53 protein-coding genes and 1 pseudogene (2 of these 54 cut by a window edge) are annotated in these 54508 nt (G+C 71.8%); 26 read left to right on the top strand and 28 right to left on the bottom strand.

The features are described 5' to 3' along the window. A protein-coding gene (locus H8B08_RS10635; RefSeq protein WP_187450170.1) for a GNAT family N-acetyltransferase crosses the window boundary here: on the top strand, positions 1 to 973 show its 3' portion. It extends 92 nt beyond the left edge of the window; the window shows 973 of its 1065 coding nt (coding positions 93-1065); its start codon lies off the left edge, out of view; the stop codon is at positions 971 to 973. Between the two features lie 200 nt (positions 974 to 1173). On the opposite strand, the gene H8B08_RS10630 is transcribed toward H8B08_RS10635, so the two are convergent. The 4 genes from H8B08_RS10630 to H8B08_RS10615 form a co-directional block, all read right to left on the bottom strand. Continuing rightward, entirely contained in the window at positions 1174 to 2460 is a 1287-nt protein-coding gene (locus H8B08_RS10630; protein ID WP_187450169.1) for an amidohydrolase family protein, read from the bottom strand. Positions 2461 to 2649: 189 nt separating this feature from the next. After that, entirely contained in the window at positions 2650 to 3630 is a 981-nt protein-coding gene (locus H8B08_RS10625) for a Gfo/Idh/MocA family protein (RefSeq protein ID WP_187450168.1), read from the bottom strand. Next, positions 3627 to 4613, bottom strand: coding sequence for a zinc-binding dehydrogenase (locus tag H8B08_RS10620; protein WP_187450167.1), 987 nt, complete (start codon positions 4611 to 4613; stop codon positions 3627 to 3629). Before H8B08_RS10620 ends, H8B08_RS10625 begins: the two co-directional genes overlap by 4 nt. A gap of 87 nt (positions 4614 to 4700) precedes the next feature. Then, on the bottom strand, positions 4701 to 5348 hold the full coding sequence (locus H8B08_RS10615; protein WP_187450166.1) for a YceI family protein: 648 nt from the start codon (positions 5346 to 5348) through the stop codon (positions 4701 to 4703). Positions 5349 to 5684: 336 nt separating this feature from the next. Between H8B08_RS10615 and H8B08_RS10610 the strand changes: the two genes are divergently transcribed. The 3 genes from H8B08_RS10610 to H8B08_RS10600 all read left to right on the top strand — a co-directional run bounded on the left by H8B08_RS10610 (position 5685) and on the right by H8B08_RS10600 (position 7938). After that, positions 5685 to 6164, top strand: coding sequence for a VOC family protein (locus H8B08_RS10610; RefSeq protein WP_187450165.1), 480 nt, complete (start codon positions 5685 to 5687; stop codon positions 6162 to 6164). Positions 6165 to 6349: 185 nt separating this feature from the next. After that, positions 6350 to 6931, top strand: coding sequence for a TetR/AcrR family transcriptional regulator (locus H8B08_RS10605; RefSeq protein WP_187450164.1), 582 nt, complete (start codon positions 6350 to 6352; stop codon positions 6929 to 6931). Beyond that, positions 6931 to 7938 (top strand): dienelactone hydrolase family protein, encoded by a 1008-nt coding sequence (locus H8B08_RS10600; RefSeq protein ID WP_187450163.1) that lies wholly within the window; start codon positions 6931 to 6933, stop codon positions 7936 to 7938. The genes H8B08_RS10605 and H8B08_RS10600 overlap by 1 nt, the downstream gene beginning before the upstream one ends. A gap of 183 nt (positions 7939 to 8121) precedes the next feature. Here the strand turns inward: H8B08_RS10600 and H8B08_RS10595 are convergent, their stop codons facing one another. Together H8B08_RS10595 and H8B08_RS10590 are read right to left on the bottom strand one after the other, a co-directional pair. Further along, positions 8122 to 8757 (bottom strand): DUF1345 domain-containing protein, encoded by a 636-nt coding sequence (locus tag H8B08_RS10595; RefSeq protein WP_187450162.1) that lies wholly within the window; start codon positions 8755 to 8757, stop codon positions 8122 to 8124. 203 nt (positions 8758 to 8960) lie between these two features. Further along, positions 8961 to 10169: a multidrug effflux MFS transporter gene (locus H8B08_RS10590; RefSeq protein ID WP_187450161.1), complete on the bottom strand. Its 1209-nt coding sequence runs from the start codon at positions 10167 to 10169 to the stop codon at positions 8961 to 8963. A 392-nt stretch (positions 10170 to 10561) separates the two neighbouring features. Between H8B08_RS10590 and H8B08_RS10585 the strand changes: the two genes are divergently transcribed. From H8B08_RS10585 to H8B08_RS10570, 4 genes are all read left to right on the top strand, one after another. Continuing rightward, on the top strand, positions 10562 to 11260 hold the full coding sequence (locus tag H8B08_RS10585) for a hypothetical protein (RefSeq protein WP_187450160.1): 699 nt from the start codon (positions 10562 to 10564) through the stop codon (positions 11258 to 11260). A gap of 200 nt (positions 11261 to 11460) precedes the next feature. After that, positions 11461 to 12240, top strand: a complete 780-nt coding sequence (locus H8B08_RS10580) for a LytTR family DNA-binding domain-containing protein (RefSeq protein WP_187450159.1) — start codon at positions 11461 to 11463, stop codon at positions 12238 to 12240. A gap of 144 nt (positions 12241 to 12384) precedes the next feature. After that, on the top strand, positions 12385 to 12933 hold the full coding sequence (locus H8B08_RS10575) for a heme-binding protein (protein ID WP_187450158.1): 549 nt from the start codon (positions 12385 to 12387) through the stop codon (positions 12931 to 12933). Between the two features lie 34 nt (positions 12934 to 12967). Next, the gene (locus H8B08_RS10570; protein WP_187450157.1) at positions 12968 to 14884 is read left to right on the top strand and encodes a TonB-dependent receptor domain-containing protein; all 1917 of its coding nucleotides are present in this window, start codon (positions 12968 to 12970) and stop codon (positions 14882 to 14884) included. A 268-nt stretch (positions 14885 to 15152) separates the two neighbouring features. Here the strand turns inward: H8B08_RS10570 and H8B08_RS10565 are convergent, their stop codons facing one another. The 3 genes from H8B08_RS10565 to H8B08_RS10555 all read right to left on the bottom strand — a co-directional run bounded on the left by H8B08_RS10565 (position 15153) and on the right by H8B08_RS10555 (position 17338). Next, complete coding sequence (locus H8B08_RS10565) at positions 15153 to 16247, bottom strand: serine hydrolase (protein ID WP_187450156.1); 1095 nt, start codon at positions 16245 to 16247, stop codon at positions 15153 to 15155. Between the two features lie 57 nt (positions 16248 to 16304). Then, positions 16305 to 16832: a hypothetical protein gene (locus tag H8B08_RS10560; RefSeq protein WP_187450155.1), complete on the bottom strand. Its 528-nt coding sequence runs from the start codon at positions 16830 to 16832 to the stop codon at positions 16305 to 16307. Positions 16833 to 16930: 98 nt separating this feature from the next. After that, positions 16931 to 17338 carry a VOC family protein gene (locus H8B08_RS10555; RefSeq protein ID WP_187450154.1) on the bottom strand — a complete coding sequence of 136 codons (408 nt, stop codon included), beginning with the start codon at positions 17336 to 17338 and terminating at the stop codon, positions 16931 to 16933. A 317-nt stretch (positions 17339 to 17655) separates the two neighbouring features. On the opposite strand from H8B08_RS10555, the gene H8B08_RS10550 reads away from it, so the two are divergent. Beyond that, complete coding sequence (locus H8B08_RS10550) at positions 17656 to 18054, top strand: hypothetical protein (protein ID WP_187450153.1); 399 nt, start codon at positions 17656 to 17658, stop codon at positions 18052 to 18054. On the opposite strand, the gene H8B08_RS10545 is transcribed toward H8B08_RS10550, so the two are convergent. From H8B08_RS10545 to H8B08_RS10500, 10 genes are all read right to left on the bottom strand, one after another. After that, on the bottom strand, positions 18023 to 18832 hold the full coding sequence (locus H8B08_RS10545; protein ID WP_187450152.1) for a hypothetical protein: 810 nt from the start codon (positions 18830 to 18832) through the stop codon (positions 18023 to 18025). The genes H8B08_RS10550 and H8B08_RS10545 overlap by 32 nt on opposite strands. A 107-nt stretch (positions 18833 to 18939) precedes the next feature. After that, positions 18940 to 19323, bottom strand: coding sequence for a VOC family protein (locus tag H8B08_RS10540; protein ID WP_187450151.1), 384 nt, complete (start codon positions 19321 to 19323; stop codon positions 18940 to 18942). Positions 19324 to 19526: 203 nt separating this feature from the next. Then, positions 19527 to 19943 carry a YciI family protein gene (locus H8B08_RS10535; protein WP_187450150.1) on the bottom strand — a complete coding sequence of 139 codons (417 nt, stop codon included), beginning with the start codon at positions 19941 to 19943 and terminating at the stop codon, positions 19527 to 19529. Positions 19944 to 20184: 241 nt separating this feature from the next. After that, positions 20185 to 21621: a DUF1254 domain-containing protein gene (locus H8B08_RS10530; protein ID WP_187450149.1), complete on the bottom strand. Its 1437-nt coding sequence runs from the start codon at positions 21619 to 21621 to the stop codon at positions 20185 to 20187. 471 nt (positions 21622 to 22092) lie between these two features. Beyond that, positions 22093 to 22743: a hypothetical protein gene (locus H8B08_RS10525; RefSeq protein WP_187450148.1), complete on the bottom strand. Its 651-nt coding sequence runs from the start codon at positions 22741 to 22743 to the stop codon at positions 22093 to 22095. A 239-nt stretch (positions 22744 to 22982) separates the two neighbouring features. Further along, on the bottom strand, positions 22983 to 24077 hold the full coding sequence (locus H8B08_RS10520) for an NAD(P)/FAD-dependent oxidoreductase (protein ID WP_187450147.1): 1095 nt from the start codon (positions 24075 to 24077) through the stop codon (positions 22983 to 22985). A 148-nt stretch (positions 24078 to 24225) separates the two neighbouring features. Continuing rightward, positions 24226 to 24924 (bottom strand): hypothetical protein, encoded by a 699-nt coding sequence (locus tag H8B08_RS10515; RefSeq protein WP_187450146.1) that lies wholly within the window; start codon positions 24922 to 24924, stop codon positions 24226 to 24228. A gap of 89 nt (positions 24925 to 25013) precedes the next feature. Further along, positions 25014 to 26159: a hypothetical protein gene (locus tag H8B08_RS10510; RefSeq protein ID WP_187450145.1), complete on the bottom strand. Its 1146-nt coding sequence runs from the start codon at positions 26157 to 26159 to the stop codon at positions 25014 to 25016. Positions 26160 to 26215: 56 nt separating this feature from the next. Then, positions 26216 to 27442: a hypothetical protein gene (locus tag H8B08_RS10505; protein WP_187450144.1), complete on the bottom strand. Its 1227-nt coding sequence runs from the start codon at positions 27440 to 27442 to the stop codon at positions 26216 to 26218. 218 nt (positions 27443 to 27660) lie between these two features. Further along, entirely contained in the window at positions 27661 to 28092 is a 432-nt protein-coding gene (locus H8B08_RS10500) for a PaaI family thioesterase (RefSeq protein ID WP_222934408.1), read from the bottom strand. Positions 28093 to 28270: 178 nt separating this feature from the next. Here H8B08_RS10500 and H8B08_RS10495 point away from each other — a divergent pair, with 178 nt between their 5' ends. From H8B08_RS10495 to H8B08_RS10480, 4 genes are all read left to right on the top strand, one after another. Continuing rightward, entirely contained in the window at positions 28271 to 28483 is a 213-nt protein-coding gene (locus H8B08_RS10495; protein ID WP_187450142.1) for a hypothetical protein, read from the top strand. 171 nt (positions 28484 to 28654) lie between these two features. Next, entirely contained in the window at positions 28655 to 29434 is a 780-nt protein-coding gene (locus tag H8B08_RS10490) for a hypothetical protein (RefSeq protein ID WP_187450141.1), read from the top strand. Positions 29435 to 29630: 196 nt separating this feature from the next. Further along, on the top strand, positions 29631 to 30125 hold the full coding sequence (locus tag H8B08_RS10485; RefSeq protein ID WP_187450140.1) for a hypothetical protein: 495 nt from the start codon (positions 29631 to 29633) through the stop codon (positions 30123 to 30125). A 270-nt stretch (positions 30126 to 30395) separates the two neighbouring features. Continuing rightward, the gene (locus tag H8B08_RS10480; RefSeq protein WP_187450139.1) at positions 30396 to 31889 is read left to right on the top strand and encodes a PDZ domain-containing protein; all 1494 of its coding nucleotides are present in this window, start codon (positions 30396 to 30398) and stop codon (positions 31887 to 31889) included. A gap of 236 nt (positions 31890 to 32125) precedes the next feature. Here H8B08_RS10480 and H8B08_RS10475 read toward each other — a convergent pair whose 3' ends face one another. Then, complete coding sequence (locus H8B08_RS10475) at positions 32126 to 32515, bottom strand: hypothetical protein (RefSeq protein ID WP_187450138.1); 390 nt, start codon at positions 32513 to 32515, stop codon at positions 32126 to 32128. A 290-nt stretch (positions 32516 to 32805) separates the two neighbouring features. Here H8B08_RS10475 and H8B08_RS10470 point away from each other — a divergent pair, with 290 nt between their 5' ends. The 3 genes from H8B08_RS10470 (at position 32806) to H8B08_RS10460 (ending at position 34500) form a co-directional block, all read left to right on the top strand. Then, positions 32806 to 33330 (top strand): dihydrofolate reductase family protein, encoded by a 525-nt coding sequence (locus tag H8B08_RS10470; protein ID WP_187450137.1) that lies wholly within the window; start codon positions 32806 to 32808, stop codon positions 33328 to 33330. Positions 33331 to 33341: 11 nt separating this feature from the next. Beyond that, a complete protein-coding gene (locus H8B08_RS10465) occupies positions 33342 to 34145 on the top strand; it encodes a PhzF family phenazine biosynthesis protein (RefSeq protein WP_187450136.1) in 804 nt (267 codons plus the stop codon). A 73-nt stretch (positions 34146 to 34218) separates the two neighbouring features. Further along, positions 34219 to 34500 (top strand): hypothetical protein, encoded by a 282-nt coding sequence (locus H8B08_RS10460; protein ID WP_187450135.1) that lies wholly within the window; start codon positions 34219 to 34221, stop codon positions 34498 to 34500. 6 nt (positions 34501 to 34506) lie between these two features. Here the strand turns inward: H8B08_RS10460 and H8B08_RS10455 are convergent, their stop codons facing one another. Next, positions 34507 to 35391 carry a CPBP family intramembrane glutamic endopeptidase gene (locus H8B08_RS10455; RefSeq protein WP_187450134.1) on the bottom strand — a complete coding sequence of 295 codons (885 nt, stop codon included), beginning with the start codon at positions 35389 to 35391 and terminating at the stop codon, positions 34507 to 34509. Between the two features lie 23 nt (positions 35392 to 35414). After that, on the bottom strand, positions 35415 to 35876 hold the full coding sequence (locus tag H8B08_RS10450; protein WP_187450133.1) for a MarR family winged helix-turn-helix transcriptional regulator: 462 nt from the start codon (positions 35874 to 35876) through the stop codon (positions 35415 to 35417). 235 nt (positions 35877 to 36111) lie between these two features. Between H8B08_RS10450 and H8B08_RS19565 the strand changes: the two are divergent. Further along, positions 36112 to 36246, top strand: a pseudogene (locus H8B08_RS19565) (DUF559 domain-containing protein); the annotation flags it as partial. 234 nt (positions 36247 to 36480) lie between these two features. After that, complete coding sequence (locus tag H8B08_RS10440; protein WP_187450132.1) at positions 36481 to 38142, top strand: MFS transporter; 1662 nt, start codon at positions 36481 to 36483, stop codon at positions 38140 to 38142. Position 38143: 1 nt separating this feature from the next. On the opposite strand, the gene H8B08_RS10435 is transcribed toward H8B08_RS10440, so the two are convergent. Beyond that, a complete protein-coding gene (locus H8B08_RS10435) occupies positions 38144 to 38956 on the bottom strand; it encodes a crotonase/enoyl-CoA hydratase family protein (RefSeq protein WP_187450131.1) in 813 nt (270 codons plus the stop codon). After that, positions 38953 to 39423: a hypothetical protein gene (locus tag H8B08_RS10430; RefSeq protein ID WP_187450130.1), complete on the bottom strand. Its 471-nt coding sequence runs from the start codon at positions 39421 to 39423 to the stop codon at positions 38953 to 38955. The genes H8B08_RS10435 and H8B08_RS10430 overlap by 4 nt, the downstream gene beginning before the upstream one ends. Before the next feature lie 142 nt (positions 39424 to 39565). On the opposite strand from H8B08_RS10430, the gene H8B08_RS10425 reads away from it, so the two are divergent. Next, the gene (locus H8B08_RS10425; RefSeq protein ID WP_222934407.1) at positions 39566 to 39901 is read left to right on the top strand and encodes a helix-turn-helix transcriptional regulator; all 336 of its coding nucleotides are present in this window, start codon (positions 39566 to 39568) and stop codon (positions 39899 to 39901) included. Next, positions 39898 to 40410 (top strand): SRPBCC domain-containing protein, encoded by a 513-nt coding sequence (locus tag H8B08_RS10420; RefSeq protein ID WP_187450129.1) that lies wholly within the window; start codon positions 39898 to 39900, stop codon positions 40408 to 40410. Before H8B08_RS10425 ends, H8B08_RS10420 begins: the two co-directional genes overlap by 4 nt. Before the next feature lie 223 nt (positions 40411 to 40633). Here the strand turns inward: H8B08_RS10420 and H8B08_RS10415 are convergent, their stop codons facing one another. Continuing rightward, a complete protein-coding gene (locus H8B08_RS10415; protein ID WP_187450128.1) occupies positions 40634 to 41209 on the bottom strand; it encodes a YdeI family protein in 576 nt (191 codons plus the stop codon). 182 nt (positions 41210 to 41391) lie between these two features. Here H8B08_RS10415 and H8B08_RS10410 point away from each other — a divergent pair, with 182 nt between their 5' ends. The 3 genes from H8B08_RS10410 (at position 41392) to H8B08_RS10400 (ending at position 42856) form a co-directional block, all read left to right on the top strand. After that, the gene (locus H8B08_RS10410) at positions 41392 to 42015 is read left to right on the top strand and encodes a LysE family translocator (protein ID WP_187450127.1); all 624 of its coding nucleotides are present in this window, start codon (positions 41392 to 41394) and stop codon (positions 42013 to 42015) included. Positions 42016 to 42058: 43 nt separating this feature from the next. Continuing rightward, positions 42059 to 42532: a hypothetical protein gene (locus H8B08_RS10405; protein WP_187450126.1), complete on the top strand. Its 474-nt coding sequence runs from the start codon at positions 42059 to 42061 to the stop codon at positions 42530 to 42532. 147 nt (positions 42533 to 42679) lie between these two features. Continuing rightward, positions 42680 to 42856: a hypothetical protein gene (locus tag H8B08_RS10400; protein WP_187450125.1), complete on the top strand. Its 177-nt coding sequence runs from the start codon at positions 42680 to 42682 to the stop codon at positions 42854 to 42856. Here the strand turns inward: H8B08_RS10400 and H8B08_RS10395 are convergent. After that, positions 42850 to 43869, bottom strand: a complete 1020-nt coding sequence (locus tag H8B08_RS10395) for an AraC family transcriptional regulator (protein WP_187450124.1) — start codon at positions 43867 to 43869, stop codon at positions 42850 to 42852. The genes H8B08_RS10400 and H8B08_RS10395 overlap by 7 nt on opposite strands. A 657-nt stretch (positions 43870 to 44526) precedes the next feature. Between H8B08_RS10395 and H8B08_RS10390 the strand changes: the two genes are divergently transcribed. Next, positions 44527 to 50964: an autotransporter-associated beta strand repeat-containing protein gene (locus H8B08_RS10390; protein WP_187450123.1), complete on the top strand. Its 6438-nt coding sequence runs from the start codon at positions 44527 to 44529 to the stop codon at positions 50962 to 50964. 74 nt (positions 50965 to 51038) lie between these two features. Here H8B08_RS10390 and H8B08_RS19210 read toward each other — a convergent pair whose 3' ends face one another. Further along, complete coding sequence (locus H8B08_RS19210) at positions 51039 to 51161, bottom strand: hypothetical protein (RefSeq protein ID WP_255500766.1); 123 nt, start codon at positions 51159 to 51161, stop codon at positions 51039 to 51041. Between the two features lie 215 nt (positions 51162 to 51376). Between H8B08_RS19210 and H8B08_RS10385 the strand changes: the two genes are divergently transcribed. Continuing rightward, on the top strand, positions 51377 to 52846 hold the full coding sequence (locus tag H8B08_RS10385; protein WP_187450122.1) for an arylsulfatase: 1470 nt from the start codon (positions 51377 to 51379) through the stop codon (positions 52844 to 52846). A 6-nt stretch (positions 52847 to 52852) separates the two neighbouring features. Here H8B08_RS10385 and H8B08_RS10380 read toward each other — a convergent pair whose 3' ends face one another. Continuing rightward, a complete protein-coding gene (locus H8B08_RS10380; protein ID WP_222934406.1) occupies positions 52853 to 53686 on the bottom strand; it encodes a hypothetical protein in 834 nt (277 codons plus the stop codon). 237 nt (positions 53687 to 53923) lie between these two features. Here H8B08_RS10380 and H8B08_RS10375 point away from each other — a divergent pair, with 237 nt between their 5' ends. Then, positions 53924 to 54508, top strand: partial view of an arylsulfatase gene (locus tag H8B08_RS10375; RefSeq protein ID WP_187450121.1) — the 5' portion only. Its footprint extends 879 nt past the window's final position; the window shows 585 of its 1464 coding nt (coding positions 1-585); its start codon is at positions 53924 to 53926; its stop codon lies off the right edge, out of view.

Raw genomic sequence — 54508 nt, 5'->3', positions numbered from 1 at the left:
GCGCATGCCCGAACGCGCCGGCCGGTTCACGCCGGAGGCGCCGCTGGAACCGGCCGAGGTGCGGCTGGTGGCGGTGGCGGACGGAGAGGTCGCAGGCCTGGTCGAACTGATCGGGGCCCACGTCGCCAACCTGTTCGTCGATCCGGCGCGGCAGGGGCGGGGGATCGGCTCGGCCCTGCTGGCGGCGGCGGAGGCGCGCGTCGCCGGCGACGTGACCCTGTCGGTGTTCACGGTGAACCCCGACGCGCGCCGGCTGTACGAGCGGCTGGGCTACGTGGTCGAGGGCCGGCGCGAGATCAGTTTCGCCGGCGCTCCAGCCGAGGTCTGGCGCATGCGCAAGCTGAGGACGCCGCCCTACCGGCTGGTGATCTTCGACTTCGACGGGACGCTCGCCGACAGCGCCGAGTGGATGATCGGGGTGCTGAACCAGGTGGCGGTTCGCTACGGCTTCCGCACCGCCGACGCGGCCGAGATCGAGCGCCTGCGCGGCCGCTCCAGCCGCCAGATCGTGAAAGCCCTGGGCGTGCCGGCCTGGAAGCTGCCGGCCATCGCGAAGCACATGCGCGCCTTAAGCGCCGAGGCGCCCGCGCCGCTGTTCCCCGGCGTGCCGGCCTTGCTGGAGCGGCTGGCGGCGGCCGGCGTGGAGACGGCGGTGGTCAGCTCCAACGCCGAGGCCAACGTGCGCCGCGCGCTGGGGCCGGCGGCGGCGACGGTCGGGCGGTTCGCCTGCGAGGCCGCGATGTTCGGCAAGGCGCGCAAGCTGGCCGGCGTGGTGCGCGCGGCCGGCGTGCCGCGCGGCCAGGTGCTCAGCGTCGGCGACGAGACCCGAGACGTGGAGGCGGCCCGCAAGGCCGGGCTGGCGAGCGCGGCGGTGACGTGGGGCTACGCCACGGAAAAGGCGCTGGCCGCGGCCCGTCCGGACCGCATGTTCCGCCGACTGGACGACCTGGCCGCGGTGCTGGCGCCGGGGTGAGGGGGCGTGCGGCTTTGCATTCTTGTTCCGTCATCCCGGCCGTAGGCCCGCGCAGCGGGCCGGAGAGCCGGGACCCAGCAAGCTCGACCTGAACGCCGCGGATCCGCGCTGCAACTAGCCACGCGCTGGCTGGGTCCCGGCTCTCCGCTGCGCTTCGCTCCGCTGCGGCCGGGATGACGGGATGGTTGGGGCGTCGCTTCTCAGCGCTCCCGCACGATCTTCCCGCCCTTCATCACGAACACCGGCTTCCCCGCGGCGGTGATGTCCGTCGTCGGATCGCCCTGCACGGCCACCAGGTCGGCGTAGAGCCCGGGCTTCACCTTGCCGACCCGGTCCTGCCAGCCCAGCACCCGCGCGTTCACGGCGGTGGCGGCGGTGAGCGCCTCGGCCGGGGTCATGCCCTCGCGGACCATCCAGTTGAGCTCGCGGGCGCTGTCGCCGTGGCGGAAGACGCCGACGTCGGAGCCCAGGCCGATGACGACGCCCAGCTTGCGCGCGGTGTGGAAGGCCTTGTCGGCCGCGGCCATGTCGTCGGTGGGCGGGCTTTTGCCGGCGACGTAGCCCTGGAAGTACTGGCCGTAGGCCTCGTGGGCCGTCAGGGTCGGCATCCAGGCCACGCCCTTCTCGGCCATCAGGCGGAAGGTGGCCTCGCTGACGTACTGGCCGTGCTCGATGGTGTCGACGCCGGCGAGGGTCGCGCGGCGCGCGCCCTCGTCGGTGGAGGCGTGGGCGGCGACGGGGCGCTTCAGGTCATGGGCGGCGGCGACCAGGGCCTTCAGCTCCTCCAGCGAGAAGGTGGCCATCGGCTCGCCGTTCGGGCCGACACGATAGTCGGCGTAGACCTTGATCCAGTCGGCCCCGTCGGCGGCCTGTTCGCGCACGGCCGCCACGATCTCGTCGACGCCGGAGACCTCCTGCGCCCCCTGCGGCGGGTCGAAGTCGCCGCTGTAGTTCTTCCGGGCCGGGCCGTAGGCGCCGCGCGCGACGATGGCGCGGCCGGCGATGGCCAGGCGCGGGCCCTCGATCATGCCGGAGTCGATGGCGCGCTTCAGCGACAGGTCGGCGTTCCCGGCGCCCTCGGTGCCGAGGTCGCGCTCGGCGGTGAAGCCCGACTGCAGGGTGGCCTGCGCCTGGGCCCCGGCGCGCAGGGTGCGGGTGGCGAGCGTCTCCTTCAGCACCTGATCGTCCCAGCGGGTCTCGTCGTAGGGGTGCAGGAACAGGTGCGAGTGGGCGTCGATCAGGCCGGGCAGCAGGGTGGTGCCGGGCAGGTCGACGACGCGGGCGCCGGCCGGCGCCGCGATCTGCGCGGCCGGGCCGACGGCGGCGATCCTGTCGCCGGTGACCAGCACCGCCCAGCCGGCGTGCGCCTGGCCGTCCTCGGCGGTGAACACCCGGTCGGGCCTGAGCAGCGTGCTGGCCGGCTCGGCCGCGCGGGCGGGGGCGCTGATCGCGAGGGCGGCGGCGGCAGCCGCGAGAAGGCGTCGCACGACGGCGGTCTCCGGAAGGTTCGTACCCCGTATGGCGGAGCGGAGCCCTCCAGATCAATCCGCCGTGCATTTCAGCGTCACCCTCGGGCCTGTCCCGAGGGCCCAGTCCTCCGGTTCGCAAAGCCGTCAGGGCGGGGCGCCAGCTGAACGCTGGGCCCTCGGGACAAGCCCGAGGGTGACGACAGGGGGCTAGCGCCCGTAGATCCGGTCCAGCGTCTCCGCCACCGCGACCAGCCGTTCGGCCTGAGGGTCGTACCGCTCGCCGGCCGCCAGCCTCTGGGCCCAGGCGACGGCGGCGCGGCCGCCCCAGGCGTCGGGCGGGGCGCACAGGGCCTCGCGTTTGGGGCCCTCGCAGCGCCAGGCTTCGAAGTCGTAGAACGAGCCGCCGACATTGCTCAGCTCGGCCCCGCCGCCGGTCCCGTACAGCGCCGCGGAGATGGCCGCGTCGCGCCCGGCCGGCAGGTTCCAGGAGCAGGCCAGCCGCACGCTGACCCCGCCCGCCAACGCCAGTTCGGCGGTGGCGTAGTCCTCCACGCAGGTGCGGCCGCCCAGCGGTTCGCCGGCGGCGTAGAGCCGGCCGCGCACGGTCTGGACCGAGGGGAAGTCCAGCGTCCACAGGGCCAGGTCGACCAGGTGGACGCCCAGGTCCATCACGCAGCCGCCGCCCGACAGGGCCGGGTCGTAGAACCACGGCTTGTCCGGCCCGTAGGCGTTGTGGAAGGTCAGGTCGGCGGCATAGACGCGGCCCAGCGCGCCGTCGCGGACCAGCTCGCGCACCCGCCGCGCGGCCTCGGTGAAGCGGTAGGAGAGGTCGACCTCGAGCAGGCGGTCGGCGGCGCGGGCGGCGCCCACCACCGCGCGGACCTCGTCGGCGGTGCGGCCCAGCGGCTTCTGGCAGAAGACGGCGCAGCCGGCGGCGAGCGCCTGGAGCGCCTGCTCGGCGTGCAGCGCGCTGGGGGTGGCGACGACGATCCCGTCCAGGTCCAGGTCGAGCAGCTCGTCCAGGCCCTCGACCGCCGCGCAGCCGGCCTGACGGGCGGCCTTTTCGGCGGCGTCGGGCGAAGCGTCGGCGACGGCGACGGCCTGGACCGCGCCGGCGTCGATCATGGCCTGCATGCGGTGCCGGCCGATCCAGCCGACGCCGAGGAAGCCGACGCGGGGGCGGGTCATGCCAGCGTCACCACCGCCTTCATGAACCCCTCGGGCCTATCCCGCGCGGCGTTGAGCGCGTCGGCCAGGCGCTCCAGCGGGTAGGCGTGGGTGAGCAGGGGGTCGGGATCCAGCCGCCCGGACGCCACCGCCTCGACCGCTTCCTTCAGGCCGCGCACGGCCACGGCCGGGTCGCGCTCGTGGGCGTTGATGACGTCGAAGCCGCGCCAGTTCCACAGCTGCATGTTCACCTGGCGCGGGCCGTCCTGGTGATAGCCGGCGATCACGAGGCGCCCGCCCTCGCGGGTCAGTTCGGCGGCCAGGTCCAACGGCCACTGCTTTCCGGCGGCCTCGATGACGCGGTCGCAGAAGGCGCCGCCGGTCAGCTCGCGCACCTGTTCGATGACGGTGTGGCGGCCCTCCATGCCGAGGGCCTCGACCGCGCCCATGGCCCGCGCGGTCTTCAGGGCGCCCGGCCGGCGCGAAATGGCGATCACCCGCGCGCCGGCCTCAGTGGCCAGCCGGGTCAGCACCGCGCCCAGATAGCCGATCCCGACGATCGCCACGGTCTGGCCGGGCTGGATGTCGCTGCGGCGGAAGATGTTCATGGCGCAGCCCAGCGGCTCGCCGGGGAAGGCGCGTCCGTCCAGGCTGGCGGGCAGGGCCACGACGTTCGAAGCCTCGGCCAGGTCGTATTCGGCGTAGGCGTTGTAGCTGAGCGCCGCGACCCGCTGGCCGGGCTTGAGGTCGTCCACGCCGTCGCCGACCGCGTCGATCACGCCCCAGCCCTCGTGGCCGAGCGCGCCGGGGGCCGTCGGGAACTCCATCCACGGCGGGCCTTCCCAGGGCGTCAGGTTCGACGCGCACACGCCGCAGCCCTCCAGACGCAGGCGCACCTGGCCGGGGCCGGGCTCGGGTCTGGGCACCTTGGCGGTGTGCAGCTTGCCTGGCCCCGTCAGCACCGCCGCCCGCATGGTCGCCGCTCGCGCCTGCGCCCCGTCCATCGCCGCTCTCCCTCGCCGTGCGAGGGTGAACCGTGACGGTGGGGCGAGGTTCCCGCGGGTGAACCCGACGCGCTTCCCCGCAGCCGATCAGCCCTTCGGCCGGGTGAACTCCGCCTCGATCTGCATCTCCACCTCGTCGCCGACGCCGAAGGTGGAGCCCTTGGCCGGGACGCCGTAGCTGATCCCGAAGTCGGAGCGGTTCAGCGCGCCGGTGGCCGAGAAGCCGATGCGCGCGCCCGACGGGTCCATGGCGTGGCTGGCGTAGCCGCCGTTGAACTTCGCCTTCAGCGTCACCGGCCTGGTCACCCCGTGCAGGGTCAGGTCGCCGGTCACCTCGGCGGTGTCGGGGCTGGTCGGCTCGACCTTGGTGGTCCGGAAGCTGATGGCCGGATAGCGGGCCGCGTCCAGCCAGTCCGGCCCGGTCAGCTGGGCGTCGAAGTCGGGCTCGGGGAGGGGATAGTCGGTCTCCAGCGAGCGCGGATCCACCGTGGCGCTCACCCGCGAGGCGGCGGGGTTTTTCGGGTCCAGCTCCAGCGTGGCGTCCAGCTTGGTGAAGCGGGCGGTGTAGTGGGACATGCCCAGGTGATTGACCCGGAACACCAGCGAGGCGTGGGCGGGGTCCAGCTTGTAGGTCCCGGCCGGGACGTCGGTCTTCACCGGCTCGGGCGTGCGGTGGCAGGCGGACAGCGCCAGGACGGCGGCGGCGAGCAGGAGCGGGCGGACGGCGACGGGCATCGAGCGGGGGCCTCTCTGGACGAACAGCGCTACTTTACCCTTCTCCCCTTGAGGGAGAAGGAGGGACCCGCGCACCGGAGCCCGAAGGGCGGAGGTCAGTGCGGGAGGATGAGGGGTCTCGCTGGCGCAGGCCGATCTCCGGCAGGTTTTGGCGCCGGGTTCCGGAGGGTTCGCGCGACCCCTCATCCTCCCGCGCAGCCCCCCGCGTGCCGCTCCGGGGCGCGGGCTCCGTCCTTCTCCCTCAAGGGGAGAAGGCGAAAAAGTTCGAACGGCGGTGTCGGAATGGACGGCGCTCGTACGTTCCTGTGCTCGACCGCTCAGCAGAGGAGCCGCCCCATGCAGCAGATCCACCCCTTCCTGTGGTTCGAAGGCCAGGCCGAGGAGGCCATGAACTTCTACGTCTCGATCTTCCCCAATTCGAAGGTGATCAAGGTCATGCGCTACGGCGACGCCGGGCCGGGGCCGAAGGGCGCGGTGATGCTGTGCGTGTTCGAGCTGGACGGCCAGGTGTTCAACGCCCTGAACGGCCGCCCCGCGGGGTTCGGCTTTTCCGACGCGGTCTCCTTCACGGTCAACTGCGAGACGCAAGCGGAGGTCGACCGCTTCTGGGACGCCCTGGTCGCCGGCGGCGGCCAGCACAGCCAGTGCGGCTGGCTGAGGGACAAGTTCGGCGTCGCCTGGCAGGTCACCCCGATCCAGATCCGGGACACCGTCGGCGGCGACGACCCGGCCGGCGCGCGCCGGGCGATGGAGGCGATGATGCAGATGACCAAGCTCGACATCGCGAAGCTGGAGAAGGCTTACGCGGGGGAATAGCACCGCAGGGGTCCGAGGTCCGTCACCCTCGGGCTTGTCCCGAGGGCCCAGTGTTCAGCTCGCACTCAGTCCTGAAGACTTCGCGCACCGGATGACTGGGCCCTCGGGACAAGCCCGAGGGTGACGAGTGGTGGGCGGTCGACAGGCGTGTTTACACCGTACACAGCCCCGTGTACGGTGTACGCATGACCGCCCGCGACCGCCTGTTCGCCGCCGCCCGCGCGCTCTTCGAAAGCGAAGGGCTGGAGGGCCTGTCGATCCGCGAAGTGGGGCGGCGCGCCGGCATGTCGGCCATGGCCATCTACCGGCACTTTCCCGACAAGGACGCCCTGGTCGACGCCCTGATGGACGACGGCTTTCAGGCCTGGGAGGCGATCGCGCTGGCGATCGACACCGACGATCCGGTCGAGTGGCTCACGCGGCTGATCGGCGCTTACCGCGACTTCGCCCTGGAGCAGCCGCACAAGTTCGACGCCACGTTTCTGCTGCCCGCCCGCAAGGCGCGCACCTTTCCCGAGGACGCGAACCGCTCGCCGGTGTTCGGCCTGATGATGGCGAAGGTCGAGGCGGCGCAGGGGCGGGGGCGGATGCGCCCGGCCCCGGCGCTGGAGGTGGCGCTCTTGCTGTCCGCCCTGGCCCAGGGGCTGGTCTCCATGCAGCGGGCCCGGCGGTTCGCGAGCGAGGCGCAGTTTCGCGCCAGCTATGACGCGTCCATGGCCACGGCGTTCGAAAGTCTTCTGACAAATCAGACGGATGGGGTGGGGTGATGAAGCTTGTTCTGAAGCTGGTCGGCGCCGCGCTGGCGCTCGTCGTCCTGGCCGTCGCCAGCCTGGCCGCGAGCCTGCTGCTGAGCGCGCGCACGCCGCAGACGCCGGTCGGCATGACCCGGGTGCTGGCCCCCGACCCGGGCCACGCCGCCGTTCCGGTGACGCTGTACTATCCGACCGAGGCGAAGCCGAAGCTGACCTGGATGGGGACGGGCTTCGCGCGGCTGGCCCCGGGCGGGGCGGTCGCGCCGGGCGCCCACCCGCTGGTGGTGATCACCCACGGCACCGGCGCCGGCCCGGTCAGCCATATCGACACCGCGCTCGCCCTGGCCGAGGCCGGCTATGTCGTCGCCGCGCCCATGCACCCGGGCGACAACTACCAGGACCAGAGCGCGGTCGGCACGGCCGCCTGGTTCCCCGACCGCGCCCGCCAGGTGGTGCGGGTCAACGACTTCCTGCTGGGCGCCTGGAAGGACCGCGCCCGGCTGGACCCGGCCCGGGTGGGCGTGTTCGGCTTCTCGGCCGGCGGCACGACGGCGCTGATCGTGGCCGGCGGCACGCCGGACCTGGCCAGCATCGCGGCGCACTGCCGCCAGACGCCGGAGTTCGCCTGCCAGCTGATGAAGCCGGACCTTACGGCGCCGCAGAGCTGGACCCACGACGCGCGCGTCCGCGCCGCGGTGGTGGCGGCGCCGGGCGTCGGCTTCGCCTTCGCGCCGGACGGCCTGAAGAACGTGAGGGCGCCGGTGCAGCTGTGGACCGGCGCGGCCGACACCTCCGTGCCGACGGCCACCAACGCCGGCCTGGTGCGCGACCAGCTGCCGGAGGCGGAGTTCCACACCGTCATGCGGGCCGGTCACTTCGCCTTTCTGGCCCCGTGCGGGCCGGCCGGCGTGCTGCTGCCGCCCATGCTGTGCCGCGACCCCGAGGGCTTCGACCGCACGGCGTTCCACAAGTCGTTCAACAGGCAGGTGGTGGCGTTCTTCGACCGCACGCTGGGCGAATGACCCCTCTCCCAGAGGCCTGTTGCGACATGCCGCCGCCAAAACTCCGTATGCCCCGACGAACGTCGGGGCCCAGGTGAAACCCACTGACGTCGCTGATGTATCTGGGTCCCGACTTTCGTCGGGACATACGGACTTCAAGCGCAGAGCAAAGCTTGCAACGTCCCGTAGCGACCGGGAGAGGGATCACCCCTTCGCCACCAGCACGATGATGTTCACCGCCAGCGCCACCAGCACCGTGTTGACGAAGAACGACACGATTCCGTGGGCGACGGTCAGGGCGCGCAGGGGGCTGGTCTCGACGCTGACGTCGGAGACCTGGGCGGTCATGCCGACCGTGAACGAGTAGTAGAGGAAGTCGACCGCGCCGGGCTCGGGCGTGCCGGGGAAGGCCAACCCGCCGGGCCGCCGCTTCGAATAGTAGGCGTGGGCGTAGTGGAAGGCGCCGACCGTGTGCAGGGTCAGCCAGCCCAGCGGCACGCTGGCGATCGAGACCAGCAGGCGAAAGGCGCCGGGCCGCTCGGGGCTGTTCAGCAGGGCGAAGATGGCGCCCAGGCTCAGGCCCACGACCGCCAGCGTGATCAGGGTGATCAGCACGATGCCGTCGTCGTCCAGCCGGGCGCGGTCCATGAACATCGCGCCCCTGGCCCGCGCCATCATCAGCCCCATGGCCGTCAGGTGGGCGGCGAAGAACACGTCGCCGGCGAGGACCAGCCTGAGCGCGCGCTCCAGCCCCGGCGTCGCCAGCCAAACGACCACGCCCAGCAGGGCCGAGGCGTAGAAGCGGATGTGGCGGACGAAGAGGTTCTTGCGCGAGGCCATGGCGCTAAGAAAACGGCCGGGGCGCGGCTTCTTTCCCTTCTCCCAGAGGGAGAAGGAGGGGCCCGCGCGACGCGCGGGAGGATGAGGGGTCAGGGCCGGCGGCGGCCTTGGCGCGCCTGATCCTGCACGCTCCCGTGTCCCTCACCCTCCCACGTCGCTCCGCGACGCGGGTCCCTCCCTCTCCCGACCGGGAGAGGGAAAGCCTACTCCGCCGCCGCCTGCGCTTCCGCCCGGGCGGGGGCGCGCAGCACCGGCAGGGCGATCAGCAGGGCGATCACCCCGCACGCCGCGATGGCGACGACCATCGGCAGCGGCGTCCCGTCGGCGAACAGGCCGGCCAGCGTCATCAGGGCGGCGCCGACCAACAGGTGGGTCGCGCCCATCAGCGCCGAGGCGGCGCCGGCGATCTCGCCGTGCGGCTCCATGGAGATGACCGCGGTGGTCGGCACCACCAGGCCCAGGAAGCCGTAGGCGACGAACAGCAGGGCGGCCATCACCCACAGCTGCTGGGCGCCCAGCGCCATGACCGCGGCCAGCAGCACCAGGGTGGCGGCGAAGCCCGCGACCGCCCCGCGCGTGGTCGCCGCCATGCCGAAGCGGCGCGCCAGGCGGGCGGTGAACTGGGCCGCGCCGAAGAAGCCGACCGCGTTCAGCGCGAAGCACAGGCTGTACTGGACGGGGCTCAGGCCGTACGCGCCGGTCAGCACGAAGGGCGACTGGGCCAGGTAGATGAAGAAGGCCGAGACGCCGACCCCGCCGACCAGGGTCAGGCCCATGAACTGCGGATCGACGAGCAACTGACGGTAGGCGCCGATCGCGCCGGCCCAGCTGGACCCGGCGCGGGCGTGGGCCGGCCGGGTCTCCGGCAGGGCGAACCAGGCCAGGCCCAGCCCCAGGAGCGACAGGGCCGCCACCGTCCAGAACACCGCGCGCCAGCCGACCGCCTGGATGATCCAGCTGCCCGCCAGGGGCGCCAGGATGGGGGAGATGCTGACCACCAGCATCAGCATGGACATCAGCCGGGCGGCCTCATGGCCGGTGTGCAGGTCGCGCACGACGGCGCGCGGCACCACCATGCCGGCGCAGGCGCCCAGCGCCTGCAGCACGCGGAAGCCGACCAACGCCTCGACGTTGGGGGCCAGCGCGCAGCCGACGCTGCCGATCGCGAACAGGATAAGGCCGGCATAGACCGGCGGCTTGCGCCCGATCATGTCCGACAGCGGCCCGTAGCCCAGCTGGCAAAGCCCGATGGTCAGGAAGTAGGCGGTCAGGGTCATCTGCACGGCCGCGGCGTCGGCGTTCAGCGACGCGCCGATCGAGGGCAGGGCGGACAGGTACATGTCGACCGCGAACGGGCCGACGGCGGTGATCAGGCCCAGCACGAGGGCGGTCTTGAGGAATTGGCGGGCCATGGGGCTTTCGCTTGGACACGAGGGGGCGGCCCCGAGGACGAACGGGGCGGCGCCGCTGCGACAGACGTCGCGCGGGCGGAGGGGGAGAATTTTCGGGCGGCCGGCGGGAGAGGATTAGCTGGAGCGGCGGGGGAGGGCAAGCGCACCTGAACCTTCTCCCAGAGGGAGAAGGAGGGGCCCGCGCGTCAGCGCGGGAGGATGAGGGGTTGCGGACCGCGGGGGCCTTGGCGCCAGGTCCTGAGCCCTCCCGCATCCCTCACCCTCCCGCGCGGCTGCGCCGCGCGGGCCCCTCCCTCTCCGGACCGGGAGAGGGAACCAGAGCGCCGCCCCCGTCAGTTCTCAGCGGTTCGTTCCCGCAAGCTTCGCTGAACCGCCCTCGAGGGAGGCCCGTCATGATCCGTGCCGCGTCCCTGTTGCTCGCCCCTGGCCTGGCTTTGGCGCTGGCCGGCGCCGCCGCGGCCGCCGACGATCCCAAGCCGGCCCCGGGCGAGCCGGACCTCGCCGCCGTGCGCGCGTCGGCCGAGAAGTACCGCGACGTGAACCAGGCGCTGGCCGACGGCTATGTGCGCGACCCGATGAACACCTGCGAGACGGCCCAGATGATGGGCCTGCCGGGCGAGCAGGGGGCTATGGGGGTCCACTACTTCCGCCCCGACCTGCTGGGGGTCACCGCCCCGCCCAATCCGCGGGTGAGCGGCACGGGCACCCACACCGACTTCCTCAAGCCCGGCGTGCTGATCTACGAGCCGCAGGCGGACGGGACGCTGGCCCTGGTCGCGCTGGAGAACCTGGTGTTCGAGAAGGCCTGGACCGCGGCCGGCCACAAGACGCCGCCCAGCTTCCACGGCGTCGCCTACGAGCACATGGTCGACGACCCCAAGACCCCGGTCGACGAAGCCCACATGTTCGAGCCGCACTACGACAAGCACGTGTGGATCTGGCGCGAGAACCCCAACGGCGTGTTCGCCCCCTTCAACCCGAAGGTCACCTGCTTCCACCACGGGGCCCAGGCCAAGGCGGTCCCGACCGCGGAAGCCGCGCCGGCCGTGACCCCCGAACAGGCGGCCGTGCACAAGGCGATGGGGCACTAGCGGGCGATCAGGCGCCGCGCGCGTGGCGGCGCCGCAAGACGCTCGTAGTCCGCGGCGCGCTCGGCCGCGGGGCCGGCCATGACCGGCGTCCTTGTCCACGCGGCCGCTCGGCTCGACCGGTCCGTGCGGCTTCGCTAAGGTTGCGCCACCGGACGCACGCCACAGGGCTCGGCGTCGGGAGAGCGGTACGGGGGAGTGTTGTGAGCGCGCAATTCTGGCGTCCTCTCGCCTACGAGCTCGTGGCGGTGGGGCTGATCGCCCTGTTGTTCGGCCGGATCGGCCCGTTCGACACCTTCTCGGAAATGGGGGCGGGGGAACGCCACCTCTACTGGTTCGGCGTGCTTCTCTTCGGCTGGGCGCAGGTCGCCCTCGTGCGCGAACTGCTGCGCAGGGCCGCCCTGCTTCAGGAACGGCCCGTGGCGGGCACGATCACGAGCGCGCTCGCAGCCGCGGCGCCGACCGTGTTCGTGGTCGCCTGGGCCGAGACGTTGGTGCGGGGGAAGGGGCCGTTCACGCCTCAGGACCTGGCGATCCTGTACGGGAACGTCGCCGTGGTGACGCTCGGGCTGGCGGCGGTGGTGGAGCTGGCGCGGCGCCGCCGCGTCGGCCGCGCCTCCGCGCCCGCGGCGGGCGACGCCCGGGGCGACGATGCGGATCTGCGGCGCTTCCTCGACCGGCTGCCCCGCCGCCTCGGGCGCCAGATTCTGACGGTGGAGGCGGAGGACCATTACCTGCGCGTCCACACCACGTTCGGCTCCGACCTGGTGCTTCTCAGCATGTCCAGGGCGATGGAGGAACTCGCCTGCCTCGACGGCATGCGCGTGCACCGCTCCTGGTGGGTGGCCCGGGAGGCGGTGGCGGGGTGGGAGCGCGACGGCGATCGCCTGCTGCTGGCCTTGCGCGACGGGCGCAAGATCCCGGTCAGCCGCAGTTACGCTCTGGTGGTCCGCAACGCGGGGTGGCTTCCCGAGGCGGCCTGAGCCGCCTTCGACAGGGGGGGCGCGAACGGCGTTCACGCATTGGGACTGGCGTCGGCGAAGTCAGGGCGGCGCGGCGCGGCGAAGCGCTCTAGCGGCGAGGTCTCCAATCACCCGCCTCGCCGGCGCTTTCCCCGGAGCCCTAGCTTGAGACCTTCCGCCCTGATCGGCGCAGCCTGCGCCCTTGTCCTGACCTCGACCGCCGTCGCGCAGACACCGCCCCCCGCCGCGGCGCCCGGTGCGCCGGGAACGGCCGCCGCGCCGCCCGCGGCCCGTCCGCCCGCGCCGCCGGCCGCTCCCTACGGCGCGCCGCTCAGCTACGAGCAGGCCGAGCGCGTCATGGCCGCGGCGATCGCGGAGGCGCGTCGGCGCAACCTGCAGCTCACCATCTCCATCGTGGAGCCGACCGGCGAACCCGTCGCCTTCGTGCGCATGACCGGCGCCGGCTACGGCTCGGCCGACGTGGCGGTGGCCAAGGCGCGCAGCTCGGCCCGCTTCGGTCGCGAGACGCGCGTTCTGGAAGAAGCCCTCGCCGCCGGCCGCCTTTGGCCGCTCGCGGTCGACGGTCTGATCCCGGTCGAGGGCGGCGTGCCCATCGTCGTGGACGGCCGCACCGTCGGCGCCATCGGCGTCAGCGGCGCCTCCGCCCAGGCCGACGGCGAGGTGGCCCGCGCCGCGGAGGCCGCGGCGGGCTGAGCCCGACCGCGTGGAATTCAGAGCTGACATGCCAATGAAGTACCTACGTGGCGCGCTCTCTGCCGCCGCCGTGCTCGCCTGCGCCTTCCCCGCCTATGCCCAGCGCGCCGAAGAGAATCCCGTGGTGGGCGCCGGCGACGCCTTCGGACGCAGCATCGGCGCGGAGCGGATAGGCCTCTACAACGACCAGGAGGTCCGCGGCTTCAGCCCGATCCAGGCCGGAAACGTGCGTCTGGACGGGCTCTACTACGACCACCAGGGCGGCACGATCTCCACCCGGCTGGTGCAGGGCAGCACGGTGCGCGTCGGCCTGACGGCGCAGGGCTACCTCTTTCCCGCGCCGACCGGCGTGGTCGACTACGCCTTGCGCGGCGGCGGACCGAGCCAAACCCTCAGCGTGAACCTGATCGCCGGGCCGTACGAAGGCTGGGGGAGCGAGGTGGACGGCGACCTTCCGATCGGCGGCGGGCTGTCCGTCAACTTCGGGCTTGGTTACCGCCATAACGAGATCGCGCCTGGCGATGTCGGCGACACGTTCGGCCGCACGGCAGGCTTGACCTGGCGCGGGGAACGGAACGCGCAGGTGCGTGTCTTCTGGTCCGCTCTGGACATTTCCGGCGACAACGCCACGCCGGTCCTGCTGCCGTCCGCCGCAGGCCTGCCGACGGCGGAGCCCATCCACTTCTACGGCCAGAACTGGGCGATCAATGAAGCGGGTCTCGTGAGTTTGGGGCTCCTCGCGGCGGTCGACCCGGCGCCGGGCTGGCGCGTACGCGCCGGACTGTTCCGCTCCGAGGTCGACCAGGAACGAAACTTCGCCGACCTGTTCCGAAACGTCGGCCGGGAGAATTTTGGAGATCGCGTCATCGTCGCGAACGCGGACCAACAGGCCGGCTCGACTTCCGGCGAGGTCCGCGTGTCCAGAACGTTCGACGAAGGTCCGCGCCGACATGTCGTTCACGCCAGTTTGCGCGGCCGCTCGGTGGTCAGCCTTCGTGGCGGAGCCTCTGTCGCCTCGTTCGGCATGGCCGAAGTCGGCGTCCCGGCCGCCTTGCCCGAGCCCGACTATCAGTTCGGCCCACGCACCCGTGACGAGCTGGACCAGTATTCTCCCGGCCTGGCTTATGACGGGTTCTGGCGCGGGCTGGGCGAAGCCAACCTGGGCGTCCAGCGGACCGTCTACTCCAAAACGGTGACCCGACCCGGCGCGGCTCCGACCACGGCGCAGGAGGCGGCCTGGCTCTACAACGTCGGCGCGGCCTGGCGCGCCACCCCGCGTCTGTCGGTCTACGGCAGTTACACGGAAGGGCTCGAGGAAAGCGGCGTCGCGCCCGACAACGCGACGAACCGCGGTGAAGTTCTCGCACCCATCCGCACCCGCCAACGGGACGTGGGCCTGAGGTACGCCATCCGCGAGGACCTTCGGGTCGTGGCCGGCGTTTTCGAGGTCGAAAAGCCCTATGTCGCGCTCGGCGTCTCCAACCAGTTCGGGGAGATCGGCGTCGTGCGTCACCGCGGGCTGGAGTTGTCCGTCGCGGGGCCGCTCGCGCCGGGTCTGAATCTCGTGGCCGGCGCGGTGCTGATGGATCCCGAAGTCACCGGGGAGGCGGTGCAGGCCGGCCTCGTCGGACCGGACCCGATCGGGCAGACGGATCGGGTTCTGCGGCTCAATCTCGACTATCGTCCCGGCGACGGGCCCTGGTCCGTCGACTTCGGCGTGGCCCATTCGGGTGAGCGCGCGGCGCGAGTGGACAATCGTGTGTACATCCCCGCACGCACCACCGCCGACGTCGGGGCGCGATATCGCTTCCGTATCGGCGAGGCCCGGGCCGCGCTGCGCCTGAGCGTGACCAACGTGACGGACGAGTACGGCTGGAACGTCAACGGCGGCGGCGCGCTGTTTCCGATGTTTCCACGTCGCTACACCGCGGCCCTGGTGACCGACTTCTGATCGAGCGAGCGGAGATCCGACCGGACCGGCGTCGCGGACCCCCTCGCCGCGGGGGCCGCGCGCCTAGGTCCGGCGGATCAGGCTGGGGCGGACCGGGTCGGTCACCGGGTGCAAGCCGGCCCGACGCAGGCGCTCGATCATGGCCCGTCGCCCGGGTGAACCGGGGCGAGGGCATCGGTGTCAGCGGCGATGTATGCAGCCATCGCGGCCTCCCGGTCTGCGGCATGTGCGTCCGGGACGTATCATCTCGCGATACTTCGGTCGTGCGTCACCGCAGCGGCGGCAGCGCGTCCTGCACGGTCTTGAGCACGCCCTTCAGCTCGTCGCGGGCGGGGACCTCGCCGTTGGCGCCGACGAAATAGAAGAAAGCGTCGCGGCCGGGGAACAGGGCGAGGTAGGAGAAGAACGTCCCGTCCGAGCCGCCGTGGCCGGCGCGCAGGGTCCGGCCCTGGTCGTCCAGGCGGAAGAACAGGCCGTAGCCCTCGCGCACGTCGACGGTCTCGCCCGGCGCGTGCGGGGAGAGCACCAGGGCGCGCACGGCTTCGGGCTGGGCCATGAGGCCGTGGTAGAAGCGCTGCATGTCGGCCGCCGAGGCCTGCAGCCCGCCGTTGCCCTTCAGGTTCCAGTCGGCCCCGTTCAGCGCGGCGATCTGGTCGGAGATCAGCGGCTGGCGCCGGTCGTTCAGATAGCCGGTCGCGAAGTCGGACCGCGGGCGGCCCGGGAAGGTCCAGCCGGTGCGGGTCATGCCGAACGGGCGCCAGACGTGCTCGCGCAGATAGCTTTCCCAGTCCTGGCCGGCGGCGGTCTCGACCGCCGCGGCGGTGATGCTGAGGCCGAGGTTCGAATAGAGCGAGACGCCCGGCGGCTGCCTGAGCGGCTTGGCCATGCAGGTCGACAGCAGTTCGGCGCGGGTGCGCCGGTCGAAGTCCTCGCCGCAATAGTCGTCTAGCCCGGCCGTATGGGTCATCAGCTGGTCCAGCGTGGCCGAGGCCGCCGGCTCGGCCGCGCCGGGCAGGTAGGTCCGCACCGGCGCGTTCAGGTCGAGCTTCCCTTCGGCGGCCAACTGGCTGGCGGCCAGGGCGGTGAAGGTCTTGGTGATCGAGCCGATCTGGGCGGTGGTGTCGGCGGTGAAGGGGACCTTCGCCTCACGGTCCGCGTAACCGTAGCCGGCCTTCAGCACGGTCTTTCCGCCCATCTCGACCACCACCGCGCCGCCGAAGCCGCGGGTCTGCGCGGCCTCGGTCAGGCGCGCGTCGATGGCCGCGGCCACGGGGCCGTCCAGGATCTCCACCGTGCGCGGCGCGGCGGCGTGGGCGGCCGGGGCGAAGGCGAGCGCGGCCAGCGCGCACAGCAGGATATTCATGGATTCCCTCCGCGGGGAGGGTTGTCGCAGTCGGGCGGCCGTGTCGAGCGGCTTGGCTTAGCGCTTCACCTCGCTCGCCGCGGCGAAGACCAGCCCGCCGACGAGGCCGGCGATGAGCAGGACGTTGATCACGCCCTGTTCGGTCTCGCGCTCGCTGAAGGGCGCGACCAGGCGCGCCTGGTCGGAATAGCGGATCAGCCGCGCGCCGTCCTTGACCAGCTCCATGACGACTTCGGGATCGTCGCCGAAGGCCGGCACGGGGAAGTAGCGGGCCGTCACGACGTCGCCGTCGCGCAGGCCGGCGCGACGCAGCGCGTCGGGGCAGGTCTGGTAGGCCGGCCCGCGGCGCGGCACGAGGGGGTGGCAGAGCAGGCGGACCTGCCGGCCGGAGGCGGCGGTCACGGCCATCACCCCGGTCGAGCTCGTCTCGTAACGCAGCGCGCCCCGCACGCTCGCCAGCTCGGAATACGCGGGCACCGACCAGGGCCGCGGAAGCAGCAGCATCACCAGCCAGACGACGACGCCGAGCAGGAACACGCCCACGGCCCCCACGACGACGGTCGTACCCTTCATCTTGATCGCCACGCCGTTCCTCACGCCTACGCGGCGCCGCTCTAGCGTGACTGTAGCCGGGGCGGGGCGTGGCGAACCGCCGCAGGGCGGTCCGCCGCCGCCTCGCGGCCTTACGCCTGCGGCGGCATGGCCGACATGTCCATGTACATCAGCTCCCAGACGTGGCCGTCGGGGTCCTGGAAGCTGGCCCCGTGCATCGGGCCCATGTCGAAGGTCGGCATCCACGGCCTGGCGCCGGCGGCCAGCGCCTTGGCCAGGGTGTCGTCGACCTCCTCGCGGCTGGCGCAGGACAGGCAGGTCAGCACTTCGGTGGTCTTGTGCGCGTCGCTGATCGGCTGGGTGAGGAAGCCTTCGAACTTGGCGTGGGTCAGCAGCATGACGAAGATGTTCTGGTCCACCACCATGCAGGCGGCGGTGTCGTCGGTGAACTGCGGGTTGTTGGTGAAGCCGATCGCTTCGAAGAAGGCCATCGAGGCCTTCAGGTCCTTCACCGGCAGGTTGACGAAGATCATGCGCATGGGAGGGGCTCCTTGGGTTCTGGCGAAGGACGAATGAAGCGGCGTGGGGCCGACAGTTCAGGTTCAAATATCTTCGCTACTCAGGGGCGGGAAGGGCGGGAGGCGCACTTCCTCAGATCTCCCCCCTTGGGGGGAGCAGGCGGCGAAGCCGCCGTGGGGGCCTCCAGCCTGACTCGACGGCGGCCCTGGACGCTCGGGTGTTTGCAGCGGAGGCCGCGCACTCCGCTGGAGGCCCCCACGCCGCTGCGCGGCGGCTCCCCCAAGGGGGGAGATCTCGTCCGCGCGGAACGCGGCCGGCCCGGCGCCGTTCACGCCCCATGGAGCTGAGCGAAGCGGACCGGCTCTGTCTGGCCGAGGCCGAGAGCCACGGACGTCTGGTCGCCCCGATCGTGCGCGCGGGGCGGGAAGTGCCCGACGGCGTCGCCCTGAAGCGGCACCTGGACGGCATGGTCCGGCGCGGGCTGCTGGCCGACGCGGGCAAGAGCGGCTCGGAGGCCAGGGTGCTGGCGGTGGCCTACGAGGCGACGGAAGCCGGGCTGGAGCTGATGCGCGCGGTCGAGGTGCGCGACCAGGCCATGCAGATGCTCGCCCAGTGCAGGGGCGCGCTCGCCGCCGGCGGCTCGTGCGAGTACCGGCTGTCGGAAATCCGCGAGTTGCTGCAGGGGCCGCGCTGGTGGGCGCTGGTCAAGGCGGCGGAGCCGTCGCGGCGGCACTGAGCGGCGCCGTCCGCATGCTGGCCAGCTGGGCCTCCATGGGCGCCTGGTTCTCGCGCACCGTGCCGCCGGTGGGCCGGTCGATGTCGAGGATCAGCAGCAGCACCAGGGCCAGCAGGGCCAGGAACACCCCGCCCGACAGCCGCCCGCGACGGCCCACCAGCACGTAGCCGAGGATGGCGGCGGTCACCACCACATAGACGTAGAGCACGGCGTAAACCGGGGCCGGCACCTTGGCCCGGCGCGAGGCCTTGCGCGCGGCGTCCAGGTCGACGAGGTCGTTGGCGTTGTTCACCAGCGGCACGACCAGGCCCGCCTCGCGCGCGGCGGGGATCGCGCGGGCGACGGCGGCCCAGTAGTCGGCCAGCAGCCGGTCGCTGGCGGCCAGCAGGGGCTTGTTAGCGGGCGGCGCGGTCCGGGCCAGGGCGATGCGGTTTTCGGCGTAGCGCACCAGCACGGACTGGATCTCGCCGCGGTGCGGCTCGGCCAGCAGGCCGGCGCGCAGCCAGGCGGTGCCGACCGCGTTGGCCTCGTCGATCACCAGGCCGCGGCGGGTGTCGTAGCGGCTGATCGCCTGCGAGAAGGTGAAGCCCAGCAGCAGGGCCAGCAGGCCGAGCACGGCGGACACCACATAGCCGCCGTGCGCCTCGTCGCTCGGCTCGGGCGCGGGCCAGTCGCGCATCCGACGGCCGGCGAGCCCGGCGACGGTCATGCTGAAGAGCAGGATCCCGCCGATCAGCAGGATGGACGCCGACCCCAGCCAGGCGTCGAACGCGGCCATGCGTGAGCTCCCTTGCGCCGGAGCGTCAGCATAGCGACCGCGCCATCGCGGCGAAGGCGGGGGAATCTACGGAATAGATCTCCCCCCGCCCGCGGGGACAGCTGGCCTCAGCCGCTGACCAGGCTGTGGATATTGCCGTCCGGGTCCTTGAACCAGGCGACCCGCACGCCGGCGGCGACGTGGACGTCGCCCTCGCGCACGGTGTCGGGCAGGTCGTCGTAGTGTTCGAACCGGACGCCGCGGGCGGCCAGGCCGGCGACCAGGGCGTCGAGCCGCTCGCCGCAGGGCCAGGTGACGGTGGTGGCCTGGTTGGTCCCGGCGTAGGCGGAGGCGTAGACGAACAGCTTCCCCCCGCCGGGGGCGTAGGCGATCACGCCCTGGTCGGGGCCGCCGTCGACCGGCCTAAGGCCCAGCACGTCCTCGTAGAACTTCGCGGCCGCCGCCAGGTCGCGGACCGCCACGGTGGCGACGGGGGTCAGGTCGGAGAGCATGGGGGAGGTCTCCTTCAGCTCTGAACTTTCCTTCTCCCCCTGCGGGAGAAGGTGGCCGGCGGAGCCGGTCGGATGAGGGGTGCAGGCGCGACGTTCGAACCGTCTCGCGCCTCCACGCGCCTTATCCGGACGCCACGGCGCCGGCACCCCTCATCCGGGTTGCTCCGCAACCCACCTTCTCCCGCAAGGGGAGAAGGGAAGGACTAGCCGCCGACCTGCTCGCGCATCTTCTGTTCGCGGGCGATCAGCTCGGGCGTCAGGGCCTCGCCGAAGTCGGCGGGGTCGAACAGCTGGCGGATTTCCAGTTCGCCCTTCTGGCCGGTGGGGTTGGGGCACTGCTTCATCCACTCGATCACTTCGTCGAGCGAGCCCGCCTCCAGCATCCAGAAGCCGGCCACCGTGTTGTTGAGCGGGAAGGGGCCCTTTTCGGCCGTGCGCGTCGCGCCGTCGAAGCGCACGCGCGCGCCGGCGCTGGTCGGGTGCATGCCTTCGCCGTCCCTCATCAGGCCTGCGGCCACCAGCTTCTCGTTGAAGCTCATCATCTCGGCCATTTCCTGCTCGGTCGGCATGACGCCGGCTTCGGTGTCGGCGTTGGCCTTCACAAAGACGATGAAGCGCATCGGTTCGTCCTCCTCGGGTGCGTTCGAGAGAATGACGCACGGACGCGGCCGGGTCCGACAGGGGCGGGGAAATTTTTTATCTCGTCATCCCGGCCGCAGGCCCGCGCGGCGGGCCGGAGAGCCGGGACCCAGTAAGCTCGCCCCCGAGGCTGCGAACCCGCGCTGCAACACCCGCGGCGCTTGCTGGGTCCCGGCTCTCCGCTGCGCTTCGCTCCGCTGCGGCCGGGATGACGGGCTGAGTTCAGGCGTTCGCCGATCCCGACACCGCCACCCCCGGCAGGGCGTAGCCGCCGTCGATCATCGCCTGCTTGGGCCAGTAGGTGCGCGCCATCAGGATGAACGGCCCGCTGGGCGCCGGCAGCCAGTTGGACGCCTTGTCGGGGCCGGGCGACCTGGCCTGGACGTAGACGTCGGTCGTGCCGTCGGGGTTCTGCTTCAGCTTGTCCCGGGCGCTGATCGTGAAACGGTTCAGCGGGTTGGCCACGAAGAAGTACTGCGGGTCGTACATGGTGATCGACCAGAAGCCGTTGACCGGCGGCAGGCCGTCCTTCGGGAAGCGAATGACGTAGTTGTTGATCGAGGCGTCGAACGCCTGGTTGTTCGCGTCGACCTTGGCGGTCGGATAGATCGCGTCCTGCGGCAGGTTCGCGCCAAGCCCCGCCTGGGCGATGAAGGCGCGCTGCAGGTAGTCGGTCCCGTACTGGCCGGTGGGCGAAGCGAAGGTCCAGCCGTTCACCTCCTTGCCGGCCTTGGGCAGGTGCTCGGAGATCCGCTTCAGCGCCGCGGCCTTGGCCTGGTCGGCGGTGGCGGCGTCCAGCCTGGCGGCGTCGAAGGCCTGGCCGGGGACGATGCCGATCTTCGCCAGCCGGGCCACCATGGGCGCGTCGGCGGCGGCCGGCGGGTTGGTCTTCAGCAGCTCGGCCATGCGCTGGAAGAAGGCCTGGCCGCTCAGGCTCTCCACCTGGGTGCGCGGCGGGGTCTTCATGTCCACGCTCGTGTCCACCACGCCCGCGGGCGGGGCGTAGGGCTGGCCCCAGGCGCTGAGCGGGACCAGTTTCAGCTGGTCCTGGATCTTGTGCACCTCGGCGTAGTCCTGCGGCGTGCCGCTGGAATAGGTGCGGCCCAGGATCCAGACCATGTCGGTGGGCGACTTGTACTGGGTCACCCCGGCCGGGACGGCCCCCGACCAGGCCGGGCCGGAGATCAGATAGCTCTGCGGCCCCGTCCCGGTGGTGCGCTTGCCCGGCGACTGGAACACGTTGGTCCAGCCGTCCAGCATGGGCATCAGGAAGTAGCGGCCGTGCTCGTCGGGGATCTGCAGGATCACCGGCTCGCGCCCGACGTCCAGCCAGGCGGACGAGTAGAGGGTGTCGGCGTTGGGCGCCGTGACGTCGCGGAAGCTCGCGTCCGGATAGGTGCGCATGTTGGCGAACTGGCCCGCCGGCGCGCGGCTGGTCTCGGCGGCGGCGACGTTGGTCATCACCCGGCGCGTGGTGTCCATGGTCACCAGCGGATAGCCGTAGACGTAGGCGTCGGTCGCGTCGGTCAGCAGGGGCGCGGCCGTCTTCTCGCCGGGGCCGGTGGTCTCCTTCGGCTTGCAGGCCGCGGCGCCGAGCGCCAGCAGGGCGGCGCCGCCGGCCAGCACGGTTCGGCGGGGCGGGGTGGGGGAGCGGGTCATGGGAGCCTCCACGCGCGCGGGCGGCGCTGCGGGAGACGGTGCGTCCGCGGACGGCGGCCGGGCAATCAGGCCAGCCCCCTAGGCGGGCGCGGAGTTTGCCGGAGGCTAGAGGGTGTGGAGGTCGATGAAGGGTTTGACTTCGGGTTTGCGGAACAGCTCGATCAGGCCGTCGAAGCAGGCTTGGAACGCGACCTGGGCGACGAATTCGAACAGGATTTCGGCCATGCGCGAGCCCCCCTCTGAACTGCAGGTGGGGGCGGGGCGGGAACAGTCAAGGTTGGGGGGCGCGTCCTATCCTTCTCCCCTTGCGGGAGAAGGTGGCCGGCGGAGCCGGCCGGATGAGGGGTGTCAGCGCCGGCGCGTCAGGATGAGAAGCGGGGGCGCGCCGGACGGATCAGGCGGCCCGCAGGCACCCCTCATCCGACGCGCTCCGCGCGCCACCTTCTCCCGCAAGGGGAGAAGGGGAGTCGATCAGCGCCCGAACATCCCGCGTTCGCGTTCGATCTGCTCGCGGCTGTAGGCCGGGGCCTTTTCGTCGAAGCGGCCGCTCCAGCCGGCCTCGCGGTAGGCGCGGCCGCGTTCGGCGGCGTCGACGCCGTGGTGGCGGCTCATGATGCCCTCGACCGTGGGGACGGCGTCGTCGGCCACGCGGATGGAGACCAGCGCGCCGCCGCGGCGCACGCCCTCGGCGTAGACGTGGGCTTCCTCCTCGGTGTGGCCGGCGTGGGTCAGGGCGCCGATCAGGCCGCCGGCCGCGCCGCCGACCGCCGCGCCCGCCACCGCGCCCAGCGCCGTGGTCGCCAGCCAGCCGGCCGCCACCGCCGGGCCGATGCCGGGAAGGGCCAGCATGCCCAGTCCCGCCAGCAGGCCCGCGCCGCCGCCCAGCACCGCGCCCGCGCCGGCGCCCATCACCGCGTCGTCGGCGGCGTCGGCGTGCTTGCCCTCGGTCCCGCGCGCTTCGCGGTCCAGCGGCGAGAACGACTTCTTCTCGGCGTGGCGGCCTTCGACGTTGTTGGCCACCAGGCTGATCATGTTCGGGTCGAAGTCGGCCTGCTCCAGGGCCCGCACGGCGGCGAGGGCGTCCTTGTAGTCGTCGAACAGGCGGGTGACGGTGCGGGTCATGGGAACTCTCCTGGCTACGCGCGTGCGTAAAAGGAGGAGAGGCGGGGCGGGGTTCCGTGGCCGCGGGGCGAGCGAGTTCCAATCCAACCGTCATCCCGGACGCGCGCGTCAGCGCGCGGGAGAGCCGGGACCCAGCCAGCGCGCCGCTCGTTGCAGCGCGCGCGCAGCGTTCAGGTCGAGCTTGCTGGGTCCCGGCTCTCCGCTGCGCTTCGCTCCGCTGCGGCCGGGATGACGTGTGTTTAAACCCCCAACCTCTTCGCCACCTCTTCCCCGATCGCCAGGGACGCCGTCAGGCCGGGGCTCTCGATGCCGAACAGGGCGACCAGGCCGGGCACGCTCGTGTCCAGGTCGAAGTCGGGCTGGGCTTGGCCTGGGCCATGGATCTTGGGGCGCACGCCGGCGTAGTCGGGGGTCAGCGCCCCGTCCGGCAGGGCCGGCCAGAAGCGGCGCACATAGGCGTAGAAGCCCTCGGCCCGGGCCGGATCGACGTCGTAGTCGGGGTGGTCGACGTATTCGAGGTCCGGCCCGAAGTGGGCCCGGCCGCCCAGGTCGCGCTTGTAGTGCACGCCCAGCGCGCCGGGGATCGGCGGCGGATAGACCAGGCGCTGGAACGGCGCCGGGCCGCTGAGCGCGAAATAGGTGCCCTTGCCGTAGTGCGCGGGCGGGATGCGGTCGGCCGGAAAGCCCTCGACGTGGGCGGCGCAGCCCTGCGCGTCCAGGCCCGGCGCCAGCACCAGGTACCGGCAGGTCAGCTCGGCCGGCTCGGCCCCGCCGGCGCGCACGCGAAAGCCGCCGTCGGCGAGCGGCGTGGCGGCCTCGAACGGCGCGGCGAAGGCGATGGCCCCGCCGGCGGCCTCGATCTCGCCCTGCAGGGCCAGCATGTAGCCGTGGCTGTCGAAGACGCCGGTCTCTTCCGAGAGCAGGGCTTCCACCGCGTTGACCTGAGGTTCGAGGGCGCGGGCCTGTTCGCCGGTCAGGCGGCGCACGCCCTCGACGCCGTTCGCGGCCGCCTGGGCCTCGATGGCGTCCAGCCGCGCGACCTCGGCTTCGTCGGTGGCCACCACCAGCTTGCCGCAGCGCTCGTAGGGGACGCCGTGCTGTTCGAGGAAGGCGTAGAGCGCGCGCCGGCCCTCGACGCACAGGCGGGCCTTCAGCGAGCCGGTCGGATAGTACAGCCCGGCGTGGATCACCTCGGAATTGCGCGAGGACACGCCCGAGCCGATCAGCCGCTCCTTCTCCAGCACGATCACCGAAAGGCCGCGGCGGGAGAGGGCGTAGGCGCAGGCCAGGCCGACGGCGCCTGCCCCCACCACGATCGCGTCGACGTCGAACATGCGCCGAGCGTGGCCGGTGGGGTGGCGGAGATCAAGGGGCGGCTCGGGGCCGCGGCGGCGGTGCGACCCCTCATCCTCCCGCGCAGCCCTGCGCGTACCGCTCCGGGGCGCGGGCTCCGTCCTTCTCCCTCAAGGGGAGAAGCGGCGCTCACTCCCCCGGCAGGTCCGCCGCCGCGTCGACCATGTGGGCGGCCATGCGGGCGGCGGCGTCGGGGCGCAGGCGTTCCAGGGCGGCGAAGGCGGCGATCTGGGCGCGGCAGTATTCCGGGCGGGGCAGGCGGCGGATGTCGGGGTTGGGCGGCACCCCGGCCTGGGCGCGCAGCTCGCGGTAGGCGGCCTCGTAGAAGGCCTGGTCGCTGGCCCCGGCGCGGGCGCGGCGGACCGGCTCCAGCCGGCCGGCGGCGGCGGCCTGCATCACCGCCAGCCGGTAGCGGCGCCAGGCGTGCTCGACGTCCGGCGAGGTGAGGTCCCGGCGGTCGGGCGTGTCGGCGCAGGGCCCGACGTTGTCGTTCAGGGCGGCGACGTAGACCCCGGCCATGGCCCGCTGCTGGGCCATCAGCTTTTCGACCGGCGCCTGCATCATCAGCTGCGGCTCTTCCCAGGGCAGGCGGTCGGCCGCGACCAGGGTCGAGACCACCGCCCGGTCCAGGTCCGGGGTCTGCTCCAGCGCCCGGGCCAGCAGGCGCGGGCCCTCGTCGGGGAAGGCCTGGTCGAGCGCGCGCCAGTAGCTGGCGGCGGGGCCCTGCTCGCGCAGCTGGTCGTAGAGCGCGTCGACGTCCGGGGCCTGGGCGGCGGCGGGGGCGGCGACGAGCGCGGCGGCGATACAGAAGGCGAGCGATCGACGCATGAGGGACTCCGGACCGGCTGACCGCGTGTAACCCGGACGCCGGCGAACGGGCTCCTTCTCCCTCAAGGGGAGAAGGGGGCAGGCTCAGCTCACAGCAGCAGCTTCACCGCCTCCTTGAGGATCTCGGTGGCCGGCACCTCGATCAGCGCCACGGGCGCGAACGGCACGATCGCGGCGGCCGCCAGGCGCAGCAGGTCGGTGCGGCTGAACGGGGTGACGCGCAGCCGCCCGGCGGTGGCGACGGTGGAGGAGAGGTCGATGACGGCGGAGAAGTCCGGCGTCTCGAGCGGGTCGGGCATCTCGTGGGGCGGGGTGTCCAGCCACTTGGCCTCGAAGCGGCGCAGCTGGCGCTCGGACAGGGCCGAATAGGCCAGCTGGCCGTCGCGGCGCGCCTCCAGCAGCCGCCGCGAGAAGAAGGTCAGCGGGAAGGCCGCCATGACCACCAGGGCCAGCGCGATGACCACGGCGGTGGCGACCGAGAAGGTCGGGTCCTGGAACGGCGGGCGGCGCTCCAGCACCACCGAGGCGAGGGCCCCGGCCGGCGCGACGGTCAGGGCGAACACGGCCGGCTGAAGCCCGCGCAGGCCCACCGCCAGGAAGCCCAGCCCCGCCGCCAGGTCCGGATGCCCGGGGGCCAGCTTCAGGTTCAGCCGCGAGGTGCGCCACAGATAGCTCCACCACAGCATCACCCGCCAGGCGAAGGTCAGCACCACGTAGTAGTAGATCGGCAGGGCCACGACCGCGTGCCACACCGCCGCCGGCGAGGGCCCGCCGTCGGGGGCCAGCCGCCAGGCCAGGTGCGCGCTGCCGGCCAGCTCGCGCTCGAACGAGACGGCGGCGATCACCGCGGCGGCCAGGGCGACGGCCAGGGACAGCAGCTGCACCAGGCGGGAGTCGCGCAGGCGCAGCAGTTGGTCCAGCTGCTGGCTGTAGCGGTTGCGCTGGTCCGGCGCGATCAGGTCGGCGCGCAGGAAGTGGCGCGCGACCTCGGCCATGCGCGGATTGACCAGGGTCGGGGCCAGGATCAGCAGCGGCAGCGAGATCAGGAGCCGCCCGTGCGGGCCCGGGTCGCTGAGAAAGGCGTCCAGCCGGCCCGCCCGCGCCGCCAGCAGGGCCACCGGCAGCCAGGCGATCGCCGCCGCGACGGCGGCGAGCAGCAGGTGCCGGCGCGGTTCGGCCCGCCTGGGCAGCGGGGCGGTGTGGCTGAACAGGGGAAAGTCGCGCTCGCGCTCCATCGCCCAGCAACCGCCGCCGGGGCGGCCGGGGTTCCGGAGGATGCGGCGTACGCGCCCTAGCGGTAGATCGCCACCCGGCCGTCGGGGCGGCGGATGGCGAGCGTCGCGCCGGCGGCGTCGATCGCGAAGGCCAGCCGCTCAGGCCGGGCGATGCGGCCGAGGTCGACGACGCGCTCGGCCGATCCGGCCGGGGCGGCAAGCGGAACCAGGCGCACGCGCATGGCGGCGGCCTCGCCCTGGAGCGGGCCGGTTTCCAGCACCGCCAGGCGCCCCCCGTCGGCCGACAGCCGCCAGGCCTTCGTCGTCCAGCCCTTGTTCGCGGGGACCTCGCCGACCAGGCGGCGGCCCGGCGCGCGCCACACGCTCAGGGCGCCGGCGCGGGCGCAGACCACGGCCAGCTCGCCCTTGGCCGGAACGGCGCGGCCGCCTAGCGCGCAGGCGCCGTCGGCCTCGCCGTAGCGGTCGCTGACCTTGCCGGTCGAGACGTCCCAGACCAGGGTGCGGCCCTCGAGCTCGCCGCCGAAGGCCGAGCCGTCGCGGCTGAAGGCGCGCCAGCGGGGAGGCGTCGCGAAGCCCGGCTCGGCCCACAGCAGGGTGCGCGGATAGCGCATGAAGTAGAGGTTGCGCCCGTCGGCGTCGGCACTGTCGCGGGCCCAGGCCACCGCGGTCAGGCTGTCGTCGACGGCCGAGACGTAGAGGTCGTGGTTGTAGCCGGCCTCGGGGATCCACAGGCTGTAGAGCATCTCGCCCTTGCGCTTGGGGCTCATGGCGCGGACCGCGCGCGCGTCGTTCAGGCTGGAGGCCTCCAGGCCCGAGCCGTTGCTGCGGAACGGGTCGGCGTGCGGATTGTCGGCCACGGTCGTGCGGATGTTGCGCGCCGCGTAGGTGGCCACGCCGTTGTCGAAGCGCAGAAGCCGGACCGTGCCCTTGGCGGTGGACTGGGCCAGCAGGCGCGCGGGCAGGCCGGCGCCGGCGGCCAGCGCGTCGGCCCCGCCCTCGACCACGACGGTCGACTGGCCGTTGCGGGTGTCGAACAGCTCCACGGACCTGGCGCCGGCCACCGCCACCTTGGTCCCGTCGGGGCTGAGCGCCAGGGCGTCGCCGGCGCAGCGGCGGGCGAAGGTTTGCGCCAGCCGCCCGCTGGTCAGGGCGGCCTTGTCGAAGGCGCGCGGGCACGCGTCGGTCTTGATAAGGACGGCCGGCTTCGCGCCCTCGATCCCCCCGTCGCAGCCGGCCAGCAGCGCCGCGGCGCCGAGCGCCAGCGCGGTGGAAAACTCGCGCATGTCGGACGTCCCCACGGACCTGCGCCGACTCCCGGGCGCGGCCCCACTAGACCGCGCGCGCGGGCGGGGCGCAACGGGGGCGGGGTCGTCCTCGCCCTCAGGGCGAGGGGGACCACCCGCAGGGTGGTGGAGTGGGTGTCCGGTCGCGCGTCGCGTGGCGGCGCCCCTCTCCACCATGCTTCGGTCCCCCTCTCCCTCGGGAGAGGAAGGCGCCGCGCCTACGGCCGCGCGATCACCGCCAGCGTGCAGCGCGACACGCAGACCAGCTTGCCGGCCTCGTCGGTCAGCCGGATCGACCAGATCTGGGTGGTGCGGCCCAGGTTGTCGGGGCGGGCCTCGCCGTAGACCCATTTGCCCGAGGTCACCGGGCGCACGTGGTTGGCGTTGATCTCCATGCCCACGCAGGCGAAGCGCTCGGGATCGAGCGTGTAGTAGCCGGCCGCCGAGGCCAGGGTCTCGGCGAAGGCCACCGAGGCGCCGCCGTGCAGCACGCCGGCGTACTGGCGGGTGCGTTCGTCCACCGGCATGCGGCCCTTGACCCAGTCGGGGCCGGCCTCGGTGAACTCGATGCCCAGCGCCTCGACCAGGGTGCCGGGCGAGAGCGACTGGACGCCGTCGAGCGGGAAGTCGCCCGCATGCCAGATGGACAAGGAAAGCTCTCCGGGTGTGCTGGCGCCGGATACGGCGGCGCTTGCGGGAGATGGCGCGCCGGGCGGCGGAAGGGAAGGGGGCGGTGATGTCCGCTTTGGGTGGTGAGCGGACATCACCTGTGCCAGCTTTGCTGGCTTGGCGAGACTGAGCCGCGGCGCACGGAGCTGGATTAGGATTATGTCGGCCTTCCGGCTCCCCAAGCAAAAGCTCGGTCCCGTCGATCCGGTCCTGGTTCGCCGTAACCGGATCATGATGTGGGCCAGATTTCCGGTGCTCGCCGCCGCTCTTGGCGCGGCTTATCTCGTCGACTCTTTCTGGCCGGCGCTCGCTGCGCTCGCCCTTTGGTATCTAGTTTGGCTGTTCTGGGTGGGCGGCGTGGGACGCTACTAGCCGCCTTGGCGGAAATGTCCGCTTTGGGTCGAAAGCGGACATCCGCAGCCGAGGCCAAGCCTTACGCACGCCGGGTCGCGGGCGGGCCGGGGGCGGGCTGCGGTCGGTGATCGCCTTGCGCCGCGATCATGCCGACCCTAACCTTCCCCCTCGGGCGGGGGAGGATTGCGCGTGCGCTTGGTGATGATGACGGCGGTCGGCCTGCTCGCGGCGACGAGCGCGGCGGGCCAGACCCTGGACCAGGCCAAGGTCGTCGCGGACGGGCGAGCGGCGCAATACAGCCTTCAGCGGCAGGGGTTCGGCGGGGTGACCTGCACGCTGACGCCGGATTGGGAAACGACGCTCGGCCAGTCGCGCAGCGACCCGGGCATGACCGGCGCCTTCGAAATCTTCGACCAGTTGAAGTTCACCACGTGGGTGGACGCCGAGGGCGCCGCGGCCGTGGACGGGGTCGACGCCGGGGCGCCGCGGCAAGGCGACGCCGCCGCCGGCATCGAACAGATCTTCCAGGGCGCAGACGACGCCGTCCGCGGCGTCTTCTTCACCTGGAGCATGTTCATGGTGAACTCGCCGTTCCCGCCTTCGGGGGCCGCGGCGACGGTGACGCCGCAGGCGGGCGGATACCGGGTCGCCTACAAGGAGGGCGACGCCGATGTGACCGTCCACCTCGAGCGCAACCTGACCATTTCACGCGTCGAGGTTCGCGCGCCGGCGTACCGCGCGACGATCGAGCCGGTTTTCAGGCCCTCGTCCAAAGGCCTGGTGCTGACCCGCTACGTGGCGGACTACGTGCCGACCGCCGGGCCCGGGGTCACCCACCTGACGGTGGGCGTGGACTATCAGAGCGTGTCGGGCATGCAGATCCCGAGCATGATCGACGTCAGCTCGACCCTGGACGGAGAGCCCTCGAAGCTCAGGGCGTTCTTCAGCGGTTGCCGGATGGCGAAGTAGCAGCTTCGCCTCGTCAGGAACGTAGCTGCTTCCGGGCGTGACGTCCGCTTCGGCGACCGCCGGTCGCCAAGCGGGGCCGTCGCTGCTAGGTGCTGGAGAGCTGCGGATAGCCGGGGCGGCCGAGCCGCCCCCTGTGAATGTCCGCTTTGGGGGGAGCGGACATTCCACTCGCTACCGTCACTGGGCGAGGGGCGACATGGTTCTGCGGATGCTGGTGGCGACTTTGGTGGGGGCTGTTGCAGCAGAGGCTGCGTTTGTGTCCGCTTACGTGCTGATTGCCTGGGTGGAGAGCGGGGGCGGCTTGCGGGAAGTGTTCGGAGGCTTCCACCCCGACACTCTTCTTGCCCTGATCATCCATTTCATCGTTGTTTTCGCAGTCGCGTCCGTCGCCGTTTTCGTGCTGGACCGACTGCGCATCCGCTCCTTCAGGGGCTATTGTGCAGCAGGAGCGCTCCTGCCCCTGCTGATTAGCGCCACCACTTTCGCGCTCACGGTGCACGACGCCTGTCGCATGTCGCGCACATACGAAGCGGACCTGACCTGGGCTTTTCAGTATTGGCTCGGAACGCCGGCGGCGATCTGGCTCACTGTGAGTGCCCTGTCCCTACTGACGGGAATCGTAGCTGCCGCCGTCACGTGGTGCGTTCGCTGGCATCTTGAACGGGGCCCCTCAGAGCCCGCATCTGCCTAGGACGCTTATGCAGTGGGCCCGGCACGAATGTCCGCTTTGGGTCGGAAGCGGACATTCGCGTGGGGCCACTGAGCTGGATGCGATGGGTGACTTTCCACGGCGACCGGCTGTTACGTCCCGAGCACCAAATCGCGCCGTGGTTCTGCGGATTGCTCGGCGGGTGGACGCGCGCCTGCGGCGCGGGCAGGATCAGCGCCGGGCCGGGCCGGGCCGGGCCGGGTCGGGGGACCATCGCCGGTGCTCACCGGGGGGATAGCTTTGAAGACGGTAATGGGTGCGGCGCTCGCCGCCTGCATTGCGCTGGCCCTGCCTTCGGCGGCGCGCGCCGAGGAAAGCTGGTGGTTATGCGCCGCCATCCAGGACGCGGGCTCCGGCGTCAAGGTGAGCATGGGGTTGATGGGGCCGAACTTCAGGCCCACCCGGAAGGCCACCGTGTGGGCGGCCAAGTTTGCAGCCCCGGGGACCACGCAGGCCGACGACGCGACCTTCGAACCCGCCTATCGCAAGTATCTGCTCGCGGCGGGCTATCCGTTGACCGACGCGAACGTGCAATGCGGCCGCCGCCAGACCGAAGCCGAGATCGCCGCCCTGCGCGTGAAGCTCGGCGAGCCCGAATACATCGGCGACAACCGCCCCGGCGCCATCAAGGTGACCTACGACGTCGTGGACGTGGCCTGGAAGCCGGAAGGGCTCGCGCCCCTCGCGGCGGCCGGGCCGGCTCCGCACGCCGCCCCCGCTACGGCGACGGTCGCGAGCCTGGGGGCCCGCTTCGAGGACCTGACGGCGCAGGCCGCCGAGCTGGCCGGGCTGGCGAAGCCCGAAGGCGCCGTCGTCATGGCCGTGGACCCGCCGGCGACGGGCGGACTGAAACGGCTGGACGTGGTCACCGAGATCGCCGGCCAGCCGGTTGCGCGGGCCGCCGACGTCGCGCGCCTAACGGCCCAGATGCGGGTCGGCTACAAGGCCCCGGTCGTCGTCTGGCGCGGCGGCAAGTCGGTCGAACTGGCGATCGCGGTCGCCGCTCCGCCGACGCCGCCTGCGCCGCCTGCGGCCAAGCCTGATGCGCTGGCTCCCGCAGTGCAGGTTGCGGTGGACAAGGCGCGCGAGGCCGTCAAGCTCGCGGAGGCCAAGGTCGCCGCGGCCCGCGAATCCGCCGGCCGGGCCCGCGAAATCGCCGCTCAGGCCGACGAAGCCGCCCGCAAGGCCGAACAGAAGGTGGACGGTTACGGCGTCATCACCGGCCGCATGGGCAAGTTGAAATTCCGCTACGCCGGCCAGATCGAGGGCGGCGTGGCCGCTGGGCTCGGCGTGAGGACCTACTCGAACGGCTATGTCGATCGCGGCCAATTCGTGGCGGGCGATCTCGACGGCCTTGGTGTGCTGTTCCTGACGGGCGATGTCTATTCCGGTGCATTTCGCCGCGGATTGCGGGCGGGGCCGGGGGTCTACGAGTTTTCGGTCGGCACCCGGTGGGAAGGCGTCTGGGCCGAGGACGCCCTGGCCGTCGGCGTCGTCACCACGGCGCCGTCGTCCAGCATCAAGTCGCGCGCTGGCGAATTCTCGGGCAGACAGCTCTCCGGACATGGGATCGTGATCGGCCGCGACGGCGTGCGACGCGAGGGCGCCTTCAGTGCGAACGCGCTGTCTGGGCCGGGGGCGGTCTTCGCCGCGGACGGCACGCTGCTGCAGCAGGGACGCTGGGAGTGGGACCAGCTCGTCGAGCCGATGAGCGCTGGCGCCGGCGAAGCGACCGGGACGCGCTGAAGGAGGGCCGACGCGTCTATCGAAGAGCTTGTGGGCTTGGTCGGCCGCCTCGTGGACGCGCCTGGCCCGGGCTAGCTACCCCGATCGGGGCAGGTAGCGTCGATGTCCGCAATGGGTCGAAAGCGGACATCGAGGATTTTCCGGATCGGGCGCTATCGCGCGAGCGTTCTCGCGCTTTCCCGAACCACGCGATGCGGATCGTCACGCATCGGCCCGAGCAAGCTGCGCCTGTCGGTTCAGCTGGCGAGCTCCTTCACCAGGCGAGGGCGCGCGTCCGCCGGCGGGAGCGCGACGACCAACGGAAGCAGCTCATGCTTCTGTAAAGCGTCGGGGCGGGAAAAGTAGAGATCCAGGACCCAGTCTGCGTCGGCTCCCCTCACGTGCGCTCGAAGGGCGCCGACAATCACGCCACGAAGACTCCAAGCGTGAGCGATGGAAAACGCGCGCGAGAGTTCTTCGGCCAGGAGCTTGGAAGGTCGTTCGCCGCCCCATGCGCCGAGCACGTTGACGGCCCCCGCACGCAGCCCCTCGTGCTTGCTCGCGAGCATTTCCGCCACGTAGGCCCAGGCGTCGCTGTTCGGCTTCGACCGCGCCAGATCGGCGAGGCGGCTGGCGTGCTCGGCCATGGATGGACGGATGTCGGACAGGTGCGTTCCTTTCGCGCCAGCCAAAGGTTTCCCGCGTTTGCGAATGTCCGCGACAGCATACATACCCAGGCGTCGGCGTTTTGGAGGCCTGACATCGCAAGACCACCGACGGCCTCGGTGCGCGCGCCGGCCTGGTTCAGCAATCGTATGACCTGAAGCCGGAGACGCTCGTCAAATCGCCATGATCGGGCGAAGGCCTGGCCAGCCGGCTCGCTTCTGCGCCGCGGCGGTTCGAGCTATGCAGAGGACCTCGGGAGGAGGTCCGCCGCATGGCCAAGCTCATCTACGCGTTGAACGTGTCGCTGGACGGTTACGTCGACCACGACAGGTTCGCGCCCGATCCCGTGCTGTTCCGGCACTTCATCGAGGACATCGGCGGCGTGGCCGGCGTCGTCTACGGCGGGCGCATGTACGGGATCATGCGCTACTGGGACGACGAGCAGCCGGGCTGGGATGAGGCCGAGCGCGAATACGCCGCCGCCTGGCGCAGCCGGCCCAAGTGGGTGGTGTCGCGCGCCCTGACCTCGGTCGGGCCCAACGCCACCCTGGTTTCGGGCGACGTCGAGGCGGCGGTGCGCAAGCTGAAGGCCGAGCTGGACGGCGAGATCGAAATCGCCGGGCCGGGCCTGGCCGGCGCCCTGGCCGACCTGATCGACGAGTATCGTCTGTACCTGCACCCCGTCGTGCTGGGCGGCGGCACGCCGTTCTTCACCGGCCCGCGGCCGCGCCTGCGCCTGACCGCCAGCGAGCGGATCGGCGAGGACGTGATCCGGCTGACCTACGTGCCGGCCTGAGCGCGCGCCCGATGACCACCCGTTCGCGCATCTTCCAGGTCGACGCCTTCGCCACGCGCCGGTTCGCCGGCAATCCGGCGGCGGTGATGCTGTTGGCGGCGTATCCGCCCGACGAGGTGCTGCACGCCCTGGCGGCCGAGAACAATCTGTCGGAGACCGCCTTCCTGGTCCCCGAGGGGCGCGACTATCGCCTGCGCTGGTTCACGCCGCGAGTGGAGGTGCCGCTGTGCGGGCACGCGACGCTGGCCAGCGCGGCGGTGGTGATGGAGCGGCTGGAGCCCGGGCGCGAGGTCGTCGTGTTCCACACGGCCAGCGGGCCGCTGACGGTGAGCCGCGCGGATGGCGGCTATGTGATGGACTTCCCCGCGCGGAGCCTGAAGCCGGTCGAGGCGCCGGAGGGGCTGGCCGCCGCGCTGGGGGTGGAGCCGCTCGAGGTGGTCTGGGACGGGGGCAACTATCTGGCGCGGCTGGCGGCGCCTGCGCAGGTGCGCGCGCTCACGCCGGACCTGGCGACGGTCGCGAAGCTCGATTGCGGCGGCGTGATCGTCACGGCCGAGGACACGGGTGAGGAAGGGGGCGAGCACGACTTCGTCAGCCGCTACTTCGCCCCGGCCAAGGGCGTGCCCGAGGACCCGGTGACCGGCGGCGCGCACTGCGGGCTGGCGCCGTTCTGGGCGGCGCGGCTGGGGCGCACGGAATTCCGCGCCTTCCAGGCCTCGCGCCGGGGCGGCGAGATCGTCTGCCGGCTGAAGGGCGAGCGCGTCGAACTGGAGGGCGCGTGCGTGTTCTACCTGGAAGGCGAGGCGGTGTTCTGAGCCGTCGGCGTGCGGGCCGCATGACAGCGCCGAACAGGCGCGCTAGCCTCACGGAAAATCGGGGGGACGTCACGTGCAGGACACGAGAGCGCTGAAGAGCGCGAAAAGCCTGGAATCCTGGCGCGCCTGGGAGCAGCAGGCCCAGGAGCGGTCCGGATTCTACGCCATCGCAGGGGTTGTCATGCCGCTGCTGATGCTGGTCTTCGTCTTCGCCTGCGTGCTGCTGAAGCTGGCGGTGAGCGACGCCGCGGCCGGCTTCGGCGTCTATCTGGCGGCGGCCTTCGCCCTGATGGCGGTCGCCATGCTGCGGCTGCGGGCCTGGAAGCGGGCCAACCCCTGGACGCCGCCCGCCTGAGGCGCCTCAGCCGCGGTCCAGCACCAGGCGGAACCTGGCCTTGCGCCATTGTCCCGCGCGGATCGCGGCGACCACGAACACCAGGCCCGCGGCCAGGCAGATCGTCAGCGCCACCAGAGAGGCCTCCGGCCCGAAGGCGCCGCCGGTGATCAGCTCCGAGGCGTCGGGCGCGAGCGCGACGTCGAACACGCCCTGGCTCTTGCCGCCGGAGACGGCCGCGCCGTAGATCCCGCCCTGGGTGAAGTTCCAGGCCAGGTGGATGCCGATCGGCAGCCACAGGCTGCGGGTCCAGGCGTAGGCGGCGGCCAGCATGACGCCGGCTTCCAGCGCGACGGCGACGGTGCTCAGGGGCGTCGCGCCGGGATTGCCGGCGTGCATCAGGCCGAAGATCGCCGCCGACAGGACGAGCGCGACCAGGGTGCCGAAGCTCTCCTCCAGCAGGCGGAACAGGACGCCGCGGAACAGCAGCTCCTCGCCCACGGCCGCGACGATCGCCAGCAGCAGGGCGGGCGCGACCGCGCCGAAACCGTTGAAGCCCTGCCAGCTGGCCACGCCCATGGCCGCGAAGACGGCGTAGACGGCGCTGAACAGCAAAAAGCCGATGAGAAGGCCCGCGGCCAGCCAGCCGGGGGCGGGGCGCAGCGCCAGCTCCTTCGGCCAGCGGCCCTCGAAGGCGCGCACCAGCAGGGCGTAGAGGACCGCCAGGCCCAGCGTCACGCCCGCCGTCGCGGCGAAGTCGAGCGCGGGGGCGAGCTGCTTGGCGGCGAACTCGAAGTGGAAGGCCAGGGTGAAGCCCAGGCCCAGCAGCAGGGGAAAGCCCAGGCCGATCAGGCGGACCAGGCCGATGCGGGGCAGGGTGGCGAGGAAGCTGCGTTTGCGGGGTTCGGACATCGGTCGGCCTTGCGGGATGAGGGTCAGGCGTCGGTGCGGGCTTCGGCCAGGCGCTGGCCGAAGGGTTTGCGTTCCAGAGCGGCGATGGCGTCGGCCAGGGTCTGGGACAGGGGCCGCGCCAGCTCGGCGTCGAGGCCGGCGGCGGCCCGGGCGGTGGCGGCCCAGCAGGCCTGCAGCTTCGGCATGAGCGCGCGGGCGGCGGGCGTCAGCCGGATCTCGCGCTGGCGGGCGTCGGCCGGCGAGGGCGTGGAGCTGACCAGCCCGTCGCGGATCATCAGGTTCACGGTCTGGGTGGCGGCCGGCTGGGTGATGCCGGCGGCCTCGGCGATCTGCCCGATCGTGCGCGGCTCCGAGGCGATCAGCGCGCGCATGACCGGCGTGTAGCGCGGCCGCCAGTCCAGGCCCTCCAGGGCGTAGGCGTCAGCCACCGCCCCGTCGAGCAGGTCGAGCAAGTGGCGCAGCTGGGTGCCGAGGCCCTGGGTCATGGGAATTACATAAGTGCTTATACGTCTAGCGTCACGTTAAACTGTCGTAACGGATCAATCCCTCTCCCCTTGCGGGAGAGGGAGGGGCCCGCCGGCCGCAGGCCGGTGGGAGGTTGAGGGGTTGCGCCACGGCGCCGCTCGTGGCGCCCTCGCGCCATGGCCGACCTCCGCACCATGCAGGATCGCACGCGCCATGCGGGGCGAGCCCACCTTGGCTGAGAAGCGCCTTTAGGCGCTGCTGCGCGGCGGACGGGGCGGCGGTCTGAAGTTCCGCCGGCAAGTCCCGCTCGGGCCGTACATCGCCGACTTCGCCTGCTTCGATCCCAGGCTGATCGTCGAGGCGGACGGGGCCGCGCACCAGAATTCCGAGTACGACGCCGCGCGCGACGCCTGGTTCGCGGCGAACTACTTCAAGGTGCTGCGGGTCCGGAAACGAGGACGTCTTCGAGCGTCCGGAGGCCGTGGCGGCCGCGATCCAGCGGATCACCGGCCGAACGTAGCGCGACCCCTCACCCTCCCACGCTGCGCGTGGGCCCCTCCCTCTCCCGCAAGGGGAGAGGGATCGATCAGGGCGATGAACTGTTCGGGCGTCATGCGGCCCGATGTGGAAGCAGACGCCGACAACCGGCCCGCCCGCGCCCCCTGGCTGCCGCTGGTGGTCATCGTGCTCGGGCAGCTGCAAATGGGCGTCAACGTCAGCGCCCTGCCGGTGTCGCTGGGGCCGCTGTCGGAGGACCTGGGCGCGCCGACCACCGCCGCCGCGACCGCCCTGCTGCTGTACTCGCTGTTCGTGGCCGCCTTCGTCATGCCCGGCGCGCAGATCGGCAAGCGGGTTGGCGAGCGGCGGCTGATGCAGGTCAGCCTGGCCGTGCACGGGGCGGCCATGGCGCTGATGGCGGTCAGCGGCGACGCGGCCATGATGAACCTGGCCCAGTCGATCGCCGGCGTGGCGGCCGCGGCCGCCGTGCCGACCCTGGTGGTGCTGATCGCCGCGCACTATCGCGGGCGACAGCAGGAGACGGCGCTGGGCGTGCTGGCGGTGATGCCGGCGGTGGCCAGCATCATCGCCTTCGCGCTGGCCGGCTGGCTGGCCACCGCCTTCAGCTGGCGCTGGTCGTACTGGCTGATGGTCGCCCTGGCGGTCGTGGTGCAGATCCTGAGCTTCCGGCTGAAGCCGATCGCGCGCCAGCCGGGCGTGCGGATCGACGGGGTCGGCGTGGCGCTCTCGGCCGCCGCCGTCGCGCTGGTCCTGGTCGGCTTCAACAACCTGCAGACCTGGGGCCTGCTGGCCGCCGAGCCGGCCGCGCCGGCAGCAGTGCTGGGGGTGTCGCCGGCGCCGATCCTGATCCTGCTGGGGATCGTGCTGGGGCAGGGGTTCTTCGCCTGGTCGAACCGGCGCGTGCGCGCGGGCGAGCAGCCCCTGCTGGCGATGGAGGTGCTGGACAGCCGCGAGGAGCAGAGCGCGGTGATCGCCTTCCTGGTCGCCGGCAGCCTGGGCCTGGCGGTGGGATTCCTGATCCCGCTGTACGTGCAGATCGTCCAGGGGCGCACGCCGCTGGCCTCGGCCGTGGCCATCCTGCCGTATTCGGCGGCCATAGCGGCGGCGGGGGTGCTGTCGGTGCGGCTGTACGACCGCTTCGCGCCGCGCGGGCTGGGGATCGCATCGTTCGTGGCGATCGCGATCGGTCTGGCCGTGGTGGCCTTCACCGTCGGCCGGGCCTGGAGCACGGTCCCGGTGGTGCTGGGCCTGCTGCTGGTGGGCGTGGGCGAGGGGACGCTGCTGACCTTGCTGTTCAACGTGCTGGTGTCGGCCTCGCCCAAGCGGCTGGCCGGCGACGTCGCCGCGCTCCGGGGCGTGGCCAACAACGTCTCCAACGCGCTGGGTGCGGCCTTCGCCAGCGTGGTGGCGGTGGCCCTGCTCAGCGTGTTCCTGGGCGCGGCGCTGGGCCGCTCGGACCTGCCGGCGCCGGTCCGGGCCCAGGTGGTGTCCGAGCAGGTCGGTTTCGTCACCTCCGACGAACTGAGGCGCGGGCTCGCCGCGACGCAGGCGACGCCGGATCAGACGGAGGCGGCGGTCGCGCTCAACCGGGAGGCCGGGGTGCGCGCCCTGCAGGGCTCGTTCCTGATCGTGGCGTTCGTCTCGCTGCTGTCGATCTTCCCGGCGGCGAAGCTGCCGAAGTACACGCCGGGCGAGCTGTCGGCGGAGGAGATGGTGCGGGAATCCCTCTCCCCTCCCTCTCCCGCAAGGGGAGAGGGATCGATGTAGCTCACCCCTCGGCCGGGCCGAACGCCGGCGGGCGCTTCTGCAGGCCGGCCATGATGGCTTCGCGCTGGTTCAGGCCGCCGATCAGGGCGGACTGTTCGCGCGCCTCGGCGGCCAGCACGCCGGCGGCGTCGAGGTCGAAGGCCTGGTTGAACAGGCGCTTGGCGGCGCGCACGGCGTCGGGGCTCTTCGCGGCGATCTCCGCGGCCAGCGCGCGGGCGCGCGCAAACGGGTCGTCGCCGACCCAGGTCGCCAGGCCCAACGCGGCGGCCTCGCTCCCGTCGACCACGCGGCCGGTGAAGACCAGCTCGCGGGCGACGTCGGCGCGGACCAGTTCGCGCAGCAGGGCGACGCCGGCCATGTCGGGCACCAGGCCCCACTTCACCTCCATGGCCGACAGCTTCGCGTCCGGCGCGACGCAGCGGACGTCGGCCCCCAGCGCGATCTGGAAGCCGGCGCCGAAGGCGGGGCCGTGGACGGCGGCGATCACCGGGACGGGCAGGGTGCGCCAGCCCCAGGCGGTCTGCTGCGGGGCGTTGGCCTGGCCGTGGGTGCGGGCCATCAGGCCGAGGTCGTCGCCGGCGGCCAGCGCGCCCATGGCTGTCATGTCCAGCCCGGCGCAGAAGCCGCGGCCTTCGCCGCACAGCACCACGGCGCGCACGTTTCGGTCCTCGCGCAGGCGGTCCTGGGCGGCGACGATGCCCGCGATCATGGCCGGGTCGACGGCGTTCAGCTTGTCCGGCCGGTTCAGCCGAACCTCGGCCACGCCGTCCTCGCCCAGGCTCACCCGAACGCGTTCGTTGATGGGCTGGGTCATGGCTTCGGGCGCGCGGCCTTCCGTGCGGCCAGCTTGGCCCGATAAAGATTGAGCGCGTCCCGCCCGGATCCGTCGATCACGACGCCTGGATACCTGGTCTCGTCGTCGCAGACATAGCGGGCGAACGCGTCGAGCTGGGGCTTGGAGGCGACGGGAGTCCAGTCTTCTTTGGTGTAGTTGCTGTCCACCATCCGAAAGTCGCTGTTGAAGAACATCGCCTGACGGGCGCGGGTCAGGCCGTTCTCGCAGTCGATTTCCAGGTAAGTCTGGACGATGTCGAATCCCTGTTTGGATCGTTCGCTCAAGACTTGGGAGTACCAGGCCCCGGGGAATCCGAGCGCCTCGTCGATTTCGGTGTCGACGAAGAAGGCAGACTGGTCGTCGGCGTAGAGGGCCTGAAGTTGCTTGGCCTCAGCTGACGTGGCCGCCGCCGCCAGGGCCAAGACGGCGAGCGTGAGCTTTTTCATGGATCTCTGCCCCCAGATGGTGCGCGAAAGCTTAGACAGCGGTCCGGACGCCGCCAAGCCCGGGGCCGGGCGCCTCACTCGCCTGCAATGGGCGACGGGCGGCGCTTGACGCCACATACATGCGCCAATATGCATATGCACCATGATGCATTCGGACGCCTTCGAGATTCTCGCCGACCCCACGCGCCGCCGCATCGTCGCCAGCCTGCGCGACGGCGAGCGCCAGGTCGGCGACATCGTGCGCGAGGCGGGCGTCCACCAGTCGGGGGTCTCGCGTCATCTGCGGATCCTGCACGAGGGCGGCTTCGTCTCGGTGCGGCCGGACGGGCAGCGGCGGCTGTATGCGCTGCGCCCCGAGCCGTTCCGCGATCTGGACGCCTGGCTTTCGGACTACCGACGTTTGTGGGAGGCGCGCCTCGACCGGTTCGGCGCGGCGCTGGAACAACGGCGCGCGGGCGCCGGGGAGCAAGAACCATGAACGACTGTCCTGCATCCGCGAACGTCCAGGCGCCCCAGGCGGCGGTGGTGATCGAGCGCAGCTATCGCGCGACGGTCGAGGAGCTGTGGGCGCTGTGGGCCACCAAGGACGGCTTCGAGTCCTGGTGGGGCCCGGAGGGCTTCCGCGTCGAGGTGCACGCGCTGGAGGCCCGGCAGGGCGGGGCGCTGGAATACGACATGATCGCCGACGCCCCCGAGGCGATCGCGGCCATGCGCAACATGGGCCAGCCGCTGTCGCACGCCACCCGCGGCGTCTACGCCGAGTTCCGGCCGCACGAGCGGCTGAGCCTGGTGCACGTGATCGACTTCGTCCCCGGCCAGGACCCCTACGAGACCACCATCGAGGTCGCGTTCAGCCAGGCGGGCGAACAGGCGCGGATGGTCGTGACCCTGCACCCGCACCTGGACCCGCACTGGACCAGGATGTCGGTGATGGGCTTCACCAGCCAGCTCGGCAAGCTGGACCGGCGGTTCGGGTGGAGCGGGTGATCCCGCGAAGGAGGACGAGGCCCCGTCGCGCCTTATCCGGCCTGGATCTCCCAGCTGAACGCGGGCCGGTCGGCCGATCGAAGTCCACCGAGCCGGTTGAAGCCCGCCGCTGCGCGGTGGCGCGCGCCGCTCGCCAGCCTTGAGTTCGAGCGTCCGACCGGCAGGTTCGCCGCTGGAGATCCAAGCCGGGCCGCCGGGTCGAACCCAGACCTCGACCTACGCCTCAGTGGAACCTCTCGCCCCGATCGAGCCGCGCGAGGATGTCGGCCATCCGCCTCGCCCGGGTCTCGGGCCTCTTGGCCGTCTGAAGGCGGTAGTAGATCGCGAAGAGGTTCTTGCGGTCCAGCGTATGGAAGAACGCCTTGGCCGCCGGGCTCGCCTCGAGCGCGTCGAGAAAGTCGTCGGGTATGCTCATCGCGGCCGAGCCCGCATAGGCGCTCTCCCATCGGCCGGCCGCCTTCGCGGCCTCCACCTGGGCCAGGCCCGCGGGCGCCATCCGCCCTTCGGAGATCAGTCGCGTCGCGTGTTCGCAGTTCTTCTTCGACCAGTTAGAGCCAGGCTTCCTGGGTGTGAGGCGCTGAAGATAGGACACGGCGTCGAGAGACTGCTTCTGACCGTCGATCCAGCCGAATGCGATCGCTTCGATCACGCAGTCGGACCAAGTCACCGACCGGGGCCCTGAGCCGGCCTTGTATATCCTGACCCACAACTCGCTGGCGCTGTCGTGGTGCTTGGCGAGCCACTCGCCGAGCTCGTCGGGAGCCTCGAACGACAGGAAAGCGCGGGTCATTTTGCTCATGCACCAAAGCGCCCTCAGTGGGGCGGCTCGTCACCAGACGCAGAGCCTAAGCGGTCGCTGGGGGGCGGCCAACATTCGATACGGGTTGGGAGGCGGACACCCCGCGCTGAGGGGGAGGTCTGTGCCCCGACCGCCTTGCCGACGCGCGATTGCGGCGGTAGCGCTGGGGGACGGAGGCGCTCATGACCGTCGTTCAGGCTCTGCTGGCCTTTGTCGCCGCGGCGACGCTTCTGACCGTCACGCCCGGGGTCGACACCGCCATGGTGCTGCGCTCTGCGGCCGGGGGCGGGGCGCGGCCGGCGGCGTTGGCGGCGCTGGGGATCTCGATCGGCTGCCTGGTCTGGGGCGCGCTGGTCTCGCTGGGGCTGGGCGCGCTGCTGGCGGCGTCGGGCGTGGTCTATACGGTGGTGAAGTGGGTCGGCGCGGCCTACCTGGCGTGGCTGGGCGTGAAGCTCTTGTGGAAGCCGCGCGAGGGGTTCGACCCGGCGCTGGGGGCGGCCGGCGGGGCCAGCCCGTGGCGTTCGCTGCGCCAGGGCTTTCTGACCAACATCCTCAATCCGAAGATCGGGGTGTTCTACATCACCTTCCTGCCGCAGTTCGTGCCGGCCGGCGCGGACGTGGCGGCCTTCTCCATGCTGCTGGCCTTCGTGCACGTGCTGATCGGCCTGCTCTGGTTCGCCGTGCTGATCGCCGCCACCGCGCCGGTCGGGCGGTGGCTTCGCCAGCCGCAGGTGACCCGGGCGCTGGACCGGGTGGTCGGCGGGGTGTTCCTGGCCTTCGGGGCGCGGCTGGCCCTGTCGAAGTAGCGGGCGAACCGCTACGCTCGCCGCGAATCCGGGGGGAGCTTCAGTGGTCGGTATCATCACTCGTCACGCACGGACCTTGCGCGGGGGCGCGCTGGCCGCCGTCGTGGTCGTCCTGTCGCCCGCCGCGGCGTTCGCCCAGAACCCGCCGATCACGTCGAGCGTGCCGGCCGACTACAACGCCGAGCTCTGCCTGCGCATCAATGCGGGCGGAGTGCTGGCCTCCACCGGCAAGGCGGACAAGGCCGCGGCCCTGCTGCTGAACGTCTGCGCGCCGCCGGTCGAGCGCGCCACCCTGCTGGAGTTCAACACCGCCCTGCTGGCCGAGGCCGGGGAGGCGGGCGCGGCGATCCGCGTCGACCCGGTCAGCGGCGAGCTGCGGCTGGCCGACGGGGCCGGTCCGGGCGCCGAACAGCGCCTGGCCGACCTGCGCGGCCGCGCGCCGGCGCAGTTGCCGACCTCCGCCCGCCTGCAGGCCTTCGCGCTGCAGGCGGTGAAGGACGCCAAACGGGGACGCTGAGTGGGGCTCCGCCCGCCCGGAAGAGGAAGCTGCCGTCTCACCGGCTGAGACGCGTGGGCATTCGGCCGGGGCGGGGCGCCTGCTAGCTGGACGGCCGGGGCGCGGCGAAGACCGGCGATGGCGCCGCCGCCGCGCGGGGGCGTAGTTGTGATCGCGTTTGAGTTCGAAGTGGACGTGCTGGTCCGGGGCTTTCTGGCGGCCCACGGCGGCCGGGCCCTGCAGGCGGCCGTGGGCGTGTGGCTGAAACAGACCGCGCCGGCGGCGCGCGGGGTGACGGAGGTGGTGGCGCTGCGCCTGCAGCGCGCGCCCGCCGGAGCCTACTGAGCGCGCAGCCAGTCCATGACCACGTCGTGGCGGACCTTGAGCGCCTGACCCTCAGGCGTGCCCAGCTCGCCGGGCGCGATGCCGTAGCGCTCGCGGAAGGCGCGGCTGAAGTGGGATTCGCTGGCGAAGCCGCAGTCGAAGCCGACGTCGGCGACCGTCGGGCTGGTCCCCTTGCGCTGCCGCAGGATCGCATAGGCCCGGGCCAGGCGCCGGCGCTGGATGCCGACAGCCACCCCGCCTGAAGACTCGAACGCCCGGTAGAGGGTGGCGCGCGACACGCCGAGGTGCGCGGCGATCAGGTCGGCGTTGAGATCGCGGTCCAGCAGGCGTTGATCGATCACCTCGATGGCCATGCGCCGCACCGTCCGATAGGCCGCCTGCGCCTCGTCCGGCGACATGGCCTGGGCGGCGCCGATCGAGCGGCGGGCCAGGACCAGGGCGGCGTCGATCGCCGCCAGGCCGTCGGCCGTGTCCAGCTCGTCGGCGACCTCGGCGATGGCGCGCAGGTGGGCGGCCAGCATGCGCCCGGCGGGCGTCGTGGCCTCGATGGCGTGGCCGTGCATGGCCCCGGCCAGCAGCCAGTCCGGCGCCACCTCGCGCGGGATCACCGTCATGATGGCGTCGACGTGCTCGGCCCGGGAGTTCGAGGGGCGCGAGAGGTCGCGGAAATGGATCGCGCCCCGGCCGGCGCGCAGGTCGCGCCCGTCGACGTCGCCGACCACCGCGCCGCCGTTGAGGAAGATGCTGACCCCGTCGAAGCCCGAGCGGCGCAGCTCGTGGGCCGAGCGGCGCATGGTCTGGCCGACCGAGGCGCCTATCCCGAACACGGTCGAACCGAACTGGTAGGAGGAGGCCTTGTTGAAGAAGCCGGCCGGGCCGCCGCCGAGGTCGGTGACCGCGTACAGGTCCGCCAGGCTGTCGCGGTAGGCGTCGATCGCGTCGGGATCGCTCGCCGAGGAGATGCTCCAGGCCAGCCGCGGCGGCCGTTCCACAAGCTTGTTAGGCGAACTCATGACCGCGTTTCACTTCGGGACGCGGCCACTAGAGCCTGCGTTGCGCCGCTTGTCGATGCGGCGAGCCCGAAAGGGGAAAGCCATGAACGCCGGTCGTCTCAGAGGTGAGATTGTGGGGCATTCGGGCGGCCAAGGCGGGGTGCTAACCGAGATGTCCTTGCAGGAGCGCAAGGGGTTTTGGTCGGCGTCTAGTCCGCAACTTTGGGGCGTGACGCGGCAAGCCTTGTCGTCTAGGGAGCATGCTTACGCGCCGGTACGCAAATTGCAGCGTGCGCGGCGCCGGGGGTCTCAGCGTTCCTCTCTGAATTCGATCCCGTCCGGGCCGTGGGTCCAGGCGTGATTTCGCATGGCCGAAAGAAATCGAGAAATCTTTATTTCGTATTCGTCCCGCGCGCGAACATTAACACTGTCCCATGTCGCGTCAGGTGCGTGTCTATACAAAATTGTATAGGCGCGGTTGTCGCTGCACGACTCTAGCTTGACCTTTGATTTAATTAGTCGTTAAGCGTGCGGCGGGGGAGCGGACTCGCTCTGCATGACGAATGGTCTTCGCCGGCGCCGTATTGGCGCGGGCGAGTACGCGCGTCCGCAGGCCGGCCCGAGCCGTGATCGCGCTGCAAACCCGTAGGGATCGGGGCGGCGCCTGGGGGCGAATACATGTCGAAGGTGAAGTCGGGTCGCGCGGCGCGCGGCGTCGTGTCGAAGCGGTCGGGTCTGCTGAACCGGATGCTGCTGGCCAGCGCCTCCATGGCGGTGCTGGGCGCCGCGGGCGCGGCCCACGCCCAGAGCCTGAGCACCACCTACGCCGGGGGCAACAACCAGGCCGGCAACCTGTTCGACATCCAGGCCAGCACCGACCTGCTCCTGACGGGGATCGACCAGAGCTTCCTCGCCTGGAATCCGGGCTGGACCTATTACGTCTACATCCGCCAGGGCGGGCTGACCGGCGATCTGTCCGAGTACACCCTGCTCGGGAGCGTCTCCGATCTCACGGTCAACCCGGAGGGGACGCCGACCCACATCCCGCTGACCCTGAACTACGGGCTGCTCGCCGGTCAGCGTTACGGGTTGTACCTGACCAGCGACGCCGGCAGCACCGGCGTGGTGTCCTACACCAACGGCTCGGCGGTGGGCGACATCGCGGCCCAGAACGACGACCTGACGATCTACCAGGGTTACGGCGTCGCGTCTCTGATGGCCGGCTTCTACCAGCCGCGGATCTGGAACGGCACGCTGTCCTACGCGCCGGCGCTGATGTGCGTGGACGCGACCGAGGACGACGACGTGTGCGCGATCGACGCCGCCACCACGGTGTTCGGCACGGGCGACGCCCTGGGCGGGACCGACACCCTTCAGCTGGGCGGGGCGGTCGACTTCAGCTTCAACGCCGACACGCTGGGCGTGAACCTGCTCAACTTCGAGAAGCTGTCGAAGACCGGGACGTCGACCGTGACCCTGACCGGCTCGGCCGAGATGCCGGTCGTCGTCGACGAGGGCGTGCTGGCGGTGGCCGGCACGGTCACCAGCAACAACGCCAACAGCCCCGCGGTGCTCGTCCAGGGCGGCGGCGCGCAGGTCCAGGTCCTGGCCGGGGGCATGGTCGACGGCGGCGCGTCCTCCGACGCGATCTATGTCTCGGGTGGCGTCGGCACGGTCACCAACGACGGCCAGATCCTCAGCCACGGAACCGGCGTGTTCATGGCCGGCGCGGGCTCGGTGACGAACCAGTCGCACGGCTCGATCTCCAGCGACATGAACGCCGTGGCGTTCGGCGGGACCGCCACGGTCACCAACGACGGGGCGATCACCAGCGCCTACGGCGCCGGGGTGTACCTGAACGCCGGCGGCACGGTCGACAACCGGTCGACCGGGCTGATCTCCGGCGCGACGGGCATCAATACGGCCGGCGGATCCCTGACGCTCACCAACGCCGGCACGATCACCGGGACCGGCGGCACGGCGGTGAAGGTCAACGGCGGCTCGATCACCAACCAGGCCGGCGGCCTGATACAGGGCGGCAACTCCGTCTTCAACAACGGCGCGGGCGCCCTGAGCGTCGACAACGCCGGGACGCTCAACGGCCAGGTGGCGACGGCCGGGACCGGCGTGCTGACCCTGGTCAACCGAGCGACCGGCGAGATCCACGGCCAGTACTCGGCGATCGACTCGCAGGGCGGGCGCATCGACGTCGACAACGCCGGCCTGATCCAGGGCGGCAGCTGGGGCGTGGTCGGGCGCAACGCCGGCGACGCGATCGACAACTCCGGCACGATCCGGGCGGGCTCGGACGGGGTGACCCTGGCCGGCGGCGGCGAGCTGACCAACAGCGGCGTGATCACCGGCGGCTATCGCGGCGTCGTGGGCACGAACACGGCGGTCGACAACCAGGCCGGCGGCTACATCGTCGGCGGCAGCTACGGCGTGGATCTCTACGGCGTCTCGAGCCTGGAGAACGCCGGCACGATCGCGGCCGGATCCTACACCGGCGAGGTCCTGACGCTCGGCGGCTACGACGGCGTGCGGATGGCGGGCGGCACGCTCACCAACCAGGCCGGCGGCGCGATCAAGAGCGGCGCCTACGCCGGCGTGTATTCGTACAGCGGCGCCGTCTCGATCACCAACGGCGGCGCGATCACCTCGAACACCGGCAACGGCGTCTACCTGCGCGGCTCCAGCATCGAGCTGACCAACCAGGCCGGCGGCACGATCTCCGGCGGCACCGGGGTGAACATCGGCAGCGTGGCCGCCGAGGTCACCAACGGCGGCGCCATCACCGCGACCGGCTGGGCCGTCTATCTCGAGCAGGGCGGCACGCTCGACAACCTGGACGGCGCGACCATCTCCGGCGGCGGCGGGGTGTGGAGCGGCGGCGCGGGCCTGACCCTGACCAACGACGGCCTGATCAGGGGCACGAACGGCAACGCGATCTTCCTGAACAGCGGCGCGGCCCAGATCACCAACGGCGGGACGCTGATCAGCACCAACCCGAACTATACGGGCGTCTTCGGCAACGGCGGCGGCACGCTGACCAACCTGGCGGGCGGGACCATCAGCGGCGGCTATGACGGCGTGCGGTTCGGCGGCTCGGCCACGGTCGACAACGCGGGCGACATCGTCAACGTGAACACCGGCCGTTACGCCGTGCTGCTGAACGGCGGGGGCTCCGTCACCAACCGCGAAGGCGGCTCGATCGCCGGCACGTTCCGGGGCGTGTATTTCGGCGCGACCGGCTCGGTGACCAACGACGGCACGATTTCGGCCGTGACCGACAACGCCGTGAGCTTCGCCGCCGCCGGCACGCTGACCAACTCCGCCACCGGGGTGATCACCTCGGCCGGGCGCAACAGCGGCGGCTGGGGCGTTTGGGGCAACGGGACCCTCAGCGTCGACAACGCCGGCCGGATCGACGGCGAGAGCGGCGTGGTGTTCACCGGCACGGGCGGCGTCACCAACCGCGCGGGCGGGGTGATCGACGGGCGGCTCTACGGCGTGCTGGCCTATCCGCAGGCCTCGACCGGGGCCGTGAGCGTGGACAACGCCGGCACGATCAGCGGCGGCACGGGCGTCGCGTTCGCGGCCGGCGGCTCGGTGCTGAACCGGGCCGGCGGCGAGATCGCAGGCGGCGCCGGCTACGGCGTGCTGGGCTCGGGCGGCGCTGAGCGGGTCGAGAACGCCGGCGACATCCACGGCGGCGTCGCGGCGCTGGACCTGGGCGGCGGAAACGACACGCTGGTGATGATCACCGGCGGCACGTTGGGCGGCTACGCCCTGGGCGGAGCCGGCACGGACGCCCTGATCCTGGGCGGGGCCGGCGAAGGCTCGCTGGACGTCAGCCTGCTGGGCGGGTTCGAAAGCCAGACCAAGATCGGCGACGGGTCGTGGACCCTGACCGGGACCCACGCCCAGGGGCTGAACTGGTCGATCGAGGCGGGCGTGCTGCGCGTCGCCGGCGGCGACGCGATCGGCGACGGGGCGACGGTCAGCGTCGCCGCCGACGCGACCTTCGCGCTGGACGCCGACGAGACGATCGCGGCGCTGGGCGGGACCGGCACGGTGCACCTGGGCGGCTCGACCCTGACGCTGGGCGGCGACGGCGCCGACAGCGTCTTCGATGGCGTGATCGTGGACGGCGGCCTGAGCTTCGTGGGCAGCTGGCGGGTGTCGGACGGCCCGAGCTGGGAGGAGAACCCGGCGGTCCTGAGCGGCCAGGAGGCGGCGGCCCTGCTGTTCGGCGGCCAGGGCGCGGACTATTCCATCTCAACCGTCTCGGACGATCCGAACCAGATCGACTACCGCGCCTGGATGGACGGCTGGGGGGACAGCCAGTACCTGTACGCGCCCGCGCCGCAGAACCTGCACGTCGACCAGGACGGCGAGGGCTACAACGATCCGGGCGGCGAGGGCTCGGCCTATTCGGCCTATGTTCTGGATCACCAGCAGGCCGGCGAAGGCCCGGTCAACTACGCCTTCCGCAACGAGTTCGGCTCGCTGGTGAAGACCGGCGCGGGCGTGCTGACCCTGAACGGGGCCAACACCTTCTCCGGCTCGGCCTACGTCCAGCAGGGCACGCTGCGCATCGGCGGCGACGAGCGTCTGTCCGACCAGCTCACCCTGTGGGTGGAGAGCGGCGCGACCTTCGACCTGCAGGGCTATGACGAGACGGTCAAGGAAGCGCGCCTGAAGGGCACGCTGGCCGGGACCGGCACCCTGACGGCGGCCGAGTACCAGCTGAACGGCGCGACCGTGGACGCCAACCTGGGCGAGGGCGTGATCTACACGGTCGGCGGCGTGTCGACCCTGAACGGCACGGCCGGCGCAGGCCAGGTCCACGTGGCGGCCGGGACGCTCGAACTGGGCGACGACGAGCGGCTGGACGACGCGGCCCTGGTCGCGGTCATGGCCGAGGCCACGCTCGACCTGGGCGGCTTCGACGAGACGGTCGAGCGGCTGCAGCTGAACGGGACCCTGGCCGGGACCGGCACGCTGAGCGCCGAGGAGTACTGGCTGCTGGGCGGTACGGTCGACGCCAACCTGGGCGAAGGCGTGCTGCTGCAGTTCGAGGGCGAGAGCCTGCTGAACGGCCTGGCCGGCGCGGACCTGACGGAGCTGGTCGGCGGCAGCCTGACGCTGGGCGCCTCCGAGCGGTTCGACGACGCCGCCCTGGTGCAGGTCGACGAGGACGCGACCTGGGCGCTCGACGGCTGGGACGAGACCATCGACCAGCTGTGGGGCGAGGGCGTCGTGGACCTGGGCGAGGGCGGAAGCCTGACGCTCGGCTGGGACGACGGAAGCTCGACCTTCGCGGGCAGCTTCACCGGCGAAGGCACGGTCACCAAGACCGGTGACGGCGCCTTCACCCTGGTGGGCGAGCACGACTTCGCCGGCGCGCTGGTGGTCGAGGGCGGCCAGGTGCGCATGGCCGCGATCCTGGCCGGCGACCTGCACGTCAACGGCGGCCTGCTGGCCGGCGTGGGCGAGATCGGCGGCGAGCTGAAGATCACCGGCGGCACGGTCTCGCCGGGCGGCGCGATCGGCACGGGCCCGGCCCGTTCGACCCCGGCCGCGGACCTGGGCGTGTTCTTCACCAACACCCTGACGGTGAGCGGCGGCACGCTGAACTTCGGCTTCGCCGGCGCGGACCTCGACTACGCCAGCGACCACATCGTGGCCGACGGCGCGATCCGGTTGTCGGGCGGCGTCATGGACCTGCATCCGGTCTCGGCGCTCGACCAGTACGGCTTCAACCAGCAATACCTGCTGATCGAGGGCGCCAGCCTGACCGGGGAATTCGCCAACCTGAGCGGCGACTTCACCGCCAACGCCTACGAGGGCCAGCTCTTCCAGCGCCTGCGCTACGACGTGGTGCCGGGCGGGGTGGTGCTGGAAGTCCGGCGCATGGTCGACTGGTCGGAGTTCGACCCGACCCTGCAGGGCCCGGTCGGCGAAGCGCTGACGGGCACCCAGCTGAAGGGCTCCGACGAGTGGGCCGGGGTGCTGAACACCCTGCTGGACCTGACGCCGGAAGAGCGTCATGCGGCGCTCGAGGACATGAGCGGCGAGGGCGTGGCCAACGTCTCCGCCTCGACCCTGGCCTTCGGCGACCGCTTCCAGAGCGTCATGCAGGGCCACATGAACGCGGGCGGCGGCGCCGGGGCCGGGGCCGGCGGCGGCACGGCCTTCGCGGCCCTGCCGTTCGGCCAGGGCGCGCGGTCGGACGTGATGGGCGGCATGCTGGGCGTGGCCGAGGCCGGGCTGGACAACCGTCCGGGCGGCTGGGCGGAAGCCTTCGTGGTCGACTCCACCCTGAAGGGCGAGGGCGGCGCGGCCGACGCGGGCGCCCGCGGCGGCGGCTTCGCGACCGGCGCGGACTTCCAGGTCGCCCCGTCCTGGCGGGTCGGCTTCGCGCTGGGCTTCAGCGACATGCAGGGCGACACGACCGACCGGTCGACCGCCAGCGAGGGCCGCTTCTGGCACGCGGGGGCGTACGCCTCGTACTCGGACGGCCCGTGGTACGGCGGGGCGGCGTTCAGCCGTCTGACCGGCGATCTCGACGTCGACCGCCAGATCGGCCTGGGTCCGCTGACCCTGGACGTGGCGGGCAGCACCAGCGTGTCGGCGACCAACGTGTCGATCAACGCCGGCCGGCGCTTCCAGCTGAGCGAGGCGACCGAGCTGCGCGTCGGCGTCAGCGGCACCGGCTCGAAGGTGCAGCAGGACGGCTACACCGAAACCGGCGCGGGCGGCCTGTCGCTGAACGTGGGCGAGATCGAGCGCAAGCTGTTCGTCGGCGAGATCGGCGCGCGCGTCACCCGCGACTTCGACCACGGCCGGCTGAAGCCTTATGTCGGCGCGGGCGCGGCCTTCGCCGGCGGCGACCTGGAGAGCCTGGCCAACGTCGGCTTCTCCGGCGCGCCGACCGGCACCGGGACCTTCGTGGTCCAGGGCGCCGAGCTGCCGTCGGAGTGGGCCCGCCTGGAGGCCGGCGTGGCCTTCAAGCCGCGGGAGAACGTCTGGCTGCAGGTCGGCTACGACGGTTCGCTGGCCGAACGCCTGCAGGAGCACCGCGGGACGGTGAAGGTGTCGTTCAAGTGGTGACGGTCCGCGCCTGACGGCGCAGGTGACGAAAAGGCGAGGGGGCGGTCGCGAGGCCGCCCCCTTTGCTTTGGCGGTCAGCGCCGGCGCACGATGTAGGTGAGCAGGGCGCCGGCCGCGAGGACCAGCACCAGCACGACCAGAGCGCCGATCAGGCCCATGGCGCCCATCTGGTCGCCCATCATTCCGTGCATGCCCATGCCGTGGCTCGTCCGCTGAAATCGTTTCCGATTCAAATCCAACGCGCCGGGGGGCGGTTTGTTTGTAGAAACCGACGCCGGTCGTGCCGGGTTTGCCGTAATCGAATGTACGCGCCCGGGCGAACACCTCGACCGTGCTGGTCCGGTTTCTCGCCTAGCCTTGCAGGGAGGCCGCCGTGCGGAGAGCTCTACTTGGGTGTGCTGCGGCGCTGGCCATGGGCGCCGCCGGAGCCGCGGCCGCCCCGGCCCACGCCCAGGCCGCGCGGCCGAACGTGGTGTTCATCCTGGCCGACAACGTCGGCTACGGCGACATGGGCGCTTACGGCGGCGGCGAGCTGCGCGGGGCGCCGACGCCCCGGACCGACCAGATGGCGCGCGAGGGGCTGCGCCTGACCCAGTTCCTGGTCGAGCCGGCCTGCACGCCCTCGCGCGCGGCCCTGATGACCGGGCAGTATTCGATCCGCAACGGCCTGTCGCTGATCATCGTGCCGGGCACGCCGGCCACCCTGTCGGGCAAGGCCTTCACCATGGGCGACATGTTCCACGCCGCCGGCTACGCCACGGCCATCTACGGGAAGTGGCACCTGGGGAGCGAGCCGCAGAGCCTGCCCACCGCGCACGGATTCGACGAGTTCTACGGCATCCCGCCGGACACCTCCTGGGACTCGGCCGCCTACGTCGACACCATCGAGATGACCCACTCGATCGAGGCGCCGCCCGGGGCGTTGCTCGCCAAAGGACCGCATGTCGTCGAGGCGACGGCGGGAAGCGCGCTGCGGCAGGTGAAGCCCTACACCCTGGCGGTGCGCGCCGAGATCGACAACGAGCTGACCGCCAAGTCGATCGACTTCATCAAGCGCCAGCACGCGGCCGGCAAGCCGTTCTTCCTCTACCTGCCGTTCTCGATGGCCCACTTCCCCAACCGCCCGTCCAAGGAGTTCGAAGGCAAGTCGCGCATCGGCAATTACGGCGACAAGCTGATGGAGGGCGACTTCCACGTCGGCCAGGTGCTCGACACGATCAAGCAGCTCGGCATCGACAACGACACCCTCGTCATCTTCTGCTCCGACAACGGGCCCAGCGCCTACATGGCCCACGAGTTCGGCAACCTGGGCTCGACGGACTTCGGCAACAGCGGCCCGTTTCGCGGCGAGCTGGGGGAGGTGACGGAAGGCTCCGTCCGCACCTTCGCCTTCATCCGCTGGCCGGGGCACGTCGCGGCCAACACCACCTCCAACGCCATGTTCTCGATCATGGACTTCCTGCCGACCCTGGCCGGCGTCGCCGGCGGCAAGATGCCGACCGACCGGCCGATCGACGGCGTCGACCAGAGCGACGTGCTGTTCGGGCGCAGCGCCACGGGCCGCCGCGAAGGTCTGCTGAGCTTCATCGGGCCGGACCTGGTCGCCGCGCGTTGGAAGCAGTGGCGGGTCTATTTCACCGACATCTACCCGACGGGCGTCGGGCCGCAGCGCGCGCCGGGCCTGGGATCGGCCAGCGCCCCGATGGCCGGCTATCCGAAGGTCTTCAACATCGAGATGGACCCGCACGAGGACCGCAACGTCGGCGCGGTGTTCGGCTGGTCCGCCGAAGGCCCGCTGAAGGAGGTCGAGGCCTACGAGAAGTCGCTCAAGGGCCACCCCAACCCGCCGGCGCCGAACATCACGGTCTTCCGCGGGGAGTGAGCGGCCTCAGCCGGCGCGCTTCCCGGTCGGGAAAAGGGCGACGATGTTGATGCGGATGCCCCAGTCGGGCCCGTTCGGCGGCTTGTCGACGTAGTAGCGCAAGCCGAGCTGAGCCTGGACCGGGAAGGGGATCCCGCCGCCCGGCGTGGGCTTGAGCATCTGCGCCACCATCAGGTTGATCGGCGCGGTCCACTGCTCGGCTTCCCAGTCGTAGGTGCTTTCGGTGTTGAGGGTGAAGCTGGTGGCTTTGGCCGTGGTGTAGTTCAGGAAGGGCTGCAGGAAGAGGGCGTTGACGTCCGGGTGGTTGCCGGCGCCGTTGATCGACCAGACCTGGTTGGCCAGCATGCCGTAGGTCCAGGGGCCCTGCTGGCGCAGCACCACGGCGGTGGGGCCCGCGCCCCACTGGTTCGAGCCGAGCCCGTCGGTGGCCGTGGGCAGCAGGAAGATCGGGCCGACGCCCCAGATCCAGCCGTTGGTCGGATTCTTGGGCGAGAAGAACAGGCTGGCGCTGGTGTCGCCGAAGCCGCTCTGGTCCTGGCCGTTCGCGGTGACGTCCTGCTGGTCGATCACCGGCACGATGGTGCGCGAGATCAGGTTCCAGTCGCGGCTGATCGAGACCGGGATCACCGGCTGGAAGTTCAGCTTGTACTGGAAGCCGTCGCCGCTCGGGCCGAGGTCCCAGTCCCAGTTGTTCTGGAAGGGCACGCTGATCAGGTCGGAGACCGGATTGGCCAGCTTCTTGGCCAGCTCCGCCGCGCTGGCGTCGGGCGCCTGGGCGCGGGCCGCGTGGGCGGCGGCGGCCGCCAGGGCCAGGGAGATCGCCAGCCAGCCTGACTTCATGTCCTTGCTCCGCTTGCGCGGCGAGCCAACCCGCGACCGGCGAAGCCTGTTCCGGGGCGGGCCGGCTCAGCCGCCGGCCGGGCCGGGGGACGCTGTCCCACGGCCCAGCTTCGCAACCCCGCGTGGCGACCGCCGGTTTGGCGCCCGGTACCGGACCGAGGGCGGCAGCATGTTCCTGACCGTCGACGTCCCGATCTCGGCGCTGGCCAAGGCCGAGGCGGCCAAGAGGAAAACGCCATGAAACTGTGCAAGCGCCTGCTCGCCTGTGGGACCGCCCTGGTCGGCGCGGCGGTGCTGTCCGCCCTGCCGGCGCCGGCGGCGGCGCAGCAGCAGAAGCCCAACGTGGTGTTCATCCTGGTGGACAACGTCGGCTGGGGCAATTTCGGCGTGTACGGCGGCACGGTGCCCACGCCGAACATCGACCGGCTGGCCCGCGAGGGCGTCCGCTTCAACAACTACAACGTCGAGGTCCAGTGCACGCCGTCGCGTTCAGCGATCCTGACCGGGCGCCATCCGGTCCGCTCGGGAACCTACAAGGTCCCGTTGCCCGGGGAGGGCAAGGGCGGGCTGGCGCCGTGGGAGTACACCATCGCCGAACTGCTGTCCGCCGACGGCTACAGCACCGCGCTGTTCGGCAAGTGGCACTGCGGCGACACGCAAGGACGGCTGCCGAACGACCAGGGCTTCGACGAGTGGTGGGGCATCGAGAACAGCTGGGACGAGGCGGGCTACACCGCCTGGCCGCTGTTCAAGGAGACCGGCCAGCCGACGCCGATGATCTGGGAGGGCGTGAAGGGCCAGCCGTCCAGGCCGGTGATGCCG

This window comes from Caulobacter sp. 17J80-11 (genome assembly GCF_014349105.1).
In the GTDB taxonomy this organism is placed as follows: Bacteria; Pseudomonadota; Alphaproteobacteria; order Caulobacterales; family Caulobacteraceae; genus 17J80-11.
This window is presented reverse-complemented; position numbering and strand designations above follow the sequence as displayed.

What these genes read in the sequence shown, in the direction of transcription:
- H8B08_RS10625 (WP_187450168.1), bottom strand. Translation starts at nt 3,630, where the DNA reads ATGACCCGCCCCCGCGTCGGCTTCCTCGGCGTCGGCTGGATCGGCCGG.
- H8B08_RS10620 (WP_187450167.1), bottom strand. Translation starts at nt 4,613, where the DNA reads ATGGACGGGGCGCAGGCGCGAGCGGCGACCATGCGGGCGGCGGTGCTG.
- H8B08_RS10615 (WP_187450166.1), bottom strand. Translation starts at nt 5,348, where the DNA reads ATGCCCGTCGCCGTCCGCCCGCTCCTGCTCGCCGCCGCCGTCCTGGCG.
- H8B08_RS10610 (WP_187450165.1), top strand. Translation starts at nt 5,685, where the DNA reads ATGCAGCAGATCCACCCCTTCCTGTGGTTCGAAGGCCAGGCCGAGGAG.
- H8B08_RS10605 (WP_187450164.1), top strand. Translation starts at nt 6,350, where the DNA reads ATGACCGCCCGCGACCGCCTGTTCGCCGCCGCCCGCGCGCTCTTCGAA.
- H8B08_RS10600 (WP_187450163.1), top strand. Translation starts at nt 6,931, where the DNA reads ATGAAGCTTGTTCTGAAGCTGGTCGGCGCCGCGCTGGCGCTCGTCGTC.
- H8B08_RS10595 (WP_187450162.1), bottom strand. Translation starts at nt 8,757, where the DNA reads ATGGCCTCGCGCAAGAACCTCTTCGTCCGCCACATCCGCTTCTACGCC.
- H8B08_RS10590 (WP_187450161.1), bottom strand. Translation starts at nt 10,169, where the DNA reads ATGGCCCGCCAATTCCTCAAGACCGCCCTCGTGCTGGGCCTGATCACC.
- H8B08_RS10585 (WP_187450160.1), top strand. Translation starts at nt 10,562, where the DNA reads ATGATCCGTGCCGCGTCCCTGTTGCTCGCCCCTGGCCTGGCTTTGGCG.
- H8B08_RS10570 (WP_187450157.1), top strand. Translation starts at nt 12,968, where the DNA reads ATGAAGTACCTACGTGGCGCGCTCTCTGCCGCCGCCGTGCTCGCCTGC.
- H8B08_RS10565 (WP_187450156.1), bottom strand. Translation starts at nt 16,247, where the DNA reads ATGAATATCCTGCTGTGCGCGCTGGCCGCGCTCGCCTTCGCCCCGGCC.
- H8B08_RS10555 (WP_187450154.1), bottom strand. Translation starts at nt 17,338, where the DNA reads ATGCGCATGATCTTCGTCAACCTGCCGGTGAAGGACCTGAAGGCCTCG.
- H8B08_RS10550 (WP_187450153.1), top strand. Translation starts at nt 17,656, where the DNA reads ATGGAGCTGAGCGAAGCGGACCGGCTCTGTCTGGCCGAGGCCGAGAGC.
- H8B08_RS10545 (WP_187450152.1), bottom strand. Translation starts at nt 18,832, where the DNA reads ATGGCCGCGTTCGACGCCTGGCTGGGGTCGGCGTCCATCCTGCTGATC.
- H8B08_RS10540 (WP_187450151.1), bottom strand. Translation starts at nt 19,323, where the DNA reads ATGCTCTCCGACCTGACCCCCGTCGCCACCGTGGCGGTCCGCGACCTG.
- H8B08_RS10535 (WP_187450150.1), bottom strand. Translation starts at nt 19,943, where the DNA reads ATGCGCTTCATCGTCTTTGTGAAGGCCAACGCCGACACCGAAGCCGGC.
- H8B08_RS10530 (WP_187450149.1), bottom strand. Translation starts at nt 21,621, where the DNA reads ATGACCCGCTCCCCCACCCCGCCCCGCCGAACCGTGCTGGCCGGCGGC.
- H8B08_RS10525 (WP_187450148.1), bottom strand. Translation starts at nt 22,743, where the DNA reads ATGACCCGCACCGTCACCCGCCTGTTCGACGACTACAAGGACGCCCTC.
- H8B08_RS10520 (WP_187450147.1), bottom strand. Translation starts at nt 24,077, where the DNA reads ATGTTCGACGTCGACGCGATCGTGGTGGGGGCAGGCGCCGTCGGCCTG.
- H8B08_RS10515 (WP_187450146.1), bottom strand. Translation starts at nt 24,924, where the DNA reads ATGCGTCGATCGCTCGCCTTCTGTATCGCCGCCGCGCTCGTCGCCGCC.
- H8B08_RS10510 (WP_187450145.1), bottom strand. Translation starts at nt 26,159, where the DNA reads ATGGAGCGCGAGCGCGACTTTCCCCTGTTCAGCCACACCGCCCCGCTG.
- H8B08_RS10505 (WP_187450144.1), bottom strand. Translation starts at nt 27,442, where the DNA reads ATGCGCGAGTTTTCCACCGCGCTGGCGCTCGGCGCCGCGGCGCTGCTG.
- H8B08_RS10495 (WP_187450142.1), top strand. Translation starts at nt 28,271, where the DNA reads ATGTCGGCCTTCCGGCTCCCCAAGCAAAAGCTCGGTCCCGTCGATCCG.
- H8B08_RS10485 (WP_187450140.1), top strand. Translation starts at nt 29,631, where the DNA reads ATGGTTCTGCGGATGCTGGTGGCGACTTTGGTGGGGGCTGTTGCAGCA.
- H8B08_RS10480 (WP_187450139.1), top strand. Translation starts at nt 30,396, where the DNA reads ATGGGTGCGGCGCTCGCCGCCTGCATTGCGCTGGCCCTGCCTTCGGCG.
- H8B08_RS10475 (WP_187450138.1), bottom strand. Translation starts at nt 32,515, where the DNA reads ATGGCCGAGCACGCCAGCCGCCTCGCCGATCTGGCGCGGTCGAAGCCG.
- H8B08_RS10470 (WP_187450137.1), top strand. Translation starts at nt 32,806, where the DNA reads ATGGCCAAGCTCATCTACGCGTTGAACGTGTCGCTGGACGGTTACGTC.
- H8B08_RS10465 (WP_187450136.1), top strand. Translation starts at nt 33,342, where the DNA reads ATGACCACCCGTTCGCGCATCTTCCAGGTCGACGCCTTCGCCACGCGC.
- H8B08_RS10455 (WP_187450134.1), bottom strand. Translation starts at nt 35,391, where the DNA reads ATGTCCGAACCCCGCAAACGCAGCTTCCTCGCCACCCTGCCCCGCATC.
- H8B08_RS10450 (WP_187450133.1), bottom strand. Translation starts at nt 35,876, where the DNA reads ATGACCCAGGGCCTCGGCACCCAGCTGCGCCACTTGCTCGACCTGCTC.
- H8B08_RS10435 (WP_187450131.1), bottom strand. Translation starts at nt 38,956, where the DNA reads ATGACCCAGCCCATCAACGAACGCGTTCGGGTGAGCCTGGGCGAGGAC.
- H8B08_RS10430 (WP_187450130.1), bottom strand. Translation starts at nt 39,423, where the DNA reads ATGAAAAAGCTCACGCTCGCCGTCTTGGCCCTGGCGGCGGCGGCCACG.
- H8B08_RS10425 (WP_222934407.1), top strand. Translation starts at nt 39,566, where the DNA reads ATGATGCATTCGGACGCCTTCGAGATTCTCGCCGACCCCACGCGCCGC.
- H8B08_RS10420 (WP_187450129.1), top strand. Translation starts at nt 39,898, where the DNA reads ATGAACGACTGTCCTGCATCCGCGAACGTCCAGGCGCCCCAGGCGGCG.
- H8B08_RS10415 (WP_187450128.1), bottom strand. Translation starts at nt 41,209, where the DNA reads ATGAGCAAAATGACCCGCGCTTTCCTGTCGTTCGAGGCTCCCGACGAG.
- H8B08_RS10410 (WP_187450127.1), top strand. Translation starts at nt 41,392, where the DNA reads ATGACCGTCGTTCAGGCTCTGCTGGCCTTTGTCGCCGCGGCGACGCTT.
- H8B08_RS10395 (WP_187450124.1), bottom strand. Translation starts at nt 43,869, where the DNA reads ATGAGTTCGCCTAACAAGCTTGTGGAACGGCCGCCGCGGCTGGCCTGG.
- H8B08_RS10390 (WP_187450123.1), top strand. Translation starts at nt 44,527, where the DNA reads ATGTCGAAGGTGAAGTCGGGTCGCGCGGCGCGCGGCGTCGTGTCGAAG.
- H8B08_RS19210 (WP_255500766.1), bottom strand. Translation starts at nt 51,161, where the DNA reads ATGGGCATGCACGGAATGATGGGCGACCAGATGGGCGCCATGGGCCTG.
- H8B08_RS10385 (WP_187450122.1), top strand. Translation starts at nt 51,377, where the DNA reads ATGGGCGCCGCCGGAGCCGCGGCCGCCCCGGCCCACGCCCAGGCCGCG.
- H8B08_RS10380 (WP_222934406.1), bottom strand. Translation starts at nt 53,686, where the DNA reads ATGAAGTCAGGCTGGCTGGCGATCTCCCTGGCCCTGGCGGCCGCCGCC.